At 59.9% G+C, this 56,986-nt stretch carries 56 protein-coding genes and 2 tRNA genes (1 of these 58 cut by a window edge); 20 read left to right on the forward strand and 38 right to left on the reverse strand.

Annotation, left to right across the window (positions count from 1 at the left end; all coding sequences use genetic code 11):
* The 3 genes from AC2FM3_RS09265 to AC2FM3_RS09275 form a co-directional block, all read right to left on the reverse strand.
* A partial coding sequence (locus tag AC2FM3_RS09265) for a hypothetical protein (protein ID WP_496680924.1) occupies nt 1–351 on the reverse strand: 351 nt, incomplete at its 3' end.
* Entirely contained in the window at nt 348–785 is a 438-nt protein-coding gene (locus AC2FM3_RS09270; RefSeq protein ID WP_005979708.1) for a GFA family protein, read from the reverse strand. The genes AC2FM3_RS09265 and AC2FM3_RS09270, both read right to left, overlap by 4 nt.
* A 29-nt stretch (nt 786–814) precedes the next feature.
* Complete coding sequence (locus tag AC2FM3_RS09275; protein ID WP_496680927.1) at nt 815–2,248, reverse strand: NAD(P)-dependent oxidoreductase; 1,434 nt, start codon at nt 2,246–2,248, stop codon at nt 815–817.
* A gap of 228 nt (nt 2,249–2,476) precedes the next feature.
* On the opposite strand from AC2FM3_RS09275, the gene AC2FM3_RS09280 reads away from it, so the two are divergent.
* The gene (locus AC2FM3_RS09280) at nt 2,477–3,280 is read left to right on the forward strand and encodes an undecaprenyl-diphosphate phosphatase (protein WP_496680929.1); all 804 of its coding nucleotides are present in this window, start codon (nt 2,477–2,479) and stop codon (nt 3,278–3,280) included.
* Here AC2FM3_RS09280 and AC2FM3_RS09285 read toward each other — a convergent pair whose 3' ends face one another.
* Entirely contained in the window at nt 3,281–4,264 is a 984-nt protein-coding gene (locus AC2FM3_RS09285; protein WP_496680932.1) for a complex I NDUFA9 subunit family protein, read from the reverse strand.
* 211 nt (nt 4,265–4,475) lie between these two features.
* On the opposite strand from AC2FM3_RS09285, the gene AC2FM3_RS09290 reads away from it, so the two are divergent.
* The 3 genes from AC2FM3_RS09290 (at nt 4,476) to AC2FM3_RS09300 (ending at nt 8,579) form a co-directional block, all read left to right on the forward strand.
* Nucleotides 4,476–4,562, forward strand: a tRNA-Leu gene (locus AC2FM3_RS09290).
* Between the two features lie 838 nt (nt 4,563–5,400).
* Complete coding sequence (locus AC2FM3_RS09295; RefSeq protein WP_496680934.1) at nt 5,401–6,831, forward strand: S1C family serine protease; 1,431 nt, start codon at nt 5,401–5,403, stop codon at nt 6,829–6,831.
* Nucleotides 6,832–7,883: 1,052 nt separating this feature from the next.
* Complete coding sequence (locus AC2FM3_RS09300; protein ID WP_496680937.1) at nt 7,884–8,579, forward strand: hypothetical protein; 696 nt, start codon at nt 7,884–7,886, stop codon at nt 8,577–8,579.
* Nucleotides 8,580–8,858: 279 nt separating this feature from the next.
* On the opposite strand, the gene AC2FM3_RS09305 is transcribed toward AC2FM3_RS09300, so the two are convergent.
* Together AC2FM3_RS09305 and AC2FM3_RS09310 are read right to left on the reverse strand one after the other, a co-directional pair.
* A complete protein-coding gene (locus AC2FM3_RS09305; RefSeq protein ID WP_496680939.1) occupies nt 8,859–9,122 on the reverse strand; it encodes a DUF6538 domain-containing protein in 264 nt (87 codons plus the stop codon).
* Between the two features lie 77 nt (nt 9,123–9,199).
* A tRNA-Arg gene (locus tag AC2FM3_RS09310) sits at nt 9,200–9,276 on the reverse strand.
* A 317-nt stretch (nt 9,277–9,593) separates the two neighbouring features.
* Here AC2FM3_RS09310 and AC2FM3_RS09315 point away from each other — a divergent pair.
* Nucleotides 9,594–9,974, forward strand: coding sequence for a hypothetical protein (locus tag AC2FM3_RS09315; protein WP_496680941.1), 381 nt, complete (start codon nt 9,594–9,596; stop codon nt 9,972–9,974).
* Nucleotides 9,971–10,714 carry a TIR domain-containing protein gene (locus AC2FM3_RS09320; protein ID WP_496680943.1) on the forward strand — a complete coding sequence of 248 codons (744 nt, stop codon included), beginning with the start codon at nt 9,971–9,973 and terminating at the stop codon, nt 10,712–10,714. The genes AC2FM3_RS09315 and AC2FM3_RS09320 overlap by 4 nt, the downstream gene beginning before the upstream one ends.
* A gap of 241 nt (nt 10,715–10,955) precedes the next feature.
* Here the strand turns inward: AC2FM3_RS09320 and AC2FM3_RS09325 are convergent, their stop codons facing one another.
* From AC2FM3_RS09325 to AC2FM3_RS09400, 16 genes are all read right to left on the reverse strand, one after another.
* Nucleotides 10,956–11,126, reverse strand: coding sequence for a hypothetical protein (locus tag AC2FM3_RS09325; protein WP_496680945.1), 171 nt, complete (start codon nt 11,124–11,126; stop codon nt 10,956–10,958).
* A gap of 577 nt (nt 11,127–11,703) precedes the next feature.
* Nucleotides 11,704–13,386, reverse strand: a complete 1,683-nt coding sequence (locus AC2FM3_RS09330; RefSeq protein WP_496680946.1) for a terminase TerL endonuclease subunit — start codon at nt 13,384–13,386, stop codon at nt 11,704–11,706.
* Nucleotides 13,383–13,790, reverse strand: a complete 408-nt coding sequence (locus AC2FM3_RS09335; RefSeq protein ID WP_496680948.1) for a hypothetical protein — start codon at nt 13,788–13,790, stop codon at nt 13,383–13,385. Before AC2FM3_RS09335 ends, AC2FM3_RS09330 begins: the two co-directional genes overlap by 4 nt.
* Nucleotides 13,791–13,980: 190 nt before the next feature.
* Nucleotides 13,981–14,340, reverse strand: a complete 360-nt coding sequence (locus tag AC2FM3_RS09340; protein WP_496680950.1) for a hypothetical protein — start codon at nt 14,338–14,340, stop codon at nt 13,981–13,983.
* An 18-nt stretch (nt 14,341–14,358) separates the two neighbouring features.
* Entirely contained in the window at nt 14,359–14,742 is a 384-nt protein-coding gene (locus tag AC2FM3_RS09345) for a DUF805 domain-containing protein (protein WP_496680952.1), read from the reverse strand.
* Nucleotides 14,743–14,750: 8 nt separating this feature from the next.
* Entirely contained in the window at nt 14,751–15,017 is a 267-nt protein-coding gene (locus AC2FM3_RS09350) for a hypothetical protein (RefSeq protein WP_496680954.1), read from the reverse strand.
* A gap of 275 nt (nt 15,018–15,292) precedes the next feature.
* Complete coding sequence (locus AC2FM3_RS09355) at nt 15,293–15,805, reverse strand: hypothetical protein (RefSeq protein ID WP_496680956.1); 513 nt, start codon at nt 15,803–15,805, stop codon at nt 15,293–15,295.
* 321 nt (nt 15,806–16,126) lie between these two features.
* The gene (locus tag AC2FM3_RS09360; protein WP_496680959.1) at nt 16,127–16,495 is read right to left on the reverse strand and encodes a hypothetical protein; all 369 of its coding nucleotides are present in this window, start codon (nt 16,493–16,495) and stop codon (nt 16,127–16,129) included.
* A gap of 363 nt (nt 16,496–16,858) precedes the next feature.
* On the reverse strand, nt 16,859–17,242 hold the full coding sequence (locus AC2FM3_RS09365; protein ID WP_496680961.1) for a DUF805 domain-containing protein: 384 nt from the start codon (nt 17,240–17,242) through the stop codon (nt 16,859–16,861).
* An 8-nt stretch (nt 17,243–17,250) separates the two neighbouring features.
* Nucleotides 17,251–17,517: a hypothetical protein gene (locus AC2FM3_RS09370; protein WP_496680963.1), complete on the reverse strand. Its 267-nt coding sequence runs from the start codon at nt 17,515–17,517 to the stop codon at nt 17,251–17,253.
* A gap of 245 nt (nt 17,518–17,762) precedes the next feature.
* Nucleotides 17,763–21,002, reverse strand: a complete 3,240-nt coding sequence (locus AC2FM3_RS09375) for a hypothetical protein (RefSeq protein WP_496680965.1) — start codon at nt 21,000–21,002, stop codon at nt 17,763–17,765.
* A complete protein-coding gene (locus tag AC2FM3_RS09380) occupies nt 20,999–21,514 on the reverse strand; it encodes a hypothetical protein (RefSeq protein WP_496680967.1) in 516 nt (171 codons plus the stop codon). The genes AC2FM3_RS09375 and AC2FM3_RS09380 overlap by 4 nt, the downstream gene beginning before the upstream one ends.
* The gene (locus AC2FM3_RS09385; protein WP_496680969.1) at nt 21,511–22,107 is read right to left on the reverse strand and encodes a hypothetical protein; all 597 of its coding nucleotides are present in this window, start codon (nt 22,105–22,107) and stop codon (nt 21,511–21,513) included. Before AC2FM3_RS09385 ends, AC2FM3_RS09380 begins: the two co-directional genes overlap by 4 nt.
* A 126-nt stretch (nt 22,108–22,233) precedes the next feature.
* Entirely contained in the window at nt 22,234–22,527 is a 294-nt protein-coding gene (locus AC2FM3_RS09390) for a helix-turn-helix transcriptional regulator (RefSeq protein ID WP_496680972.1), read from the reverse strand.
* Between the two features lie 74 nt (nt 22,528–22,601).
* Nucleotides 22,602–23,024, reverse strand: coding sequence for a hypothetical protein (locus AC2FM3_RS09395; protein ID WP_496680974.1), 423 nt, complete (start codon nt 23,022–23,024; stop codon nt 22,602–22,604).
* A complete protein-coding gene (locus AC2FM3_RS09400; RefSeq protein WP_496680976.1) occupies nt 23,017–24,168 on the reverse strand; it encodes a tyrosine-type recombinase/integrase in 1,152 nt (383 codons plus the stop codon). Before AC2FM3_RS09400 ends, AC2FM3_RS09395 begins: the two co-directional genes overlap by 8 nt.
* Nucleotides 24,169–24,480: 312 nt before the next feature.
* Between AC2FM3_RS09400 and AC2FM3_RS09405 the strand changes: the two genes are divergently transcribed.
* Together AC2FM3_RS09405 and AC2FM3_RS09410 are read left to right on the forward strand one after the other, a co-directional pair.
* A complete protein-coding gene (locus tag AC2FM3_RS09405; RefSeq protein ID WP_496680977.1) occupies nt 24,481–25,506 on the forward strand; it encodes a LacI family DNA-binding transcriptional regulator in 1,026 nt (341 codons plus the stop codon).
* A complete protein-coding gene (locus AC2FM3_RS09410; RefSeq protein ID WP_496680980.1) occupies nt 25,481–26,725 on the forward strand; it encodes a winged helix-turn-helix domain-containing protein in 1,245 nt (414 codons plus the stop codon). The genes AC2FM3_RS09405 and AC2FM3_RS09410 overlap by 26 nt, the downstream gene beginning before the upstream one ends.
* 25 nt (nt 26,726–26,750) lie before the next feature.
* On the opposite strand, the gene AC2FM3_RS09415 is transcribed toward AC2FM3_RS09410, so the two are convergent.
* A complete protein-coding gene (locus AC2FM3_RS09415; RefSeq protein ID WP_496680982.1) occupies nt 26,751–27,449 on the reverse strand; it encodes a fumarylacetoacetate hydrolase family protein in 699 nt (232 codons plus the stop codon).
* A 161-nt stretch (nt 27,450–27,610) separates the two neighbouring features.
* On the opposite strand from AC2FM3_RS09415, the gene AC2FM3_RS09420 reads away from it, so the two are divergent.
* Together AC2FM3_RS09420 and AC2FM3_RS09425 are read left to right on the forward strand one after the other, a co-directional pair.
* Complete coding sequence (locus AC2FM3_RS09420; RefSeq protein ID WP_496680984.1) at nt 27,611–29,044, forward strand: pyridoxal phosphate-dependent decarboxylase family protein; 1,434 nt, start codon at nt 27,611–27,613, stop codon at nt 29,042–29,044.
* Nucleotides 29,044–29,811 (forward strand): HpcH/HpaI aldolase family protein, encoded by a 768-nt coding sequence (locus AC2FM3_RS09425; protein ID WP_496680987.1) that lies wholly within the window; start codon nt 29,044–29,046, stop codon nt 29,809–29,811. The genes AC2FM3_RS09420 and AC2FM3_RS09425 overlap by 1 nt, the downstream gene beginning before the upstream one ends.
* A 7-nt stretch (nt 29,812–29,818) precedes the next feature.
* Here AC2FM3_RS09425 and AC2FM3_RS09430 read toward each other — a convergent pair whose 3' ends face one another.
* Nucleotides 29,819–30,961 (reverse strand): DUF3095 domain-containing protein, encoded by a 1,143-nt coding sequence (locus AC2FM3_RS09430; RefSeq protein ID WP_496680989.1) that lies wholly within the window; start codon nt 30,959–30,961, stop codon nt 29,819–29,821.
* 136 nt (nt 30,962–31,097) lie between these two features.
* Between AC2FM3_RS09430 and AC2FM3_RS09435 the strand changes: the two genes are divergently transcribed.
* From AC2FM3_RS09435 to AC2FM3_RS09450, 4 genes are all read left to right on the forward strand, one after another.
* Nucleotides 31,098–32,270 carry an MFS transporter gene (locus AC2FM3_RS09435; RefSeq protein WP_496680992.1) on the forward strand — a complete coding sequence of 391 codons (1,173 nt, stop codon included), beginning with the start codon at nt 31,098–31,100 and terminating at the stop codon, nt 32,268–32,270.
* A 21-nt stretch (nt 32,271–32,291) separates the two neighbouring features.
* A complete protein-coding gene (locus tag AC2FM3_RS09440) occupies nt 32,292–33,323 on the forward strand; it encodes a glycosyltransferase family 4 protein (protein ID WP_496680994.1) in 1,032 nt (343 codons plus the stop codon).
* A 103-nt stretch (nt 33,324–33,426) separates the two neighbouring features.
* Nucleotides 33,427–34,449: an aspartate-semialdehyde dehydrogenase gene (locus AC2FM3_RS09445; RefSeq protein WP_496680996.1), complete on the forward strand. Its 1,023-nt coding sequence runs from the start codon at nt 33,427–33,429 to the stop codon at nt 34,447–34,449.
* Between the two features lie 158 nt (nt 34,450–34,607).
* Nucleotides 34,608–35,525, forward strand: a complete 918-nt coding sequence (locus AC2FM3_RS09450) for an endonuclease/exonuclease/phosphatase family protein (RefSeq protein WP_496680999.1) — start codon at nt 34,608–34,610, stop codon at nt 35,523–35,525.
* A 41-nt stretch (nt 35,526–35,566) separates the two neighbouring features.
* Here the strand turns inward: AC2FM3_RS09450 and AC2FM3_RS09455 are convergent, their stop codons facing one another.
* Nucleotides 35,567–36,217 carry a carbonic anhydrase gene (locus AC2FM3_RS09455; RefSeq protein ID WP_496681001.1) on the reverse strand — a complete coding sequence of 217 codons (651 nt, stop codon included), beginning with the start codon at nt 36,215–36,217 and terminating at the stop codon, nt 35,567–35,569.
* 142 nt (nt 36,218–36,359) lie between these two features.
* Between AC2FM3_RS09455 and AC2FM3_RS09460 the strand changes: the two genes are divergently transcribed.
* The 3 genes from AC2FM3_RS09460 (at nt 36,360) to AC2FM3_RS09470 (ending at nt 38,930) form a co-directional block, all read left to right on the forward strand.
* Complete coding sequence (locus AC2FM3_RS09460) at nt 36,360–36,749, forward strand: hypothetical protein (RefSeq protein ID WP_005979954.1); 390 nt, start codon at nt 36,360–36,362, stop codon at nt 36,747–36,749.
* Nucleotides 36,750–36,813: 64 nt separating this feature from the next.
* Nucleotides 36,814–38,196 (forward strand): leucyl aminopeptidase family protein, encoded by a 1,383-nt coding sequence (locus AC2FM3_RS09465; protein ID WP_496681003.1) that lies wholly within the window; start codon nt 36,814–36,816, stop codon nt 38,194–38,196.
* Nucleotides 38,193–38,930, forward strand: a complete 738-nt coding sequence (locus tag AC2FM3_RS09470) for a C40 family peptidase (RefSeq protein WP_496681004.1) — start codon at nt 38,193–38,195, stop codon at nt 38,928–38,930. Before AC2FM3_RS09465 ends, AC2FM3_RS09470 begins: the two co-directional genes overlap by 4 nt.
* On the opposite strand, the gene AC2FM3_RS09475 is transcribed toward AC2FM3_RS09470, so the two are convergent.
* The 13 genes from AC2FM3_RS09475 to AC2FM3_RS09535 all read right to left on the reverse strand — a co-directional run bounded on the left by AC2FM3_RS09475 (nt 38,927) and on the right by AC2FM3_RS09535 (nt 52,550).
* Entirely contained in the window at nt 38,927–39,277 is a 351-nt protein-coding gene (locus AC2FM3_RS09475; protein WP_496681005.1) for a DUF2794 domain-containing protein, read from the reverse strand. The two genes, AC2FM3_RS09470 and AC2FM3_RS09475, sit on opposite strands and share 4 nt — an antisense overlap.
* Before the next feature lie 73 nt (nt 39,278–39,350).
* Nucleotides 39,351–41,018, reverse strand: coding sequence for an ABC transporter permease (locus AC2FM3_RS09480; RefSeq protein ID WP_496681006.1), 1,668 nt, complete (start codon nt 41,016–41,018; stop codon nt 39,351–39,353).
* Nucleotides 41,019–41,132: 114 nt separating this feature from the next.
* The gene (locus AC2FM3_RS09485; RefSeq protein WP_496681008.1) at nt 41,133–42,350 is read right to left on the reverse strand and encodes a phenylacetate--CoA ligase family protein; all 1,218 of its coding nucleotides are present in this window, start codon (nt 42,348–42,350) and stop codon (nt 41,133–41,135) included.
* 19 nt (nt 42,351–42,369) lie between these two features.
* Nucleotides 42,370–43,203, reverse strand: a complete 834-nt coding sequence (locus AC2FM3_RS09490) for an ABC transporter ATP-binding protein (RefSeq protein ID WP_490361275.1) — start codon at nt 43,201–43,203, stop codon at nt 42,370–42,372.
* Nucleotides 43,204–43,286: 83 nt separating this feature from the next.
* The gene (locus AC2FM3_RS09495) at nt 43,287–44,570 is read right to left on the reverse strand and encodes an ABC transporter substrate-binding protein (protein ID WP_496681011.1); all 1,284 of its coding nucleotides are present in this window, start codon (nt 44,568–44,570) and stop codon (nt 43,287–43,289) included.
* Nucleotides 44,571–44,641: 71 nt separating this feature from the next.
* Nucleotides 44,642–45,718: a branched-chain amino acid ABC transporter permease gene (locus AC2FM3_RS09500; protein ID WP_496681013.1), complete on the reverse strand. Its 1,077-nt coding sequence runs from the start codon at nt 45,716–45,718 to the stop codon at nt 44,642–44,644.
* Nucleotides 45,719–45,721: 3 nt separating this feature from the next.
* Complete coding sequence (locus tag AC2FM3_RS09505) at nt 45,722–45,979, reverse strand: hypothetical protein (RefSeq protein ID WP_170443918.1); 258 nt, start codon at nt 45,977–45,979, stop codon at nt 45,722–45,724.
* 3 nt (nt 45,980–45,982) lie between these two features.
* Nucleotides 45,983–46,969: a branched-chain amino acid ABC transporter permease gene (locus tag AC2FM3_RS09510; protein WP_170443916.1), complete on the reverse strand. Its 987-nt coding sequence runs from the start codon at nt 46,967–46,969 to the stop codon at nt 45,983–45,985.
* Between the two features lie 29 nt (nt 46,970–46,998).
* Nucleotides 46,999–47,820, reverse strand: coding sequence for an ATP-binding cassette domain-containing protein (locus tag AC2FM3_RS09515; protein ID WP_490361278.1), 822 nt, complete (start codon nt 47,818–47,820; stop codon nt 46,999–47,001).
* Nucleotides 47,821–47,897: 77 nt separating this feature from the next.
* Nucleotides 47,898–49,841, reverse strand: coding sequence for an AMP-binding protein (locus AC2FM3_RS09520; RefSeq protein ID WP_496681056.1), 1,944 nt, complete (start codon nt 49,839–49,841; stop codon nt 47,898–47,900).
* Between the two features lie 173 nt (nt 49,842–50,014).
* Entirely contained in the window at nt 50,015–50,413 is a 399-nt protein-coding gene (gene mutT / locus AC2FM3_RS09525; protein WP_496681018.1) for an 8-oxo-dGTP diphosphatase MutT, read from the reverse strand.
* A 55-nt stretch (nt 50,414–50,468) separates the two neighbouring features.
* Nucleotides 50,469–51,695, reverse strand: coding sequence for a bifunctional glutamate N-acetyltransferase/amino-acid acetyltransferase ArgJ (argJ, locus tag AC2FM3_RS09530; RefSeq protein WP_496681020.1), 1,227 nt, complete (start codon nt 51,693–51,695; stop codon nt 50,469–50,471).
* Between the two features lie 6 nt (nt 51,696–51,701).
* Complete coding sequence (locus AC2FM3_RS09535; protein WP_496681022.1) at nt 51,702–52,550, reverse strand: peptidylprolyl isomerase; 849 nt, start codon at nt 52,548–52,550, stop codon at nt 51,702–51,704.
* A gap of 175 nt (nt 52,551–52,725) precedes the next feature.
* On the opposite strand from AC2FM3_RS09535, the gene secA reads away from it, so the two are divergent.
* From secA to AC2FM3_RS09550, 3 genes are all read left to right on the forward strand, one after another.
* Nucleotides 52,726–55,431 (forward strand): preprotein translocase subunit SecA, encoded by a 2,706-nt coding sequence (gene secA / locus AC2FM3_RS09540; RefSeq protein ID WP_496681025.1) that lies wholly within the window; start codon nt 52,726–52,728, stop codon nt 55,429–55,431.
* Nucleotides 55,432–55,537: 106 nt separating this feature from the next.
* Entirely contained in the window at nt 55,538–56,434 is an 897-nt protein-coding gene (locus AC2FM3_RS09545) for a hypothetical protein (RefSeq protein ID WP_496681059.1), read from the forward strand.
* A 24-nt stretch (nt 56,435–56,458) separates the two neighbouring features.
* Nucleotides 56,459–56,986: the beginning of a phosphate ABC transporter substrate-binding/OmpA family protein gene (locus tag AC2FM3_RS09550; RefSeq protein WP_496681027.1), read on the forward strand. It continues 1,029 nt past the right edge of the window; the window shows 528 of its 1,557 coding nt (coding positions 1–528); its start codon is at nt 56,459–56,461; its stop codon lies beyond the right edge, outside the window.

Here is a 56,986-nt window from a genome sequence, read left to right on the forward strand (position 1 = left end):
GAAATCGGTGCGTGGCAAGAACACCTGCCCCACAGCGATCAGCTGGTCCATCTTGGGCTCGTGCCCGGTGCGGCGGATCTGGTCATAGAAGAAGGGGGCCGGGATCTGCACATGGATGCCCGCGCCGTCGCCGGTCTTGCCGTCGGCATCCACCGCACCGCGGTGCCAGATTGCCTTGAGCGCATTGATCCCGGCCTCGACCACCTTGCGGCTTTTCTTGCCGTCAACCGAAACCACCAGGCCGACCCCGCACGAGGAATGCTCTTCCTGCTCGGAATAGAGACCGTTTTCGGCCATCCACTTGCGCTTGGCTTCCTCGGCCCGGACCCAATCGGCATCATATTTCGTCATTGGCTGTCTCCTTCTTCCGACGGGGCGTACATGGCCATGACCTCGGCTTCGGTCATCTGGCGGCGTTCACCTGCGAACGCGTAACCCTCGGGCTTCTTGTCGATGTAAAGTTCAAGTTTCAGCGTGTTGCCGGCCGCGTTGTCGAACAGGCCGGCCGCGATCTGTGTCTGGCCGTGCATCTCGCCCGGCAGGGTGATCCGGTACCACAGGGCCGAGCCGCACTCCTCACAGAAGGCGCGTTCGGCCCAGTCTGACGAGGTGAAGGTCTTGACCGGCCCCAGCGCCGCATAGCCCGGCTGTGCCGGAAAGGTGACCAGCGCACTGCTGGTCCAGCGGCGGCACATGTCGCAATGGCAGGCGCCCAGCGCGTCGCGGGCGGGGGTCGCGGTAACGGTGACCGCGCCGCACATGCATTGGCCTTGCAATTCGGGCATCCTGTCGCTCCTGTCGCTGGGCTGCGGTGTCACTCGGCCGCAAGCGCGGCCTTGCCGTTGAACCGGTCGATGATGGCCTGCGCGCAGTCACGGCCGTCGCGGATCGCCCAGACCACCAGCGAGGCACCGCGCACGATGTCACCGATAGCATAGACGCCGTCCATCTCGGTCTCGCCGGTCTCGAACGCGGCTTTGACGGTGCCCCAGCGGGTCACGGGCAGGTCGGGCTGGCCGAACAGGGTGGGCAGGTCCTCGGGCTCGAAGCCCAGCGCCTTGATGACCAGATCGGCCTCTTCGACGTAATCCGCGCCTTCGATCACTTCGGGCGTTTGACGGCCAGTCGCGTCGGGTTGGCCCAGGCGCATCTTCTGCACTATTACACCGGTAACGCGCTCATCGCCCACGAACCCCTTGGGCGCGCTGAGCCATTCGAAGATCACGCCCTCTTCCTCGGCGTTCTGGGTTTCGCGCTGCGAACCTGGCATGTTCGCCCGGTCGCGGCGGTACAGACATTTGACCGAGGTCGCGCCCTCGCGGATCGCGGTGCGCACGCAATCCATCGCGGTATCGCCGCCGCCGATCACGACCACCTTCTTGCCCTTGGCGTTCAGGCGGCCGCTGTCATATTCCGGCACCGTGTCACCAAAGCTTTTGCGGTTCGAGGCAGTCAGGAAATCGATCGCCTTTTCGATGCCAGGCAGACCGCTGCCGGGCATGGACAGATCCCGCGACTTGTAGACGCCCGTTGCAATGATCACGGCGTCATGCTTGGCGCGGATCTCGGCGAACTTGGCCGCATCCACGTTGCAGTTCAACTCAAAGGTCACGCCACCCTCGGCCAACAGTTCGTTGCGGCGTTGAACCACGTCCTTTTCCAGTTTGAAGCCCGGAATGCCATACATCAGCAACCCGCCCGCGCGGTCATAGCGATCATAGACCGTAACCTGGATCCCGGCCCGGCGCAGCATGTCCGCCGCCGCCAGACCGCCGGGGCCGCCACCGATGATACCCACGCTTTCGGGGCGCTCGGCGGCTGGCGAGACCGGCTTGACCCAACCTTTGTCCCACGCGGTGTCGGTGATGTATTTTTCGATCGCGCCGATGGTCACCGTTCCGTGGCCGGATTGTTCAATGACGCAGTTGCCCTCGCACAGGCGGTCCTGCGGGCAGATGCGACCGCAGATCTCGGGGAAGGTGTTGGTGGCCTGGCTGGTCTGATAGGCCTCCTCCAGCCGCCCCGTTGCGGTCAGGCGCAACCAGTCGGGGATGTTGTTGTGCAGCGGGCAGTGCGACTGGCAATAGGGCACCCCACACTGGCTGCAACGGCTGGCCTGTTCGGCGGCCTTTTCCGCGGCGAACTCGGCATAGATTTCGTGGAAGTCATCCTTGCGGTCATCAGCAGCACGCTTTTGGGGCATGTTACGATCGATCTGCACGAATTTCAGCATCGGTTGCTTGGCCACGGTCAGACTCCATGAATTGGCTTGGTCGAGTTTCTTTAGGCGACAGCTTTTCGAATGAAAAGTCAACTGTACTGACCTAAATTCAAAAAAATGCTGGAAATGCGCCGTGAGCACCCAGATTTTTTTGTTTTTTATGTCCGCTTCGGACCCATCTCGGCGCTTTCCTTTTCATCATGCCAGTTATACCCATTGCGGACAAAGAAAACGTGACAGCGGGCAGGTGTGCGGATGAGTCTTTTTCAGCTGATTCTGGTGGCGATCATCCAAGGTATCACCGAGTTTCTACCGATCTCGTCCTCGGGCCACCTGATCTTGCTACCCAGCCTCACCGGGATGGACGATCAGGGCCTGGCCATCGACGTGGCGGTGCATGTGGGCACCTTGGGCGCGGTGGTTCTGTATTTCTGGAGCGACGTTAAGCTGGCCCTTGCAGGCCTGCCCTGTGCGTTGCGCGGACGCATCGACACCCCGCAATCGCGATTGGCCTTGGCCTTGATCGTGGCCACCATCCCGACCGTCATCGTCGGTGCCATCCTGCACCTGACCGGGCTCAGCAGCGCGATGCGGTCCGTGGCGGTGATCGGATGGACGATGCTGGGCTTCGGGCTGCTGCTGTACTGGATGGACCAGAAAGGCCCCCAGACCAAAGAGGCCGCCGACTGGGGGTTGCGCGATGCGGTGATCTTGGGCCTGTGGCAGGTTCTGGCGCTGATTCCCGGCACCTCACGGTCGGGGATCTGCATCACCGGCGCGCGGCATCTGGGCTATTCCCGCGAGGACGGCGCGCGCATCGCGATGCTGATGTCGATCCCGACGATCCTCGCCTCGGGTGCTCTGCTGTCGCTGGACGTGATCGATCAGGCCGATACCCAACTGGCCAAGGACAGCGCGATTGCCGCCGTGTTCGCCTTCGTCTCGGCCCTGCTGGCGCTAAGCCTGATGATGCGGCTGTTGCGCAGCGTCAGCTTCACGCCCTATGTGATCTATCGCGTGATCCTGGGCGTTGTCCTGCTGAGCATCGCTTACGGCTGATCAGGCCCGCAGGTTTCGGGCCGAGTTCTGGATCTCGTCGTACTGTCCCGACGGGCGGAACTTCCACAGGTATTCCGGCAGCACCGATTCAAGCGTGGCCGGCTCGATCCCCAGATCGGCGAAACCTTTCGTCCCCTCCGACACGACATTGTCGCGGCGCAGATTCTTCAGTTGGTCGCGGGTCAGGATGTTGTTCGGAAACAGCTGGAAGCTGACGAATTTCACGATGTCCAGAACCCCGGCCATGATCCGCCCCACCCAGAACGGCAGGCCGATGATGATACGGCCGCGGTGGATCACCCCAAGCATCTGCTGCATCAGCTCGCGGAAGGTTTTGACCTCGGGGCCGCCCAGCTCGTAGATCCCCGGCTCGGCCTGCCCCAACACGCCCTTGATCGCGGCCTGCGCCACGTCATCCACATAGACCGGCTGGAACCGGGTGTCGGCACCGAAAATCGGCAGAAACGGCGACATCCGGGTCATTCCCGCGAACCGGTTGAAGAACTGATCCTCGGGCCCGAAGATCACCGAGGGCCGCAGGATGACGGCGTCGGGCATATGGGTAAGAACGCCGGCCTCGCCCTGTGCCTTGGTGCGCGCGTATTCGCTGTCGGAATCGGGATCCGCGCCTATGGCCGAAATATGCACCATCCGCTTGATTCCCTGCTGCGCGGCCAGACGCGCGATCCGCTCGGCCCCTTCGGCCTGCACCGCCTCAAAGCCGTTCTTACCCAGATCGTTCAGAACACCGACGCAGTTCACCACCGCATCCGCGCCCCGCATTGCATTTGCTACCGAAGCGTCGTCGCGGATGTTGCACAGGATCGGCTCGACCTGCCCCACGACGCCATAGGTCTTGACGAAAATGGCCTCGTTCGGGCGCCGAACCGCGACGCGGACGCGCCACCCCTCATTCGCCATGCGCCGCGCGACATAGCGACCGACGAATCCCGATCCACCGAAAATCGTGACCAGTTTGGACATGACAGCGCTCCTACTGTGTGGGTCTTGATGTGATCTACCGTCCGCAAGCGCTGCAAACAAGGCGCAATAACGCCGCGCAAGCGACGAAAACCCCGCATTTGGCCCAGGGGTCCCGAACCGATTTCGGCGGCGGCAAAAAAACTTTCAAAAATCTGTTCGAATCCTGTTGACGCCCCCCGCGACTAGGCTTAAACGCCCCTCCACGACACCTGCCCAGGTGGCGGAATTGGTAGACGCGCTAGCTTCAGGTGCTAGTGTCCGTATGGACGTGGAGGTTCGAGTCCTCTCCTGGGCACCATTCCCCTATAATGAAAAATTTCCCAAAACGCGGTATTGCCGCAAGCTGTCTTGATGTGGCCACACAGGCTTGTTGATCGGGAAATCATTGTTCTATCGGACTGGCGGCTCAAGATGCGCTGGTGATCGAACCGGACACGGGCGGAGCCCGCCACACCGTCATGGTAGTGGGGGTGGGTCTGAAGGGTTCCGGAGCCTGCGTGGCTCCAGTGGCGCAATCCGGGGCGACGTGTCAAATCAGGGGTCGAAGGGTAGCGGGTAGCGAGCTGCTCGGGCGAAAGAGCGCGACTCGCAAGCAAGTGCTTTCAAGCTACGTTTTCTGCGGAAAGCCGGCTATCGCGTCATCCGGCCAACCACCTTGCGCGCACTATTTCGTTCTTTTGCGCATACTTCTGGCTATTTTGGCACAACATTTTGATTTTTTTGGCGACCCCGGCAGGATTGTTTACCGCGCGCAGTACGGTTAATATTATTTATTTACAGTAACTTAGGTCAACGAGAAAAGTGTGGGCGTCACCCTTTGTGTCACCATTCTTTTTTTGGGGCTTTGAAGTCTACTGCTGACACCTTCGGTAAAATTGACGCCTTCTTCAGACTACTCCTGGCCCAAAACTACTAGCTCAAATTGTGAACGATGATTGGGTATTTGCCCTGCAAGGTAACACTATCCGTGACGCATAAAATGCTCTGATGCGGGCACTGTTGGAATTTGGTCATAGCCTAGTGTAATAGCAAAAAGTCTTGCCAAGTAGGGGTGGTCAAGGAAGTATCTCTATCAGACTTTAGGGTTAACAAAACGCTAACATTCGTTCGAGGCTCCTACGTTGGCACGGCCCAGATTGAAGAACATAATTTACCTGATTTTGCCTTTGTTTCTCTGGCTGGAAACAGCGAATGAGGCGCTATCCCAAGATTTCGAGGTTCTCTTCAGGGATTTTGATGCGAGTAACCTAACTTACGAAGACAAGCGTTTTCTTCAGACGGCCTTAGCGTTTGAAGGGCACTATCACGGGTTGTTAGATGGGGCATGGGGGCGAATTAGCGATCGAGCGCTAAACAGGTACTCACAAAGCGAATTTGAAACTGCACCCGCAGACTGGCACATGGCGATGCTTGCTTGGTCGCTATTTGAGCGACTGTCGAACGACGGTTGGGAGTTCAACTATTTTCCTGGTCTAGGTTTGTCGCTTCTGTGGCCCGAGAAAACCATAGTTCGCGATGCCGACACGGACTACTTTTTGAATTACCGCCATAAAAGTAGCACTCTTGCGATTTCCATGGGCGTACACAATCGAGAAACGACCCAAAAGCTACACGATTTCACATTGAGTACTCACGAGGGAGCGACGCAGCCATACTCTGTAAGAAAACAGAACTTGGCGGTTTCCTCCGCCACAGATCGAGACGGTTCAATTCTCTACACTCGTTCTGATTTCGTAAACGGATCATGGTCGACGGTAATGCTATCGTCCAGTGAACAAGATGCGGCTATCCTTGGGGCGGTATCGTCAAGCATTTCTGCAAAACGAGTACAGAAGCTTTCCTTCACCATTGGCGGTAAGCTTGATTATGTAGTCAAAACAACAATTGACGCATTAGAACAATCAGACGAAAGCCAAGCGAAAACAGCCGAAGTCCCACCTTCCAATAGGAAAAACGTATCAGGAAGCGCAGGTAGTGGATTCGTCGTGTCTGCGGTCGGGCACGTTTTGACGAATGCGCACGTGGTTGAAGGGTGTACAACCATTACTGTAGACGGGCGAAATGCTAAATTAGTCGCCTTTTCTCAAGAGTTTGATCTGGCGCTTCTAGTGTCTGAGGCGTTCGAAAACAAGGAAGTCGCAGTTTTCTCGGCTAGTTCCGCAAAACTGAACTCGGATGTTACCGCTGCTGGGTACCCGTATGCCGGTATGTTAGGTGGCCTAAATATTACAAGAGGTTCTGTATCATCCCTAAAAGGCTTGGGAGGAGACCCAGTTACGATGCAGATTACGAGTCCGATTCAAAGCGGAAACTCAGGTGGTCCACTCCTCGCGTCTGACGGTGAAGTCGTTGGAGTTGTGGTTTCAAAGTTGAATGAGCTCAAAGTAGCAGACGCGTTGGGTGACGTTCCCCAGAATGTCAATTTTGCCATTAGGGGTGAGGTAGCACTCCTTTTCCTCGCTCAAAATGGCGTTGAGGCTAAACTAAGCTTGGATGATAGGCGGTTAGAGCCAGAAGAGCTCGCTGAGTTGGCAACTAGCTTTACAACTTTCATTGAGTGTCGATGATTGCACTGCACATGCAGCAAGATACGCGCACTTAAACAACCAATTTCATGAATTGCTTTTCCACGGGCAATAGATAGGTGTGCATTTCGGCAACATCTAAACAGTTGTTCAATTCACATATTTATACTGCCCATAGCGACAAGTACCAATATGGCACTACTAGAAACTAAAAGACCAACGAGAAAAAAATGCACCAAAACACAGTGAAGGGCATCGGGGTGCTGTGCCTTTTAGTACTGACTGCGTGTGAAGCTCCTACCGACCTCTACATCTATCAAGAAGGTGTTTCTGTATCTCGAGCGGATAACGACTACTTCGATTGCAGAGTGGCCGCGGCACAAGCTGTCCCTACAGATACAAGGGTTGGAACTACGCCAACGTACACGACTCCCGTCCAAACAAATTGCTACAATCTTGGTTATACCGTTCAGTGCAACACAACTGGCGGGCAGACTTACGGTGGACAAACGTACACATATGACGCGAATTCAAAGCTGCGGGTTGGCTATTTGGCAAGGTGCTTAGCTTCCAGGGGATATTCAGCAGTCGAACTTCCAAAGTGTAACACTGAGAAACTGCCTCAGGGAGTTCTCACCAAGCTTAGAGGTGCTCAAAGACGACCTACTGAGGGGGCTTGCTACGTACCCGTAACCGAAAATGTTGGCAACGTGGTTTATGCTTCTGAAATAGGAGGATAACTAAGTTGATAGCGCAACAACTGAGATTCAGTATGCTTCCTATCTGTTGAGTTGTTGCGCATCGTCGGCGCCGCCTAAGCTTCATAAGTCTCCGATATGGATTTTCCCGACAAGATGCAGTAGCTTAGACGGCTCTTACTCTATTTAAAACAACGGGTTAGGTCTGCCCCAACTAGGGACTCCATTTAACTCAACTACATCTGGTACAACACTTTCCCACACATATTGATCGGAATAATCGTACTCCGGCGTTTGCCGTTTGTGGGTTGATCATCTCGACGAGATGCCGAAATTCCACACATCGGATTTGGAAAACAGAAAACGCAAATCGGCCAACCAGACACGAAAAAGCGAATGGAAAGCAACGATCAGGCTAAAGTCGTCGCTCAGTACCGAGACACACTGAATCAAGCGAAGTTTTCTACCTTAGACCGATCTGCGGCAACTGAAGCGGCTAAGAACTTCGTTTCTGAACTCGCAGACCTGACCTTGGCACATGAGGCAGACTTTCATCCACGCAAACGCGCCAGAAGGCAGAAGGATGCAGAGACCTTCACGCTGGCCATAGGTGCCTTGGCTGCAGACCTCATCAAGCACAGCGGCAATGAGGCTTCACAGGGCTTCATGTATCGGCCAGCCGACAAGGACGAACTGGCCCAAACACTGGTCAGTTCCGACAATTTCACCAAGCTTCGGAAGTATTGGATAGAAATGGAACTGATGGAGGAATCCGGGTTCACCAACTTCCGGGCCTCCATGAACCCAGACGATCCTCAACCGACGTACAGAAAGGCCAGACGGTTCAGGGCCAAGCCCAGGCTATTGGAGGTAGCCCAGCGCTTTCAAATCACATCCAACAACATCACTGAACACTTCGAACGCAGCCATAGACACGCCAAGGCCATTCAAGTGAGAGCGACCAAAGACGGTTCATACTTGTATCCGCAATGCGCAAAACTGTTGAAACCCAAAGGCCCCAGGTTCGAAGAACGCAGAAGGGAAGTGGAGGGTCTGAACGTATTGGCGAGACATCAGTCAGGAGACTATTAATCAAGTAACCTAAATTGTCTTCGCTTACGGTATGCAGGGGCTACTACAAGCAATGTACTAATTTCCCTAAACCACAACCTGGAGCCAGTCCGACACCAATGTCCGCTATGCGGAGTGCAACCGCGGCATTGAACGTGTAGGTCAGATGGCAGCAATTGGCCGAGTCTTCAGCTTTGCTCCATCTGTTTGTGTGGAACTACTGTGTTTAAGGCTGGCTTGGAAACCCCGACAACAGTACCGAGCTTATTTTGCGAATGCCCTCTGCAGGACACAGGGCGGCTATTCTTGGAAAAACAGGTGTTCGCATACAATTGTTGCCCATAGCCTCCACTCGCGGTCCAATTGGGCTGTAACCTGTTGAGATTTTTTTGCCGCCTCAGCCGGGTCCTTGGTACCCAACGAAACAAAATAGTAGCGGCTGCCGTTGTAGTGGTGCTGCAACTCTTCTGGAATTCTGCGTCGGTAGTTCGCTCTACCTCCACGCCACTCCACGTGTTTGATTTTCATCGTTATTGGGCCGTATCTGTACCAATTCTTCGACATGTGTCACCTAATGTGTCACCAGTCGGAGCGCAAGATTCCGTTAAAGCTTTGATATTTTTTGTGCTTTTCACGATTTCTGGCGACCCCGGCAGGATTCGAACCTGCAACCTGCCCCTTAGGAGGGGGCTGCTCTATCCAGTTGAGCCACGGGGCCGTGCTTAAGAAACAATAAGTTAGCTGATATCCCTTCGCTTACGATTAACATAGGCTTAGGAAAAGGTCTTGTTCCATGTGAATAGCGCAATGCTCATTCGCTTCCAAGCGCATATCGGCATGGAACCTACATTCAAAGCGAACAAAAAAGGAAACCACAATAAAGTCGATGCTTAGGTGATCTAGACAACATCACGTGTGGAAACGTCACTGTTTCCCAACATGTCGTGCCTAACCACAAGTCTCATATTGAGCGAATCGGTTCGATATTCTACGTTTGTTCCGGGAGGAGGGAAACGATCGCCAAGAGGAGCAACGATGTCAGACAACATTTTAGAGGTTTATCGCCAGCGATATGAAGTCTGGCGTCACCTCGACAAACTAAGGGTCCAGATGATTCAAATTCTAATCGCTATTGGATCCGGTGCTGCTCTAACGATACGTCTTTCTCCCGAAACCGCAGGATCTTGGTTTTGGGTTTTGATTGGCGGTTCGGTTTTCGCCATAGCATGCGTAATGAAACGCGTTTCTGATGGCATCCGAGCCAACAACGAAGTTCTCCGATCCGCCGGAGAAGACATCGGAGATGCGGGGATACCTGACAATGGGGACTTCAATAAAAGCTCTATGCACTGGCTGACGTTGGCGATCGCCGCGATCGGCATCTGTCTTATTGCTAAGGGGGTTTTCTTCACATGAGGTACGACAGCAGTTTGACCAAGACCTTTATCAGCTACCACCACGGAAACGACCAATGGGCCAAGAACCATCTGGTACAAATGAGTATTTTGACGGGTTGCTTTCAAGATGTGTCAGTAAATACTGGCGACATCGCAGATGATGGCCGTTCTTCGCAGTCTATCCGAGAACTTATCCGAGATGAGTATCTCCGCGACGCTGAAGTAACCATACTGCTTTGCGGCTCCGAAACCAAAGGTCGTAAGCACATCGACTGGGAATTGAAATCCAGCATGATCAATACGCGTTACAATAGCAGGTCGGGCATTTTGGTCGTTATGCTACCATCCGCAGATAACGGGCATTGGTACTCAAGCATGTATGGAGAGCGACAGGTTATCTATCCCGATATCCCTGACACCCCCTACAATTGGGTGGCAATAGACAAGAAATCTGAATTCGAAGTTCGCTGGCCTTACCTTCCCAATCGAATAATCGACAATCTAGTGAAACCCGAAGTTCAAATCTCTGTCGTTCAGTGGGACCGCATCGCCAATAACCCGATAGGATTGAAGTGGCTAATTGACAACGCAGCGATAGTTGGCCGGAACAATTCCTACGACATGAGCCGACCGATGCGGCGGGCCAATGCGCCACTTCAAACTAATGCACTGGCATCGTTGTATTCTGATCCCCAAAAGCCTCAGCAGAACTACCTGGGAGCCCTTTTGCAGCAAAACACTGCTCGGTACCGAAAGTAACATGCTGGAGACGGCTGACTGATGATCAAAGTCCCTTCTGAACTCGCCGAAGAGAAACTCAAATTATGACCTGTGTTGCAGCCAAGTATTGCGTAAATTTCTAAGTGTTGGACGAGTTTCATTCGTTGAGAAAGAGAGCTGGCCTTCTCCATACGACGAATTGTTGAAAGCGATTATTCGCCCCGACGTCAGGCCGAAACCAGGAATAAGTAAAAGGCCGACCTGACTCGGTTGTATAACCTCAAATCAAATTCATCCCGACAATCACCATCGGTTCGGTATCTTTCGGCATTGGGTAGCCAGCATTCAAGGCGGTGTCAGGCTTCAACACGAAGTCGCGCCAGATGGTCCACGGATCAGTGTTCCGCGATGCCGAGGGACGGGCAGTGTTATCTTCAGCATTCATCTTCATACTTCACTCCTGTAAGTTGTGCGAAGGCATCTGAATGCCCTCTTAAGAAGTAAAGGCTAGGCCGGAACCCGTGCTCAGTAAAGCCTTTTAAGCTCTATTTTCTTATTTCTTCCAACAACTTAGACCAATGCTCCTGCATCCAATCTAAGAGCTTGCCGTTCTGTTCTAAGACGGTCTTAGACGAGTGGCATGGCCCACACATTGTAAGGAATGGCCCTTCATAGAACCGACCCTGCCACGTGGGGGCAGCGGACACGCCCAAACAGAACGCGGCTTCGGCTGCGATGGCGTCGTCATGGCCCAACAAGTGGTCTACATGGGTCACGCGATTCACCCCGCAGATCAGGCAAGTCTTAGAACTCCGGCTCATGATCTTGCTGCGTAGCTGCGCCCATTGCTTGGTCTGATACATCGGATCACGAATGGCGCGGTTCACATCCGTTATCACTGATGGCGGTCGGGTCGAAATACGAGCATTCATCGGGTCCAGTCGGGACCGCATGTTTCGCAACCTACCCTTGGGCATCGTCTTCTTTCAGCTTAGACGGACGCGCCGACTTCGGTGGGCGTCTGCACGTCATCCTATCAGCGCCCCAATGTCTATGCGTTCGGGTCGGCGCATTACCAAGGCACCGGCAGCGTCAATCAGGGCAGCAACCGGGTCTATCTTGCCAGCGGCCTCTTCCCTCTCAAGTTTCACCGAGGCACCAGCCGGAAGCACCACGGCATTCCCCATGGCCCAAGCAAGAGCAGGTCCGTTGTCCGCAATCAGCTTGCCTTCCAACACCTGTCTTTCAAGCCGCGTGATTGGGTCGTTCAGTGCTTGTACAGACTGCCGGACGCCCATCACCTCGGGACGGTCGCCATCTATGCTGAAACCAGCTCTCTCGGCGGCGTCCACAAGCGCGGACGAACCGTAAGGATCAACGCCAACGCCATGTAGGTTGCCCGCACTTTTTACGTATTCCATCAGCTCCAGAATTTGCCGAATGTCCTCACCCGGCTCCACCAGCTTCAAGTCGCCATGGGCAAGGAACCGATCAAAGTTGGTGCGCTCGCGTTTGTACATGTCGTAGGCGGATTGGAAGAACCACGACTGCTGCCAGCACTGCCATTGTCCGTCAGGCATCACCCCTATCACCCCGAGGGACGACCAGTCGCTTGCCCCACCAAGGTCAATGCCGACCGCAGCGTGTTCGGCAGATGCCAGGATCGTCGGTAGAGGCAGAGGACGACTGGCGATCTTGTTCCATTGCTGGGCCACAGCCCAACCGCGCGCACGAAGATGGGCAGTCGGTTGTACATTGAAGAACTGCGACCGGGCTATCTGTACGGCAGCGGGTCCGGCTTCTACAGCCTCGCGCACCGCACCCCGATAGAATTGTAGATCGGCGATGTGCGGGAAGCTCGGTAACAGCATCGGCCACACACTTTCGTCTTTCATGGGATCGGGACAACCCGGCCATGGTTCGTAGAAGCAAGGCAGGAAACTGTCATCCACGATCTTCCCGTCCCGCACGTTACGACCGTATTCCAGAAGGTTAAGGAACATGCCCCGAGGAATGGTGTCGGAAACGGTAGAGATGTAGAGCAGCTTGGCGGTCGGGTCAGCGGCCAACGCACCTCTGATCTGCGCCCGTAGACGGTCGGACGAAGCCTGTTCCCCGGCGATCCACAACTCGTCCAGCAACACCGATCCGCGTAGACCCGCGATAGAACTGGCGTCCAGCGCCTTCACCGACAACTTGCTGCCGTTCCTGTAGTCCTCAACCTCTTTGGCCGCATCCCGGATGTGAAAGACCTGCTTTAGTGTCTCATCTGCGCGGATGGCGCCAGCAATGATCTCGAAGGTCAGGCGCGACACCTGAATGGTCGGCGACAGAATGGTAAACGATGCCTGGGGTCTCTTGTTCAGGATCATGGCCGCGAGAAATAGCAACGCACCCCCGGCAGACTTCGCGTTCTTCTTGCCAACACAAACGAATGCCTCGCGGATGGTATCACCACCCCAAACCGCCATCCCGACCTGCCTCAGCCATGGGGAGGAAGCCAGATCACCGAACGCTGGCTGGCCGGGCAGATCGGGAACCCTCAGCATGTCTACGATCTTGCCGAACTTCACCGCACGGGCAGATCGGATGGGCAAACGGTTCAGGGAGATCGGTATCAAGCCACGCTGTAGGCGAGAGGCCCAGTCCACACATGCCGTTGGGGGCAAGGTCTTCGGATCGGGGACCAACTCGCCTTCGGGATGGGTCATAGCATGTCTCGCCAAGTTTCGGACTTCGCCCCCGCGATCTTTCCGCCCTCTTGCTTGGCGGTACGCCCAGCGCGGACCTGAGGATGGGCTTTCAACTGCGTCAGGCCGGATCGGGCAGAACTGGCGGCAGCATTCGCCAGCCTAGACTGCTTTCCGAACTCGTCCATATCTTGGGCCTGTAGAGCCTCAAGCGACAGTTGTTCGTGTATTGCCGCCCGACGCTGGGCGCGAACCACCGTGGCGATCATGTTCGCATCGGCAGGCCATAGGCCGGACTGTACAGAGACAATGTCTGCGAGTTGCTGGAAAGCCTCAGCCCATTGTCCGGTCAGATCAGATGGGCAAACCGAGACTTCGTCGGCAGGACTTTCAACTTCGGCTATTTTCACGACGTTTCGGGACATAGATGCAAGTATAGCGCCATCTAAGCATCGGGAAAGTCTACAAAATTCAGGTCAGATAAGCCGGAGTAAAGTCTTTTTTACGTTTAGCTGGGGGCGTGCTTAAGACAACATTGTTGTTTGGTTTTGCTATACCCCGCCCTACCGCCGTCCCGCGTCTTATTCTGCCTTTGCTAAACATATTCTCCCAATATCAATCAGAGGGGAAAGCTTGCCGCATTCTAGAAAACGGCTCTTCGCATTCGCCTCGCCAAAGTAACTCTGGATCAAGGTTCATAGGCGCAATCTCATCCTTCATGTAAACCATGGCATCTTGTGCCCAGATATCGATTTGTTCGTTCGTTGTGCCAGTCGCATCGAGCATTCTGAACAAGATTTCAGTGGCATCGGGAGCAAGCCCAGTAGAAGTTCCGAGATAGGAACACAGAAAAAGATTGGGTATTGTGCTACCGCCATCATTAAACTCTTTTGACTGGTATTGGGTGGAGTTTTCAGCGTTGGCCACCGACGCGCTGATAATGAGTAAAGACGCAATCGAAATAACAACTCGCAATCTAGCAACTCCTAATAGCTAAGTGCTGTGCAACGGATCGCTGCCGTACCTATTGATACCCTCAGTTCCTGGAATGACACAGAGAACAAGTACAAAGGTCAAGGAAATCGCACTTGTATAGGGCGGCGGCACCAAGGCGATCACTATCCACAGCAGCGCTAGCCAACCAGTCACTCCGAAGTCACGCAAACGTTGCGCTGTAAGAAAGTACTGAGCAACGATGAACGGAAGATAAAAAAGTACTAAGATTGCAAGACCAGCACGTTCTCGCACATCAAAGAACATCAAAACTCCGATTACGCAGGCCATGATGGCTATCAAAATCAAGTTTGCAATTATGAAACTCTTCCGATTGCGCCTTACGCTAAGCGAAAACCAGTACTCTGTTACAGGTAAAGACATTGCAAAGCCTATCTGCGGTCAAAAACTGCAAACAAGAGTCCCACAGGAACAAACCAGAAAAACAGCAAGGCAGCTTGTACCCAGCTCCAGTCCCAAACCTTCACTGCACCATAGACACCAAGCCCGGCCCCAAGAAATGGAATGTAAGTGGTAAATCCGGCAATCAAAAAGCCAAAAAACCCATCAATGCCCGTCGAATAGTCTACTCCGTCCATGATTGCAAAAAGCTGGACAATTCCAATAACAAAATACGCAATCACGAAAAACACCTGCATTCCATAATTCCTTCTTTTTATTTGTCTTTATCAGCATAGCTCGCCTCAGAGCTCTCCCGCAGTTGTATACCTGTTTTTTGGTTGGTTGCAACACCTCACAACGAGAAGCTGAAAGAAACAACTTGCTCCGGAAGACAGTTGGGTGAACGACGCAACATACCCACCGTCCCCACCTCGATACGCTGGAATTTATCTGCAAAAGGTGGGGATAGTGGCTGGGGTGGCGTCCGAACCCGACGGAAAAACAGAAAACCTTTTTTCTTCAGATGCTCAGTTTATTGATGCCAGATGCGCCAGCCCATTCGATAAAGCCGCTTTAGGTCAGACATTGGAATGGGTTCTTCGGCAACCTCGATTATCTTTTCGGTCTCACCAGCTGCGATTGTGGTCGAACCTTTGCTGCTGGCCAGTATGAACCCATCAGCATCTTCTAACTCATACTGAACGGTGACCTTAACTGATCTATCCAGGTTATTTCGAACCTCATACTGCCACCCCCATTCGCAACCATATTCAGTTTGCTTGAACAGGTCCAAAACGCTCTCAAATTTCGTATCGCTAACAAATCGCACGCATTTGAAGCCGCTCGACAAATGCGTTAGGGGCGGTTCGTCTTCCTCATCCCCCCAGTCGATGTCACCAGTTCTGTCGTCAATAAATTGAGCGAACTTTGACGAGCTGCTCGGCGGCCAATGGAGTGCATAGTACCCGCCAAATAGACCACAAAGCACAACAACTACTGGCAATAGAAAACTGCGCTTTGCAGTTTTTGAATCGTCTTCCTTCATAGATTTACACCCGAGTGCCCCAATATCTTTTCTCACTTGGCCACATATTCATTTATCAATGCGGTGGCAAGTGGTCACGTCAATTTGGCAAGAACTCAAAAGAATGGGATGGTGACGGATCGGATTTCGGCTCAGGTAAAATTACGTTTAAATGATTTTAGGTCGCGGGATGCTTCGCTCCTAACCCTCACTTACCACGCCACACTGTCTAGAATTAGCGTTTTCCGGAAATCAGTCGGGGGAAGGCCCCACTGCACCCACCGCCCCCACCTTTTGCAGATAGATTGCAGCCAATAGAGATGAATGGAGTAGTTCGTTTCGTTATCTTTTAATATCCGAAATACTCAATTGAATGTCTCCATTCCGGCCGGTCTTAACTTCTAGAGCTCGATACCCGTGGCGAATAGCCCACTTTCTTACGTTGCGCACGTCGTCTTTTGGTATCCAAACCCTTACGAACTCTCTCCCTTCTGCAAGGGCTATTTCAACGGCGTCGTTTACGGGCGCTGCTACTCGCTCTTGTTCTTCGCGTTCCCACTCAAGGAGTTGCATCTTTTTTTTGTATTTTTCTCTCCGAAGAAAGCGTCTTCGCACTGATGGTTCCACACTCGAAAGCCGCTTTTCTCGCTCTTTCTTATTCCAAAATACCAAACCCACTATGATCGCAACAATAAGCAGAAACCAATACATGTGATATGCATCTCCTCACATTCCCAACGAACTCACAGTTAATGCTAACACTTTGTACCTGTCAGTGTCACCACCATCTACGTGCTATTCTAGTCAGATATGACAACGGCCTTTCTACCGCAATTTCTATCTTAGAATCATGTAAATGCCAGATAGGCTAAATAGGACATCGTTGGCGTTCGGAGCGAGTCCGGTGGACGTGCCCGGATACGCGCAAAGGAACATGTTCGGTACCCTACTCTTGCCGTCATTGAACTCTTTTGACTGGTATTTTTCGGAAGTCTCAGCACCAACCCCCACGCAAAAACTATCACAAAGATCGTTATCGAAATGAATGCTCGCATTCTAAAACGCCACTATTACCTAGTTGTTTTGCAAAGGGTCGCTGCCATACCTATTACTACCTTCAGTTCCTGGAACAACACAGAGAACAAGAATAAAGGTTAGGGAGACCGCACTTGTATACGGCGGCGGCACCATTGCAATGGCTATCCACAACAGCGCCAGCCAGCCAGTCAATCCGAAGTCTCGCAAACGTTGTGCAGTAAGAAAGTACTGCGCGACGACAAACGGAACAAAAAACAGAAAGAAGATTACAAGGCCTGCGCGTGCTCTCACGTCAAAGAACGATAACACGCCGATTACGCAGGCCATAACGGCTAGCAAGGCCAGGTTAGCCAAGATAAAACTCTTTCGATTGCGTCTAACACTTAGCGAAAACCAATATTCTGTTGCAGGCAAAGACACTACGGAGCCTATCTGCGGTCAAAAATTGCGAACAAAATCCCCACTGGAACGAACCAGAAGAATAGCAAGCCAGCTTGTATCCAGCTCCAATCCCAAACTTTTACAGCTCCAAATACGCCAAGACCGGCACCGAGAAACGGAATGTATGTTGTGAATGCGGCGATCATAAAGCCAAAAAATCCATCAATGCCCGTCGCGTAGCTCACGCCATCCATGATTGCAAAAAGTTGAACTATTCCGATAACAACATAAGCAATAATCAAAAAAACTTGCATTCCAAATGTCCTTTTTTTCGTTCTTTTTCTTATACATAGTCCGCCGTTCCACCACTCGCAAGCCTGTATGTTTGCATGTTGAATAGCCTCACCATCCCCCGCCCATCGAAAAATAGCGTTTTCCGGAAATCAGTCGGGGGAAACTCCCCTCCTAACCCACTCTTACCACGCCTCCCTAATAGAAGCGTGGGGAGCGAGGGGAACAAGGCGAGCATCCCGCGACGGAAAATCAGAAAACCCTATTTTCAGGATATCCCGCTTATTGGGTCTTCTCTGCTTTCCACCCGGTAGAAGTTGCCATTCCGATCATTGCGCGCCCGTAGAACAAGGTCCAAGTCTTCATTCGCCTGAGTGAAGGCACCAACGATCTGCTCGAAGCGATGGCCCAAGGTCTTTGCCGACGGCATAGAGATCGTAAACCGCGAACCTGTATCAACGGACCCGTCCAGTGCTTCAAGCAATTCGCGCCCTTTGCCGCCCAACTTCAGGTCAACGTCTGGTGTTCCGACCGTGCCATTGTTGGCGCGACGGTTGTTCATTTCCTTCTGTTCTTCCTCCAGAGCAGCAATCACCTCACGGGCGGCAAACTCGGTTTTGTTCTGCCAAGCATCGGCCAGGATGGTCAGAGCCGTGGCTCGGGCAAGTTCAGCCGGGTTCTGGGTTTCGTTCTCTAAGAACAACTGGGCGAACCGCACCTCGGACGCGTCCTTGTTACCGCCTTCCATCGCGAGCTTAGACAACGCTTCCAATGGCGAACCGATCAGGTGATACCACATGCGGAACCGGGTTTCGGTGTCGTCCAGCCGATGTTTGCCCGTGTACCGCTCAAGCCTCGGGTTCCAGAGCAGCAACGTGTACAGGCATTCAAGGATCTTACCCCGGTTGCGGAAAGAGAACCGAATGGGGTCTTTGTGGGTGAAGTCTCGGTTCTCGGGGTCGGCCCTGTCAGACCTCAGCGACATGACCAAGGCGCGGGAAGCGAAGTCACCAACCGGACGGATGTTATTGCCGTTCACGACAATCACGGTTCGCGGCTGCACGTATTTTACAGAACTCGCGCCCAACACTCGGTCGGAATATTCGGCGGTCGTCAGAGCCGCATTCAACGCATCGCTGTCAATGTCCTGCCCACGATGGGTGTTGTCGAATACCAGCAACGGAATGTCCGCTGAGATGTAAGGCAGCATAGACTTCCGCATCTCCTCTTGGTCCGTAGACCATCGGGCCGCAGTCGCGTATTTGCCCAACACGCCAGCACTCACCATGTTACCGAAGGTCGTCTTCCCTGCCCCCCTCTGGGCCGCACTCACAACGTAGGCAGGCCGCTCACCGGGCAACACCATGCGCTGTATCATGCTCAGCATCATCGACACCCCGACGATGAACCCGGTCCAGTCTGTTTCTACATCGCACAGCCACTTGTCACGCATCCACGTTAGAGCGGCCAATGCTTCCGCATCGGTTGGCGTGTGTTGCGGCATAGAACGCAGCACGTCAGGTTCCAGGCGGTAGATCAGCCCGGTTTCGCGGTCCAGCCCCTCTCCATGCATCACCGTGCCATCGGGCAACAGGAATGGCAGGGTACAGACCCCCTTGGCGACAGGCAGCTTCGACTTCTCTGGGTGTAGCTTCCGAAGGCGGTTCGCATGGGCATTGGGCAACCGCACATCTAGAATGTCGCCTTGGCGGGTGATCTTATAAAACTCGACGTGTTGTTCTACGAGCGACAGCACATCGTTCATCTCCAGCGGAACCAGTGTCGGAGCAGGCGGAGCGGGTTTCTCCTCGCCTTCACCATCACCAGTACCAAGTTGGTGTAGACCAGCCGGAACCCGGTTCTGTACCTCAACCAGTTTGCCTTCCACGTCCCGCATCGATGGTTCGGGTGCATCATCTTCGGCAAGGACACTTTCAACCAGATTCAATGTCGGGCCGAATGGTGCGTCCCATTCCGGTACAACGAACCTCGGCAACCCGGTCGCTCGTTGTTCGGCTCGGCGTTCAGCTTCGGCTCTGCGTTGGCGTCCGCGTTCACCAACCACAGCTTGCGATAGAACACGCGTACCGATGCCAGTCTTTTCTACGGCATATTCTTTCACCATGGCGAACTGATCGTCGGACAGTTCGGCGCTGATTACAGCAATGGCGAAGTCGGAGAGAAACCGAATGCGCACATCTACGTTCGTCACCTCGTCAGCCCCAGCCTCAACTGCTTTGTCAATCAAGGCATGGATGGTCTCGGGAGTGTGGGCCAGCTTGTAGGTCGTCCCGAGGCCATGAGCCATCGAGTGAATGAAGATGCCATGTTCTTCCACGTACAGCTTCGCCTTGCCGCGACCGTAGTCAATGCCTTCCAGTGGGTCAGCAAGGGTCAGGCGGTCAAAGGCTTCGGGATCGGCCAGCACGTCGGAAACAGACACTATTCCGATGGTGCGACGGTCAAAGTGTAATTCGGCTTCAGCCGACAGCACGCCCCCCCTCTTACGTTCCTGCATCCGTTTGGCGTCTGAGTCAGAGCAACCATGCTTCGCTGCCAGCTTGCGGACTTGTACCCGGTCGTAGGACGCGGCCACCCGGTCGGCTTCCTCCTTGGTCGCCAACATCAGCGTTTCAACCTTGTTGCGGTATTCCTTGCGTTCGGCAGGCGACAGGTCAGGCAATGCTTGGCGAGTGTCTATCGGCACACCGTCATGGGCTTGCGGAGCGCGGTCCTCGGGGTTCTGGGCGACAGGGTGTACACAAACCGGAGGGGCTTCAAAGACAAGCCTCTCGGGACTGCCGACGGTGGCGTCTACTAAGGTGCGGGTCAGTTGTTGCCCAGCGCGCGAGATGAAGATCCAGCCCAGATCGGCCATGAAACATCTGTCAAAGAACGCACGGGTCGCACGGGGAATGTCGGTGGCGTCTATCACCCGCACATAGAGGTGGACCCCCTTGCTGCCAACGATCTCCTCGCCAGTGTCGGCATTGTGTAGTTTGGCGGACGTAGACGGACGTAGCACATAGTCGGCATGTTCCAGGCTGGGTAGAACATCCTTCAGGACCGACACCGCACCGTCTTTGTCTACACGCCGCTGAATGTTCGGCGGAGCCTCACCCATGTCTAGGTCTATGAGCATCCAGCCTTCGGACTCAGGGAACGCGAAGTGGTCCAGCGACCGAGAGATGGCACCCTTTGGCGCAATTTCTGTATCGGCAAGGTTCAGGTTGTCGTTGGTTACAACCGCCACAGTTTCAGTTTCATGGGTCTTGGCGAAACAGCCCAATGAAATTGCTTCGTTTTCTTCAAGGTTCATGAGCAAGTCCGCCAGAGCCATGGCGTCGGGAACAGACACCTTTCGGGCTTCGCCTCGCACCATCAGGCATTGCGATGCGTCCTTCTTCAACCTGCCGCCATCTAGCGACAGTTCCTTGGTCAGCATTCCAGCCGACTTGGTGAACAAGGTTACATGGGCGGGAGATAGGATGTTGTCTCTGGGGCTCATTTCACCACCACTGTGTGCTGTAGGTTGAAGTTCTGGTTGAGCGGTTCGCTCACCATCGTGATCAGGCGAACAGACGTGCGACGGTCTAGGGCGTCTGGGCCTTCGGCCGTCAGCCACCAAAGCGCGAAGGAATAGATGCGGTCTACGATCTGCTCTATCTCTGGGTTGCCGATGTCGGTCAGGTCGGTCTTGTAGTTACACTTGTCTAAGACGTGGGTGGAAAGTTCGTACAAGGCGTCGTACAAGGCGGTGCTTGGGTCGCGCGTTCCGTTTCCCTGCGCGGCCTCGATGTACTGATCCATGTAGGTTTCCGGCTTGGTCAGATCGTTTTCTTCTGGGTCATGCGGGATGTACGGAACCCTCAGCCCAAAGACGGTCAGGCCCGCACTCGCGACAATCACCGTACTGGCCGGGGTGAACATGCCGTCCAATCTGGCGCGTTCTATCTGGTCCATAACCCGTCTGGTTTCGCGTTCCATCATCAGGTCTGGGTGTTTATTATCGTCATTCATTGTTGGGTCTCCTCAACGGGCACCAGACACAACGGAAAGGCGCAGTGGTGTAAGTCGTCCTTGGCCCGCAAAGACACGAGCGCGATGGCGAGTTCAGGTTGGTTTGGGTCGGGCGTCAGCAGGTGGCCGCACATCAAGTCAGACGCAGCGACGGCCCACAGATCAGATGTACGTTGCTCTGCTATGTCCCACATCTCGCGAGTAATTGCGTCGGGGTGTTGTTCAATGGCGGACAAATAGATGCGGCCTTCTTCGGACAACATCTGCGTAGAAGTCACCCATGGCGGTACACGGCGCATGATCGCCTCGCCTCGGGTAACGCTCGCATCGAAGTCGGTCGGCGCGGCAAACGGCACGGTCGTCCCGATGCGTTCGTTGGCGAAAACAGCGATCCTGGCATGTGGTCCGCGGAATTTACGCTGGTTGCGTTCTATTGCTGCAGCAGCTTGTCGCAATGTTCGCTTGAACATCTGGTGGCGATGCGGCGACATAGAACGCGACAGCTTTTGTTTGGTGCTCAGGCGCAGCCATTCAGCTTGGCCTTCAACACCCATGTCGGACCACCCTTTGAATTGTGGGGGGATAGTTGGCATTGGCGTCTCCTTACGGAGCGCCCGTCACCCTAGTCGGCAATGATCAAATACGGTATTCTTCGGTTGTCCTTTCAGACATCAACGAGTGCTCCGGCCGATCCTGCCAAACATGGGTCGGGGCACTTTCTATGCTGCGTCTGATTCAACTTCGGCTGCTTGCGACAGTTCATCCAGCCATTCACGCGCATCCTTCACGTGAACATAGACGCGGCGACCAATTTTAAAGGTTTTTGGGCCTTTGCCCTCTTTGCGGATCTGCTGCATGGTCGAGACCGGAAGTCCGATCTGGCAGGCAAAATCGTCAATAGGCACCGCACCATAGTTCTGCGACACGAATGATTTGATGACTTCACCGTTCACACGGATGATGTCTTGTAGGACCTCCTCAACGGTCCACATGCGTTCTTTTTCTCTGGGCATTCTCACAAGCTCCTGCGTGGGTCATACCCCTGCATAGCTCGTGCCGTTCAGTACCTAGTATACCAGAAGTACTGCTAAATTTTCCCCCGCATCAGAAGGAGTTGGCGGATGTAAGTCCACTTGTACTCCTTGCCAAGCTCGGCACTAATCATAGGCGCGATCTTCTCGGCGGCTTGGCCCTTGCTCATGGGCTTGGTTATACGGGCAGAGTTCAGTTTGTCCTCTATTTGCCAGCACAGCACAGCGAGCTCCTTCTTGCTCATGGTCGAAGCGTGTCTAAGTTGGGCTCCCAGTTTACCGTCGCGACTCTTCTTCCGCTTCTTTTCGGCTAATTCCTCCAGCAGTTTGTCCAGTCGCCATTCGCTCTGTACCGCCTCACCGATGCGTTCCTGCGTCGCTCGGCTCAGGGCCTTAAACTCCTCCCATGGCAACGTCTCAGCTGCAGCGAACCAAAACGCATCGCTAAAGACCATGTCTTCAAAGTCCTTGTCAGTCACTGAACCACACCTCCAGATCCTGCTTCACAAAGTTCGCGTAGGTCGCCTCAATCATCTCCAGCGATGTACCGCAGTTCTGCGCGATAGCCATCACCGGGACAGACCGCGATAGATGGCGAGTGATGTAGGAATGCCGCGCAGCATAGAACGTCGTACCTTCCGGCAGATCGGCCTTGGCAATGCTCCGGTCTATCGGCCCTCGGGAACGGTCATGGTGCCAGCGGTCTCCGTTCTCATCAACCAGCAGCGCCCTGTCAGGATCGTTCACCCCCTTCACCAGAGACCGGAAGAACGCATCGGCCTTGGGCGAAAGCACGATGGTCCGTCGTCCGGTCTTGCCGTCAACAGTCAGCCGACGCGGGGCAAGGTCTCCTACATTTGCTGCCACCAATTCACCGTATCTAGCACCCGTGTAGAACGCCGCCAGCCACAGGTTACGCACCTCGGTCGATTCACAAGCGTCGTAGAGCCTGTTTTCCTCGGTTTCGGTCAGAACCACGACCCGTTTCCCGAACGCATCGGCCTTGGCGAAATTCTTCACCTTTGCCCATGGCCGGGCAGCGTCGGGCAAGTGCCTGTCAGCCGCAAAATTGAGTGCCGCGCGGAGCGTGTTCATGTCCCGGTTGGCAGTAGCTCTGCGAGCGCGCAGACGGTCCTCCGCATGGCCTTCAAGGAAGGAGTCACGGTAGCGTTCAATGTCGGCCACGGTCAGGTCTACAACCAGCTTGTCACCGAACCAGCGTTTGGTGCGCAGCACGTAGTTCATGGTGCTGTGTTCGGCCCGAGGTTTCATGCCACGCGCCAGCTTGTCAGCAAACCAGTCGTCCAGTGCACGAGCGACCGTGATGGCCGCAGGAGCCGGAGCGAAGATGTTGCGGGCAGCTTCGCAGGCTTGGTCGAAATTCAGCACATCGTTGCCGTTCGCAGGTTCAAGATCGTCCGCCACACCGGGGATGCGTTTCTGCTTCGACACCCCATCAGCGTCCAGCATTCGCACCGTCCAGATGCCGGGGAGTTTCGCACCCTTTCTGTAGCCGACATGTAGCTTGTCCGTCAGCCGCCGGAAGTGGGCATTCGGCGACGGATTAAGCTTTGCGCGGGCAGCGCGGGTGGTGATCGGTTTGTCCTGTACGGTCCTAGCCATGGCTATTCCTAAAACATCCAGGCCCTCTCGGGGCTTAAGAATGGCTTAGTATAATAACCGTGCTTAGTAAAGGGTGGTCCGGGCCTAACCGGGCCTAACGCACTGTTTTATTAGTCTTTCCTGAAATTCAGGGGCTTGTTTCGTGGGTACTGTAACCCCTTAGGAGGGGGCTGCTCTATCCAGTTGAGCCACGGGGCCGCGCGGCGCCTTCTCTAGCCGGGTTTTTCCCGCTTGTCATGACCTTTGCACAACAGTTGAACAGATTGCCCCGTTCGCGCTAGCATCGGGGTAAACAACAATGCAGGTATCCCCGTGACAACAGAAACGAAACGCCCGCTTACCCTCCGTGATGTCTCTGAAGCGTCCGGTGTGTCGGAAATGACGGTCAGCCGGGTCCTGCGCAATCGGGGCGATGTGTCCGAGGCCACCCGAACCCGGGTTCTGGCCGCCGCGAAAGAGCTGGGGTACGTGCCCAACAAGATCGCCGGTGCACTGGCCTCGAGCCGGGTGAACCTGGTGGCGGTGATCATCCCGTCGCTGTCGAACATGGTCTTCCCCGAGGTGCTGACCGGCATCAACCAGGTGCTCGAGGATACCGAGTTGCAGCCCGTGGTCGGCGTCACCGACTATCTGCCGGAAAAAGAGGAGAAGGTTCTGTACGAGATGCTCTCGTGGCGTCCCTCGGGCGTGATCATCGCCGGGCTGGAACACACCGAGGCCGCGCGGGCCATGCTGGATTCGGCGGGCATCCCGGTGGTCGAGATCATGGATACGGACGGCAAGCCTGTGGACGCGATGGTGGGCATTTCGCACCGACGGGCCGGACGGGAGATGGCACAGGCGATCCTGAAGGCCGGGTATCAGCATATCGGCTTCATGGGCACCAAGATGCCGTTGGACCACCGCGCGCGCAAACGGTTCGAGGGCTTCACCGAAGTTCTGGGCAAGCACGGAATCGAGATCGAGGACCGAGAGTTCTATTCCGGCGGTTCGGCCCTGGCCAAGGGGCGCGAGATGACAAAGGCCATGCTTGAACGCACCCCGGATCTGGATTTCCTGTATTACTCCAACGACATGATCGGCGCAGGCGGGCTGCTGTACCTGCTTGAGCAAGGTATCGATGTGCCCGGGCAGATCGGTCTGGCCGGATTCAACAACGTTGAACTGCTGCAGGGTCTGCCGCGCAAGCTGGCGACGATGGATGCCTGCCGATTGGAAATCGGGCGCAAGGCGGCCGAAATCATCGCCGCCAAGCGGGCCGATCCCGACGCCGAGATCGAGACCCGCATCACCCTTACGCCCAAGATCAGCTATGGCGACACGCTCAAGCGGCGCTGAGGCACCCGCGCGACCCCGGCTGGACAACCGAACCGCCCGTGCGTTGTTCATGGACCGCCACGCGCTGGCGGAACAACCCGCAGGTCCGGCCAAGGGGCCCGACCTGCTGCACCTGATCCACCGGCTGGGGTTCGTGCAGCTCGACAGCATCAACACCGTTGCCCGCGCTCATGACATGATCCTGTTCTCGCGCCGCCCGTCCTATCGGCCGAACGACCTCAAGCGCTTGTACGAGCGCGACCGCGGCCTGTTCGAACACTGGACCCACGACGCCGCCGTAATCCCGATGGCGTTCTACCCGTACTGGCACCTGCGCTTCCAGCGCGACGCCGAGATGCTGCGGGCCCGCTGGCGCAACTGGCGGCGCGACGGGTTCGAACAGCAGTTCGAGACCGTGCTGCGGCACATCCGCGACCACGGTCCGGTATGCTCGGCCGATCTGGGTCAGGATGAGAAAAAGAGCTCGGGCGGCTGGTGGGATTGGCATCCCTCGAAAACGGCGCTGGAATACCTTTGGCGCTCGGGCGCGCTGACGGTGGTGGGGCGCCGAGGGTTTCAAAAGCAATACGACCTGACCGAGCGCGTGATCGATACCCATCTATGCCCCGGCGTGATGGAGTGCGACCATCACGCGACGGTGGACTGGCTGTGCCGCGCGGCGCTCGACCGGTTGGGCTTTGCCACCTCGGGCGAACTGGCCGCCTTTTGGGATACGGTCACCCCTGCCGAGGCGAAAGAGTGGTGCAAACAGGCTCTGACACGGGGTGATCTGCAGGAAATCGAGGTGGAATGTGCCGATGGTCGAATGCGTCGCGTGTTTGCGCGGCCCGATCTGACGGACCGGGCTGCCGACCCTGCCCCCGCGCCGGGGCGGATCCGTGTGCTCAGCCCGTTCGACCCGATGCTGCGCGACCGCAACCGCGCCCAGCGCCTGTTCGGCTTCCACTACCGGATCGAGGTCTTCGTGCCCGAGGCCAAGCGCACCTATGGGTACTACGTCTTTCCGCTGCTCGAGAAAGACCGTCTGATCGGACGGATCGACATGAAGGCCCATCGCGACGAAGGCACCTTGCGGGTCCGCGCCCTGTGGACCGAGCGCGGGGTCCGGTGGTCGCACGCCCGCACCCGGCGGCTCGAGGCCGAGCTGGACCGGGTGCGCCGGTTTGCCGGGCTGGATCGGGTCGCTTTTGACGCAGACTGGCTTCGCGCGCCTGTTTGAGCAGCTGAAAACCCTTTCTTAGGGTCTATTCCGCCGGCCCGAGGGTTAGGCGGATGGGGTCCAGCCCGTCGATACCGCCGGTCAGCACGTCTCCGGCGACAACCGGGCCGACACCGGCGGGCGTTCCGGTCAGGATCAGGTCGCCGGGCCGCAGGTGATAGAACCGGGACAGGTGCATGACGATCTCGTCGATCTGCCAGATCAGTTCGGACAAGGTGGCGTCCTGCCGGACCTCACCGTTGACGCTCAGATGGATGCGAATGTCATCTGTCGCCGCCCAATCGGCGGCTCGGGTCAGCGGTGCGAAGACCGCGCCGTTTTCCACATCCTTGCCCAGATCCCAGGGGCGCTGCTTGTTGCGCTCGCGGATCTGCAGGTCGCGCCGTGTCATGTCCAGCGCGCAGCAATATCCGAACACGGCATCCCAAGCCTGCTGCGACGTCGCCTGAAACACCGGGCGACCGATGGCCAAGGCCAGTTCCATTTCGTGATGATAATTCTCTGTTCCCGGCGGGTAAGGCACGGTCTGCCCGGTCAGAATGGCGTTCTGCGGGGACTTGGTGAAATAGAACGGCGCCTCACGGTCGACCTCGTTTCCCATCTCGGCCGCATGGGCGGCATAGTTCCGGCCGACGCAAAAGATGCGCCCCACCGGATAGGTGGTATCTTCGCCTGATACAGGGATCGCCAAGGGGTCGGGCAGGGAAAACAGAGGTCGGGTCATGGCGTGTCCGTTTGTGGCCGTTGCCCGCAGCATAGACACCACACCCGGACGTTCAAGCATTCCGGGCAGTGGTGCGCGAGGGGCTGTTCGGAATTTCGATTGACCTGCGCCTCAGTGTGTCCATCACTGTCGCGGAAACGATGTAAAGAAATAGGTGACCGATGGAATGGAGTGAATTCTCGGACTGGGGCAAGCGGGTGGCCGAATGGGCACAGCATTATCACCAGACCGTCGGCGATCACCCCGTGCGCGCCCGGACCCGGCCGGGCGACGTGCTGAACGCCCTGCCCCCCGCCCCACCCGAAACCGGCGAGCCGATCGAGGGGATATTCGAGGATTTCGAACGGATCGTGATGCCCGGCATCACTCATTGGCAGCACCCGCGCTTCTTCGCCTATTTCAACTCGAACGCCTCGGCGCCGTCGGTGCTGGCCGAGTTTCTGGCCAGCGCGATCGCCCCGCAATGCATGTTGTGGCAAACCTCGCCTGCGGCGACCGAGATGGAAACCCGGATGATGGACTGGCTGCGGCAGGCGCTGGACCTGCCCGAAGGGTTTGCCGGTGTGATCCAGGATTCGGCCTCCTCGGCCACGCTGGCCGCCGTTCTGACCATGCGGGAAAAGGCGCTGAACTGGCAGGGCAACCGTCAGGGCCTGTTCGGGCAGAAACCCTTGCGCGTCTATTGCTCGTCCGAGGTGCACACATCGGTCGACCGCGCCATCTGGGTCGCCGGGATCGGGCAGGACAACCTGGTGCGCGTCCCGATCAAGGGTGACTGGCGCGGCATGGACCCGGCGGCGCTCGAAGCCGCGATCCAAGCTGATCTGGACGCCGGCCTTCACCCCGCGGGGGTGATCCTGTGCGTCGGCGGCACCGGAACCGGCGCGACCGATCCGGTGGATGAGTGCCTGAAAGTCGCGCAGAAATACGGGCTGTACACGCATGTGGATGCAGCCTGGGCCGGGTCGGCGATGATCTGCCCCGAATACCGCCACTATTGGCCGGGGATCGACCGGGCCGACAGCATCGTTTTCAACCCGCACAAATGGTTGGGGGTTCAGTTCGACTGCTGTGCGCATTTCCTGAAAAACCCCGACGATCTGGTGCAGACGCTGGCGATCAGCCCCGAATACCTGAAAACCCATGGCCAGGACGGGATCATCAATTATTCGGAATGGTCGGTGCCGCTGGGCCGCCGGTTCCGGGCGCTGAAACTGTGGTTCGTGATCCGCGCCTACGGCCTGGAGGGGCTGCGCGCGCGGCTGCGCAACCACGTCAACTGGTCGCGCGACCTGCATGACCGGCTGGCGGCCGAGCCGGATTTCCGGATCGTCACCCCGCCCATGTGGTCCCTGTGGACTTTCCGCTATGAGCCACCCGGCACCGCGGATCTGGACGACCTGAACCTGCGGCTGGTCAACGCCATCAACGATGACGGCCGCATCTATCTGACCCAGACCCGAGTCGATGGCGACATCGTCATCCGCTTTCAGGCCGGCCAGTTCGAAACCACCGAGGAGGACGTCCGGATGGCCTTTGACGTTATCACCCAAATCGCCCGCACCTTGCCCACACCCCCGAAGGAGGACAACTGATGCCCGCCCCCAAAAACCCGTTCAAACAGGCTCTGACACAGGGCGAAATGCAGATTGGCTGCTGGATGAGTTTTGCCGAGCCCGTCACCGCCGAAATCATGGGAACCGCCGGGTTCGACTGGCTGGTGATCGATGGCGAACATGCCCCAAACGACATCCGCTCGATCCGCGATCAGCTGATGGCGCTGGCCAACAGCCGCTCGCACCCGGTGGTGCGGGTGCCCGTGGGCGAGACCTGGCTGATCAAGATGGTGCTGGATGCCGGCGCCCAGACCGTTCTGGTACCGATCGTCGAAAGCGCCGACCAGGCGCGCGAACTGGTGCGTGCCTGCCGCTATCCGCCGACAGGCGCGCGCGGCGTCGGGGCGGCGGCGTCGCGGGCGACGATGTACGGTCAGGTCGGCGACTATGTGCAGACCGCCGATGACGAGATCTGCCTGCTGGTGCAGGTGGAAAACCGGGCTGGCCTGGCCGCGCTGGACGAGATCCTGCAGGTCGAGGGTGTGGATGGTGTGTTCATCGGCCCGGCCGATCTGTCCACCGACATGGGGCACCAGGGCGACAGCACCGCGCCCGAGGTCCGCGCAGCCATCGCCGATGCGCTGAAACGGATCCGGGCCGCAGGCAAGGCGCCTGGCATTCTGGGTACCAATGACGAAGCGGTTCAGACCTATCGCGACATGGGCGCGCAGTTTCTGGCGGTCGGCATCGACGTGATGCTTCTAGCGCAGGCGGCGCGCGGGCTGGCCGCGAAGTGGAAGGCCTAGAGCCGGCTCAACCCCGCATCGCGGCGGCAGCCCGTGCATAGCCGCCCGAGGCGCCATCGACGAAATGCACATGATCGTCGCGGGTGGCGGCGGGGACGACGCAGGTCATCATCGCCTCGTGCTGGGAATGGATGCCGTACCGAACCTTGCCGCGCCCGCGCGCATCGTCGAGCAGCCGGGTGATCCGCGACAGGGTCTCGCCGTCGCAATCCAGCGTCATCTTCAACCCGTCATCGAATTTGCGGAAATCCGCATTTCGGCTGACCATGGTCTTGTAGTGGCCCGGCTCAAACTCGCCCAGTCTCTTGCCCGTTTTGAACAACAGCCAGATCAGCAGGTTCTGTACCAGCAGCGCGGCCTTGCGCACCGCCAGGTTGCGCCCCGCGCGCGAGACATGAGCATCGAGCGCCAGCCCCGGCGGCGGCCATTTCATTGGCGGTCCTCCAGCCGGCACGGGATGACCCGCGCGCTCCAGCGCCTCGGCGGCGGACAGGACCGATTGGGCCAGATCGGCAAAATCGCGTTCGGTCGCGCGGGCGGTCGGCTGGATGACCAGCGACACGATCTGCCCGTGCCGGGCCGGGCTGTTGGACCAGCGGCAGGACAGGCCCGTCAGGTCGGGCTGCGCCTCGGGCCCGGCGGGCGGAACCTCGTACCGGCCAGCCTTCATCTGCGCCTCGGCCCAGGCCAGCCCGCCGCCGGTGAACATAGCGTAGTCCACCCCTGAGGACGGCGCATGGCGTGCCACCCGCAGGTCGTGCCCTGCCGCGCGCAGGTCGGACACGGGCACCAGGGCCGCGCGCAGGGCGATGTCGAACTCGGCCGCGGCCCAGCTGCGCAGCGCCGCCAGCGTGGCGCGTGCCTTGGATTCGTGTTCGGGCGCGACGGCGAATCCGGCCCCGTCGCCGCCGAATACATACGGGAAATTCTGACCGCCCAGCGCGTTGATCATACCCGAGATCACCGCCGCACCCACCGTGTTCACGGTTTTGTAGCGGCCACGGGCGATTTCGCCGGTCGAGTCCACGATATCGGCCACGCCGACGATCCAACCGTCCGGGACCGGCGTGAACCTCGCCGGGTCGGACAGGGCAAGAAAATCGCGCGTGACGGGAATCCGGTCATAGAATCCCAGATCGGCGTCTTTCATCGTCCCTCCCATTACCTCAAGATCATGTTAGCGCAGTCCGCGTGCCTGTCCCGACATTGCAACATATCACACGCGCTTGTGCATGGCATCGGGACGTGCCAAGCATCCTGCCAAAGCGGACGTTAGGGAGACTGACATGCAGGCAGGTTTGGTGATCTTGTGTCTGGCCTATGTCCTCAGCCAGTTCTTCCGCGCGTTCCTTGCGGTTCTGACCGCCGATCTGGCGCGCGACATCGGCGCCACGCCCGAGGACCTGGCCTGGGCCTCGGGCCTGTGGTTTCTGGTCTTTGCGGCCATGCAGATCCCGGTGGGCTGGGCGCTGGACCGGGTTGGCCCGCGGCAGACGGCGGCGGTTCTGCTGCTGATCGGCGGCGCGGGTGGGGCCGCGGTGTTCGCGCTGGCCACGACGCCCCTGCACGTGGCGTTGGCGATGGCGTTGATCGGGGTCGGGTGTTCGCCGGTTCTGATGGCCTCGTATTTCATCTTTGCCCGCGAGTATCCGCCCGCGAAATTCGCGACCCTAGCCGCGGTGATGCTGGGCGTGGGGTCGGTTGGCAACCTCGTAGCTTCGTATCCCACGGCGCTGGCGGTCGAGCTGATGGGGTGGCGCGCGACGCTGGCCGGGCTGGCCGCGATCTCGGGCGCGGTGGCTTTGGGCATCTGGGTGACGGTCAAAGACCCCGCGCGGGTGGTGTCCGAGCAGAAAGGGTCGGTTCTGGACCTGCTGCGCGAGCCAGCTCTGTGGGCGATTTTGCCGTTGATGCTGGTGGCCTATGCGCCCTCGGCCGCGCTGCGGGGGCTGTGGGCCGGCCCCTATCTGCTGGACGTGTTCGGGCTGAGCGCCACCCAGATCGGGCAGGCCACGCTGGTCATGGGCGCCGCGATGATCGCGGGCACCTTTGTATATGGGCCGCTGGACCGGCTGCTGAACACCCGCAAATGGGTGATCTTCGGCGGCAACGCGCTGGCGGTACTGGCGCTGGGGCTGTTGGGGCTGTGGGTCGCGGACGCCGTCAGGCTGTCGGTTCTGCTGATGTCGCTGATCGGGTTTCTGGGGGCATCCTTCCCGGTGATCATGGCGCATGGGCGCGCCTTCATCCCGGCGCACCTGGTGGGGCGCGGCGTGACCCTGCTGAACCTGTTCGGGATCGGCGGCGTGGGGCTGGCGCAATTCGCCACCGGCCGCATCCATGCGGCGACGGTGGACATGGGACCAACCGCACCCTACACAGCGATATTCGCCTTCTTTGCCGCCACGCTGGCGATCGGCTGCGTGATCTACCTGTTCAGCCGTGACAGCATGGAGTGAGACCCCGCCGGAGCGCATCCTGTGAAAGACCCCGTTGTCCTTGCCCCCAACCTGAAACGCCGCCTGTCGGGCGTGACCGCCACGATCGCACGGCTGGTGCCGTTGCAGGCGCAGTGGATCGACATCGCCGCCACCGGCCCGGGCCTGCCTGAGGACATCCCGCACATCCCGCTGGGCCACCTGCCCTTTCTGTCGCGCAAGACGCTGCGGGTCTGGCACGCCCGCCGCAACACCGAGATGCTGCTGGGCCTGATCCTGCGCGACCTGCTGCGGCTGCGGTTGAAACTGCTGTTCACCAGCGCCTCGCAGCGGGCGCATACAGGCTATACCAAGTGGCTGATCGGCAAGATGGACGCGGTGGTGGCGACCTCGCGCAAGACGGCCGAATACCTCGAGCGCGACGCGCAGGTGATCATGCACGGCATCAACCTGCAGGATTTTAAGCCATCCGCCGACAAGGCGGCGCTGCGCCAGAAGCTGGGGCTGCCCGACGGGCTGCTACTGGGCTGCTATGGCCGCATCCGCCACCAGAAAGGTACCGACGCCTTCGTCGATGCTATGATCGACCTGTGCGGGCAAGTCCCCGACGTGCATGGCATCGTTATGGGCCGCGCGACCGAGAAACACGGTGCTTTCCTGACTGAACTGAAGGACAAGGTGGCCCAAGCCGGCCTTTCCGACCGCATCCTGTTCAAGCCCGAGGTCACCGTGGACAAGATCGCCCAATGGTACCAGGTGCTGGATCTGTTCATCGCCCCCCAACGCTGGGAGGGGTTCGGGCTGACCCCCCTCGAAGCGATGGCCTGCGGCGTGCCCGTGGTGGCCACCGATGTGGGCGCGTTTTCCGAGATCGTGACCGACCCCGCGTTGGGTCGGGTGGTGCCTCCGGGCGACATTCCGGCGCTGGCCGCAGCCGCGGCCGAGATGTTGGCGGACCGTGATTCCCTGGCCCGCGCGGGCCAGGCCGCCCGCGCCCATGTTGAACGTAATTTCGACATCAACGGCGAGGCGCAGGCGCTTGTTGCGCTCTATCGGCGGCTGCTGGCCGGCTGAGGTGCCGCAAAACTGCGTCAAACGGTCAATTCCGCCGCGAAGACCCTTTTTTCTTTTCGGTTTCGCGGCTATGAACGCGCGTCCTTAATTCAGGAGACTAGACATGGGCTATCGCGTCGTTGTCGTCGGCGCCACGGGGAACGTGGGCCGCGAAATGCTGAACATCCTGGCCGAGCGCCAGTTCCCGGTTGACGAAATCGCCGCTCTGGCGAGCCGCCGTTCGCTGGGCACCGAGGTCAGCTTTGGCGACAAGACACTCAAGACCCAGGATCTGGACACGTTCGATTTCACCGGCTGGGACATGGCGCTGTTCGCCGTGGGCTCGGCCGCGACCAAGGATTACGCCCCCAAGGCGGCGGCCGGGGGCTGCGTGGTGATCGACAACTCGTCGCTCTATCGCTATGACCCCGAGATCCCGCTGATCGTTCCGGAAGTGAACCCGCAGGCGATCCACGACTACAAGAACAAGAACATCATCGCCAACCCCAACTGCTCGACCGCGCAGATGGTGGTGGCGCTGAAGCCGTTGCATGACCGCGCCAAGATCAAGCGCGTCGTGGTCTCGACCTATCAATCGGTCTCGGGCGCCGGCAAGGAGGGCATGGACGAGCTGTGGGACCAGACCAAGGCCGTCTACAACCCGATCAACGATGTGCCGCCGAAGAAGTTCACCAAGCAGATCGCCTTTAACGTCATTCCGCATATCGACGTCTTCATGGAAGACGGCTCGACCAAGGAAGAGTGGAAGATGGTCGCCGAAACCAAGAAGATCGTCGATCCGTCGATCAAGCTGACCGCCACCTGCGTGCGCGTGCCGGTCTTCGTGGGCCATTCCGAGGCGATCAATATCGAGTTCGAGGAATTCCTGGACGAGGACGAGGCCCGCGACATCCTGCGCGAGGCCCCCGGCCTGATGGTGATCGACAAGCGCGAGGACGGTGGATACGTCACGCCGGTCGAATGCGCGGGCGATTTCGCCACCTTCATCAGCCGCATCCGTCAGGATTCGACCGTGGAAAACGGCCTGAACCTGTGGTGCGTATCGGACAACCTGCGCAAGGGCGCAGCCCTGAACGCCGTCCAGATCGCCGAGCTGCTGGGCCGCGAGGTTCTGAAAAAGGGCTGACATCCGGCCCTGATGCAATTGCAAGGCCGCCTCCGCCGAGGCGGCCTTGCGTGTTTTCGGGACGGGCGCCCGTGGGCAGCCATTATTGTGGCAGCGGGTCTGGACGCGAGGCGGGTCAGAGCGCATATCCTGACCTGACCGTAGACCCGGGGCGTTGAATGCAGGCATTGACCGGAAAAGCCATCTTGCGGCGCTTGATTGCGTTGTGCGCCGCGCTGTTGGCGGGCATCGTCCTGATGGGATTCACCGGGCGCTATCTGGCCGTGGGGGATTCGCTGGCCTTGCTGCGCCCTCAGGCAGGGGCCTTGCTGATGGTCTGCGCCTTGGTGCTGGCGCTGGTCCGGGCCTGGCGGCTGGCTCTGGTCTCGATGGCGTTTTCACTGGTCGCCGCTGCATCGATCGCGCTGGGCTACGCGCCGGCCGACACCAGCTGTGACGACGGCTGCCTGACCTTCTATCAGAAGAATCTGATGCGGAAGGCATGGCCTCGATACGAGCTGGCCGAGGACATCATCGCATCCGACGCCCGGATCGTGACGCTGCAGGAGGTCTCGAGCCACAACCGAAAATACATGCACACCCTGTTCGAGCACTACCCTACTGCGGTGTACTGCAGGTTTCGACCCGAACAGAACGTGGCGGTTCTGACCGATCTGCCCGCCATCGACGGGTCGGACTTCTGCCTGTCAGGGCTGGGTGCGGCCGGGATCAAGGTGCTGACCCCGGACAACGGGCCGGTCTGGGTGGTCTCAATCCACATGCAGTGGCCGTTTCCGTATGACCAGTTCGACCAAAGCCGCAAAATCGCCGAATATATCGAAAACCTGGATGGCCCGGTTCTGGTCGGTGGCGATTTCAACATGGTGCCCTGGGGCGGCAGCGTGGCGCGAATCCGCTCGGCCACCGGCAACCGGAATTTCGGAATGGTGCTGAACACCCATTCCCTGGGCAGCTGGATGATGCCGATGCCCATCGACAACCTCCTTTTCCCCAAGGGCACGACCGGCACGGTGCATCTCCGCCCCTATCTGGGGTCGGACCATCTGGGCATACTGGCGCGGATTCGCCTGCCCTGACCCGCCGGGTCGAATCGGCCGGGTGCGCGCGTACGCGCTGATCAGACCAAGGCGAACTTCTTCTCCTTGGGGTCGTAGAATTCCAGCGCGCCCTCGCCGATATCTGTCCACAGCCCGTGGATCGACATCTCGCCGGCTTTCACGGCGCTTTCGACGAAGGGAAAGGTCATCAGGTTCTCGAGCGAGGCGACGACCGCCTGCCGCTCGAACTGGCGGGCCTGTTCAGTACTGTCGTCAACATCGGCGACCAGATCGAACCGGGGCTTGAGGATGTCCATCCAGCGGCCGACAAAGCTTTCCTTGGCCTCCAACTGCGGAGCGTTGCCCTTGCACATGTCGATGCAGCCCTGCACGCCACCGCATTGCGAATGGCCCAGCACAATCAGATGCGCCACCTTCAGTGCCGTCACCGCATATTCGATCGCCGCGCTGGTGCCGTGGCGCTCGCCGTCGGGCTCGTAGGGCGGAACCAGGTTGGCGATGTTGCGGTGGATGAAGAACTCGCCCTGATCGGCGCCGAAGATCGAGGTGACATGCACCCGGCTGTCACAGCACGAAATCACCATGGCGCGCGGGCGTTGCCCCTCGGTTGCCAAGCGTCGGTACCAGGCCTGGTTCTCGGAATAGGTGGTGGCCTTCCAGCCGTGATACCGCTGAACCAGATAGCTCGGCAGAGGTTTGGCAAATTGCATTGGGCTGTCCCTGATAGTCTTTCTGGCGGCCGCTGTAACCCAAATTCAGGAAAAATTCGAGCGATTTTGCCGGTTGGCCTCAAGGAATTGCAAAGGTTCAGTGTGGCAGGGTCACCGGTGCCGTGGGGGCATGAAGATTGGGGTGAATGTGGTGGACAAGATTGTCACGCTTGAACAGAAGGAATCCGTCCGTCTGGACCCGGACTGCCTGAGCGGGCTGTACCGGCAGCTGGGCGACCAGAACGCGATGGACGTGCTGTGCCGCACGGTCGAGGAACTGGCCGTGCGTCTGTCGAATTGCGAGCGGCACTGGCGTCAGCGCAACTGGACCGACCTTCGCAAATGCGCCAGGTCTCTGATCGCGATCGCCGAACAGGTGGGCATGACCCTGCTGGCCCGTGTAGCCGCGGACGTGACACGGGCCGTAGATGCGGGCGATGCGGTGGCCGCCGGCGCCACGCTTAACCGGCTGATCCGGGTGGGCGAACGGTCGCTGACCGCCGTGTGGGACCAGCAGGATCTTTCGATCTGACGGGGGTTGCGGGCGCCATACCTGTCGCTAGTCTGTGCACGACCCTGATCAGACCGAGGCGCCCATGACCCTGACATTCGCTTCCCCCGACCAACCGGCCACTGCGCTGCATGTCATCGACCAGGACGCACGCGATGGGTGGCTCGAAGCGCAGCCGCCGCAGGTTCAGGCCTGGGTGGCGGCGAACAGGTTCACCGGGGCGTTGGGGCAGGTGTTGCTGATCCCGGGTGCTGAAGGGGCGCCCGATCGTGCACTGGCCGGCTATGGCACCGCCGACCGGCGCGCGCGGGTTCGGTTCCCGCTGGCCGCCGCGGCCGAGGCGCTGCCCGAGGGCACCTATGCCATCGCTTCGGGCCTGCCCGCCGACCGCGCCGAGGTCGAGGCGCTGGGCTGGTTGCTGACCGGCTATGCCTTTGACCGATATGCCACGCAATCGGCCGCCAAGGCTAGGCTGGTCGCGCCGGACGGGGTGAACGCCGCGCGGGTCGAGATCATGGCCAATGCCGAGGCGCTGATCCGCGATCTGGTCAACACGCCCGCGGCCGACATGGGCCCCGATCAGCTGCAGGCCGCGGCCGAGGCGCTGGCCGGGGAGTTCGGCGCCCGGTGCGAAGTGACCCGAGGCGACGCGCTGCTGCAACGGAATTTCCCGATGATCCACGCCGTGGGCCGGGCCGCCGAACAGGCCCCGCGCCTTATCGAGATGACCTGGGGCACATCCGGGCCGAAACTGACCCTAGTCGGCAAAGGCGTCTGTTTCGACACCGGCGGGCTGGATCTTAAGCCCGCCGCCGCGATGGGTTTGATGAAAAAGGACATGGGCGGCGCGGCGAACGTGCTGGGGCTGGCGCGCATGATCATGGCGCTGGATCTGCCTCTGCAATTGCGTGTGCTGATCCCGGCGGTGGAAAACGCGGTGGCGGGCAACGCGTTCCGGCCGGGCGACATCCTGACCTCACGCAAGGGCCTGACGGTCGAGATCAACAACACCGATGCTGAAGGGCGGCTGGTGCTGGCCGATGCGCTGGCGCTGGCGGATGAGGGCGCGCCGGATCTGGTGATCTCGATGGCGACGCTGACCGGGGCGGCGCGGGTGGCGGTGGGGGCGGATCTGGCCCCGTTCTACACCAATGACGATGCCGCCGCGCAGGCCTTGGCGCAGGCCGCTGTTCAGGCGGCTGACCCGGTCTGGCGGATGCCGTTCCACACGCCCTACGAAACGTTGATCGAGCCGGGCATCGCCGATCTCGACAACGCGCCGGCGGGCGGGTTCGCCGGGTCGATCACCGCGGCGTTGTTCCTGCGGCGGTTCGTGGAAAACAGCCGGTACATGCATTTCGACATCTATTCCTGGCAAAAAGCCAAAGAGCCCGGCCGCAGCAAGGGCGGGTTGGGGCAAGGGCCGCGCGCCCTGCTGACCGCCCTGCCGGGGTTGCTGGACCTGTGAACCGCGCGCGCGTCATCCGCCCCGTCGTGGACCTGCTGCGCAGCCCCAAGGGTTCGCGCGACCGGCAGCTGCTGTATGGCGACGGCCTTGACGTCACCGAACAGTCCGGCGGCTGGTACCGGGTGGTTTCCGACAAGGATGGGTATCAAGGCTGGCTGCGCGCGGACCAGCTGGGCCCGGATGCCCCGGCCACGCATTGGATCTGGGCCCCGGCGACCCATGCCTATTCCGAATCCGACATCAAAAGCCCCGACCGGGTCAGCCTGAGCTTTGGCAGCCGGATCGTGGTGCTGTCGCAGCAGGACCGCTTTGTCGAGACCGAGCTTGGGTTCATCCCCGCAGTGCATATCAAACCGGTCGGAACACTGCTGAACGACCCGGTGGCGGTGGCCGAACTGTTTCTGGGCACGCCCTATCTGTGGGGTGGCAACAGCCGGTGGGGGCTGGATTGTTCGGGCCTGGTGCAGGCGGGGCTGCTGGCCTGCGGTGTGGCCTGCCCCGGCGACAGCGGCGATCAAGAGCGGGACCTGGGGACCGCATTGCCTCAAGGCTCCCCGGCGCAGCGTGGCGATCTGCTGTTCTGGAAAAGCCATGTGGCCTGGGTGTCCGGTGACAACCTGCTGCTGCATGCCAATGCCCACCACATGGCCGTGGTATTCGAGCCGATGGATCAGGCCATCGCCCGGATCGAGGCCCAGGGCGACGGGCCGGTCACGGCGCACAAGCGGCTCTAATCCGGGTCGACCGAGCGGATCAGCTTGCGCTCAAGCACCCGCAGGACGGCGCGCAGGTCGTGCCCGCGTTTCAGGATGCGTCCGTCCATGCCCACCACCGAGAACATGCCCTGTTTCTGCCGAAGACGCGGGTGTTTCTCGATGCGGTAGATCGGGTGTTCGGCGGTGCGCCGGAAGACCGAAAAGATCGCCACGTCGCGCAGGTTGGATATTCCGTAATCGCGCCATTCTCCGGCGGCGACCATCCGTCCATAGACGGAAAGAATCAATGACATCTCTTGCCGGTTGAAGGCCACCGGCATCTGGGTCGGCCCTGCAGGGTTCCGGCTGGGAGGCTGCATGTTCATGTCTTCAGCCTTGCCGGAAACGGAGATCAGATCAAGTCTGTCACGACAGGGTGTGGTATTTTTGAACCGCCAGTCAGGGCTTGCGACCCACCTGGCGGCAGATCAGGATCACCGGCAGCAGCCCCACGGCCAGGATCACCAGCGACGGAACGGCGGCGCCCTCCAACCGTTCGTCCGAGGCCAGCCGATAGGCCTGCACCGCCAGCGTATCAAAGTTGAACGGCCGCATGATCAGCGTGGCCGGCAGTTCCTTCATCACGTCCACGAACACGATCAGCAGCGCCGTCAGCAACGACGGCGTGAGGATCGGCAGATGCACCCGCCTCAACGTGCCCAATGGTGTCTGCCCCAAGGACCGGGCAGCGGCGTCCATATTTGCATGCACCGTGCTCTGGCCACTTTCATAGGCGCTGAGCGCGGCGGCCAAAAAGCGCACCATGTAGGCCGCCACCAACAGCCAGATCGAGCCGGTGACCAGCAACCCGGTCGACACGCCGAAGGACTGCCGCATCCAGGCGTCCAGCGCATTGTCGAATCCAGCAAAGGGCACGATCAGCCCCACCGCGATGACCCCGCCTGGCACGGCGTAGCCCAACCGCGCCACATAGGCCGCCATGGCCGAGCCGCGCCCGGGCCGCAGCCGTTGATAGAACCCCACGCAGACCGCCGCGCAGACGGTGATCACCGCCGCCGTTCCCGCCAGCGTCAGAGAATTGCGAATGAACCCCAGATAGCGAGCCGACAGCAGGTTCTGCTCGGACTCCAACCCCATCTGAACCAGAACGACGACCGGCAACAGAAACCCCAAAAGAACCGGGATGGCACACAGGACCCACGCCGCCACGGCCTGCCAACCGGACAATTGCGCCGCCGGCAAGGCCGAATGGCGTTTGCCCGGCTGGTAGTATTTGGCTTTGCCGCGCTGGGTGCGCTCGGTCACGGCCATCACCAGCGCAAAGGCCAGAAGGCACAGCGCCAGCTGCGCTGCCGCCGCGCGGTCGGCCATCGAAAACCAGCTAGTATAGATGCCGGTGGCAAAGGTCTGAACCCCGAAATAGGCGACCGTGCCGAAATCGGCGATGGTCTCCATCACCGCCAGCAGTACGCCTCCGGCGATGGCGGGTCGCGCCATCGGCAGCGAGACACGCCAGAAGGCCGACCACGGGCTGCTGCCCAGCGCCCGCGCCGCCAGAAAGGCGGTGGCGCTTTGTTGCAGAAAGGCCGCGCGGGCCAACAGATAGACATAGGGGTACAGCACCAGGATCAGCATGACTGCCGCACCCTCGGTCGAGCGGATCTCGGGGAACCAATAGTCGCGCGGGCCCCAGCCGGTCACCTGGCGCAGCGTGGTCTGAACGATGCCGGGGTGATCGAGGATGAAGGTATAGGCATAGGCCAGCACATAGGCCGGGAAGGCCAGCGGCAGCACCAGTGCCACTTCGAACAGGCGTACCCCGGGAAAACGGGTCATGGTGACCAGCCACGCGGCCCCGACCCCGATGGCGAAGGTGCCGGCCGAGACCAGAACCACCAGAATAGCCGTGGTGGTGGCATAGCCGGGCAGGACCGTGTCCAGCAGATGCCGGATCGTGTCGGTACCGCCGGTGACGGCCGCCAGCACCACGGCGACCATCGGCAACAGGCAGGTTGCCGCCACCAGATAGGCCAAGGCCCCGACGAACCGCGTGCCCAAGGCCCCGCGGTTGCGCGATCCATGTTCTGAAAATTCGATCTGGGCCATGGCCTCGGGTCGACAAAGGTTGCGGTTCCCCTTTAATCGACCAAAAAACTCGGAAACGCCAGTGGGCAGGCACAGGATTCTGCGGCGTATTTGGCCGCAGAACCCGGGGCCGGATCAATCGTAGACGCGCTGATCCTCGATCACCAGCCCGTCCTTGGGCAGCGAGCCAGGCGGCACCACCTGAACCGCACCCTTCAGCTTGAGCACCTCGACCACAGATTTGGCATAGGTATCGGCGTCGCCGCCGGGGCTTTCGATCTGAACGGTCATCGTGTCCATCTCGCCCTGCCGGGCGGCGATCACGCGGGCCTTGACGATCTCGTCATGCTTGGCAACCAGCGCGGCCACCTGTTCGGGTCGCACGAACATGCCCTTGATCTTGGTGGTCTGGTCGGCACGCCCCATCCAGCCCTTGATGCGCAGGTTGGTGCGACCACAGGGCGATTGCCCGGGCAACACCGCCGACAGATCACCGGTGGCAAAGCGGATCAGCGGATAGTCGGGGTTGAGGGAGGTCACCACGACCTCGCCGACCTCGCCTTCCACCACCGGTGTTCCGGTACCGGGGGTCACGATTTCGACGATGACATGCTCGTCGATGATCATGCCCTCCATCGCGGCGCTTTCATAGGCGATATTGCCCAGATCGGCCGTGGCATAGCACTGCAGACAGGAGATGCCCCGATCGGCATAGGCCTGGCGCAGGCTGGGGAACAGAGCCCCGCCGCCCACGACGGCCTTCGAGAAGTTCAGCGAAACGCCCATCTCGTCGGCCTTGTCCAAGATCACCTTCAGGTAATCGGGCGTGCCGGCATAGGCGGTGCAGCCCACGTCGCGCGCGGCGGTCACCTGAAGTTCGGTCTGGCCGGTGCCGGCGGGCAGCACGGCTGCGCCCACGGCACGGGCGCCGTTTTCAAAGATCATGCCCGCGGGTGTCAGGTGATAGCCAAAACAGTTCTGCACGATATCGCCCTGGCCCACGCCCGCCGTATGCAGGAACCGGCCCATGCGCCACCAGTCGTGATCGACTCCGCCGGGTTCATAGATCGGTCCCGGCGACTGGAACACATGGGCAAAGCCATGCGCAGGCTTGACGGTAAAGCCACCAAAGGGCGGGTGCTGACCCTGCGCCTTGGTCAGGTCGGACTTGCGCAGAACCGGCAGCCTGGGCAGATCGGCGATGGTCTGGATCGCATCCAGATCGACATCGGCGAAATGGGCCGCGAAACCGGGCGCGGATTTCGCCCGCGCCAGCTGTTCGCGCAGACCGGCCGATTGCTCGGCGGCGCGCTGGTCGGCCGAACGGGTTTCCAGAGCATCGTAGAATGTCATCGCCAGATCCTCCATCCGCTCACAGCCACCTTTTGCGGCGACGATAGGACCGCACGTCGCGGAAGCTCTTGCGGCCTTCGTCGGACATGCCGAGGTAGAATTCCTTGACGTCCGGGTTCTCGCGCAGTTCGGCGGCAGGGCCGTCCATCACCACGCGCCCCGATTCAAGGATGTATCCGTAATGGGCAAAGCGCAGCGCCACGTTGGTGTTCTGCTCGGCCAGCAGGAAGGACACGCCTTCCTGTTCGTTCAGGTCCTTCACGATGGTGAAGATCTCCTCGACCAGCTGCGGCGCAAGGCCCATCGAGGGCTCGTCTAGCAGGATCGTCTCGGGGCGGCTCATCAGCGCGCGGCCCATGGCCACCATCTGTTGTTCCCCGCCCGAGGTATAGCCCGCCTGGCTGCGGCGCCGCTCTTTCAGGCGGGGGAAATAGTTGTAGACCATCTCGAGGTCCTGCTGGATGGCGGCCTTGCCGTCCTTGCGGGTATAGGCCCCGGTCAGCAGGTTTTCCTCGACAGTCAGGTGTTCGAAACAGTGGCGGCCTTCCATCACCTGGATGACGCCCTTCTGCACCAGATCGGCCGGGTCGCGCTCGTGCACGTTCTGGCCGCGATACTTGATCGAGCCTTTGGTCACCTCACCACGTTCGGATTTCAGCAGGTTCGACACCGCCTTGAGCGTCGTCGTCTTGCCGGCCCCGTTGCCGCCTAGAAGCGCGGTGATCCCGCCCTTGGGCACGGTCAGGCTGACGCCCTTCAGCACGAGGATCACGTGGTTGTAGATCACCTCGATATTGTTGACCTCAAGCAGGGTTTCCGCCTGCACGTCAGTGGTTTGTGCCGCATCCAGCATCAGCGCGTGTCCTCATGCCTGCCCCGTTCGGGGCTTGTCCGGTTCGGGGCGGCGGTCAGCCGCCGCCCCGGTGTTCGTGCCGCTCAGTTGCAGCGCGATTCGATGTTGTTCTCGGCGGCATAAGCGGCCGAGTCTTCCTCGATCAGCGCACCGATCACGTCGCCATCGGTCGGCTTGAAGTCCGAGATCAGCGACCAAGTCTTGGTGTCCGCATCCCACTGGGTCACACCCACCATTCCGTTGCCGCCGTGGTTTTCACAGCTCACGGTGAAGGTCGGGCCGAAATTCGGCAGTCCCAGTTCGGCCATCTTTTCTTCGGTCATCTCAAGCGCTTCCATACCGGCCCGCATGTCGGCACCGGTGATGTCGGCCTTGCCCGAGATTTCCTGCGCTTTCTTGGCGGCTTCGGCGGCCAGCATCGCGGCATAGAGTCCGCGGTTGTACAGGACCGTACCGACCTGATCGCCGGCACCGGCGGCCTTGCCTGCATCGACGACGTATTTCCTCAGATCGTCATACAGCGGAAAGTCCGAGCCGACGTTGTGGAAAGTCAGCGCCTTGTAGCCATCGGCGGCCGCACCGGCGGGCATCACGTCATGTTCAGCGCCCGACCACCAGATGCCGATGAAGTTCTCCATCGGGAACCGGATGTTCGCGGCCTCTTGGATGGCGACCTGGTTCATCACGCCCCAGCCCCACATCAGGACATAGTCGGGACGGTCGCGGCGGATCTGCAACCACTGCGATTTCTGCTCCTGGCCCGGGTGATCGACCGGCAGGGCCACCAGCTCGAAGCCGTGCTTCTTGGACAGCTCTTCCAGCGTGCGGATCGGCTCCTTGCCATAGGCCGAGTTGTGATAGACCAGCGCGATCTTCTTGCCGTTCAGATCACCGCCGTTCTCGTCCAGCAGATAGTTGATCGCACCCGAGGCGCCGTCCCAGTAGTTGGCCGGATAGTTGAACGTGTGGCTGAACACCTTGCCGTTCTTGGCCGAGGTGCGGCCATAGCCCATAGTGTGCATCGGAATGTCGTCAGCGGTGGTTTTGGGGATCAGCTGATAGGTGATGCCGGTCGACAACGGCTGATACACCAGCGCACCTTCGCCTTTGGTCGATTCATAGCATTCGACACCCTTCTCGGTGTTGTAGCCGGTTTCGCACTCGATGACCTTGGCCGGAACACCACCGATGCCGCCGTCCCGCTCGTTGAGCAGAGTGAAATAATCCGCGTAGCCATCCGCGAAGGGGATGCCGCCCGCGGCGTAAGGCCCGGTGCGGTAGCTGAGCGACGGGAACACGAGGTCGGCCATTGCCGGACCTGCGGCCATCAGCGCACCCAGCGCCATGGTTGCCAGTTTCTTGTTCATCGGGTGTCTCCTCCCTTGGTTTGTCCGATGTTGGTTCGGGCTTTGCGCCCCTTTCTTGATTGGGCCGGTCCCTAGTGCGGGAAAGGCCAGAGTCTCAGTTTCTCCTTGGCGACGCGCCACAGCTGCGCCAGACCGTGCGGTTCGAGGATCAGGAACAGGATGATCAGCCCGCCCACGATCACCAGCTGCAGATGCGCGACGATGTCGGTGGGCCAGCCCAGCATGTCCGCGCCCACGACCTTGAGCACCACCGGCAGCAGCACCAGAAAGGCCGCGCCGGCGAAGGATCCGAAGATCGAGCCCAGCCCGCCGATGATGACCATGAACAGCACCAGGAAAGATTTCTGGATGCCGAAGGCCTCGCCCACCTCGACCGCGCCCAGGTAGATGGCGAAGAACAGCGCGCCCGACACGCCCACGAAGAACGAACTGACGGCAAAGGCGCTGAGCTTGGCGCGCAGCGGGTTCACACCGATGATTTCGGCGGCGATGTCCATGTCGCGGATCGCCATCCAGGTGCGCCCGGTGGTTCCGCGGGTCAGGTTGCGGGCGATGATCGCGCAGGCGGTCAGGAAGATCAGGCAGAACAGATAGGTCGCCCAGGCCGGCGCGTTCGGGCCGGTGATGATGATGCCGAGCACGTCACGTTCCGGCGCGTTGATCTGCCCCGAGGCCGAATAGTTGTAGAACCACGGCACCCGGTTGAACAGCCACACCAAGAAGAACTGCGCTGCCAGCGTCGCCACCGCCAGATAGAACCCCTTGATCCGCAGGCTGGGCAGGCCGAACAGCACGCCCACGATTGCGGTGATGCCGCCGGCCAGGATCACGTGGATGAACATCGACACGTCGGGAAAGGCGGTCATCAGCTTGTAGCAGGCATAGGCGCCCACGGCCATGAACCCCCCGGTGCCCAAGGAAACCTGCCCGCAATAGCCCACAAGAATGTTCAGCCCAATCGCCGCGATCGCATAGATCAGGAAGGGCAGCAGCAGCGCGTTGGCCCAATAGTCGTTGATGATGAACGGAATTATCCCGAACGCCACCGCCAGCACCACATAATACCGATACCGGTCGAACTTGATCGGGAAAGTCTGGTTGTCGTCCCTGTAGGAGGTCTTGAAGTCTCCTGCCTCACGATAGAACATGTCTTACTTTCCCCATTGTTCCTGCGCCCGGTTGCGGGCTTCGACGTCCAGTTGGTTGGACCGTTTGGCATATCCGCTCGCCTCCGAGGCGCGCACCAGTTTCATGTAAGCCAGAACGCCCATGACCAGCCCGGCAAAGGCCAAAAGCGCGGCCACGGTCAGCTGATTGGCGGTCAGATCGTCCGAGGTTAGGGCGATGTACCCAAAGGCCCAGAACCCCGCCCACGCGATCACGTTGATGATGGCGATCAGCTTGGTCATGGCCTACACCCTCTCGATGATCTTCTCGCCGAACAGGCCCTGCGGCCGGAACACCAGGAAGATCAACGCCAGCACGTAGGCGAACCAGTTCTCGGTCGCGCCACCCACCAGCGGGCCCACGGCGAACTCGAACAGCTTCTCGCCCACACCGATGATCAGCCCGCCGACGATGGCGCCGGGGATCGAAGTGAACCCACCCAGCATCAGAACCGGCAATGCCTTGAGCGCGATCAGCGACAGCGAGAACTGCACGCCCGACTTGGTGCCCCACATGATGCCCGCGACCAGCGCCACGAACCCGGCCACCGACCAGACCATGATCCAGATGAAGTTCAGCGAGATACCGACCGACAGTGCGGCTTGGTGGTCGTCGGCCACAGCCCGCATGGCGCGGCCCTGCTTGGTGTACTGGCTGAACGCAACCAGTGCCGCCACCAGAAGCGCCGCGATAACTGTCGCCACAATGTCCAGATTGTCGATGAAGAAGCCGTAGCCGAAGATGTTGTAGGTGGTCTCGTCGATCCACAGGTTGATGCCCTGCGGCAGACCCACGTCCAGTGTCTTGATCTCGGACCCCCACATCAGGTCGGCCACGCCTTCCAGGAAATAGGCAAGGCCGATCGTGGCCATGAACAGGATGATCGGCTCCTGCCCGACCAGGTGGCGCATGACAAAGCGCTGCACCGCCCAGGCCAGCAACACCATTACCGCCATCGTCAGAATGATCGCCAGAAACGCCGGAACGGTCCAGCCGAACGTATAGACATGCGTGCCGAAAATGGCGTTGATCAGATGGGCAAAGGGCACCTGCCCGTTCATGATCCCCACCAGCGTCATCGCCGCAAACAGGGCCATAACCCCCTGGGCATAATTGAAGATCCCAGACGCCTTGTAGATCAGCACAAAGCCCAGCGCGACCAGCGCATACAGCACCCCGGCCATGAGGCCGTTCAGAAAGACCTCCATCGCGAAAATCAACTGATCAGGCATCTGCGCCTCCCCTCAATTCTGTACGGTGCTCAGTCATGGCTGACCCCCAGATAGGCGTCGATGACTTCCTGGTTGTTGCGCACCTCGTCCGGCGTGCCGTCCCCGATCTTCTTGCCGTAATCCATCACGACCACGCGGTCGCTCAAGTCCATCACCACGCCCATGTCATGCTCGATCAGGGCAATGGTCGTGCCGAATTCGTCGTTCACATCCAGGATAAAGCGGCTCATGTCCTCTTTTTCCTCGACGTTCATGCCCGCCATCGGCTCGTCCAGCAGCAGCAGCTTGGGTTCGGCGGCCAGTGCGCGGGCCAACTCGACGCGTTTCTTCAGGCCATAGGGCAGGCGCGCAACCGGTGTCTTGCGGATGTGCTGGATTTCCAGAAAATCGATGATCTTCTCCACCGCCTCGCGGTTTTCCACCTCTTCCGCCTCGGCCTTACCGCGCCAGATCGCCTGCTGCACGATGTTGGTCTTCATGAAATTCAGGCGGCCTGTCATCACGTTGTCCAGAACGCTCATGCCTTCGAACAGGGCGATGTTCTGAAAGGTCCGGGCGATGCCCTGCCGCGCCACCTCATAGGGTTTCATCGGCGGGCGCTTCGCCCCGTGGAACCAGACCTCGCCCTCCTGCGGGACGTAGAAGCCGGAAATCACGTTCAGCATCGAGGACTTGCCCGCACCGTTGGGCCCGATGATCGCGCGGATCTCGCCCTGGCGAATGTCGAACGAGATGTCCTTGATAGCCACCACGCCGCCGAACCGCAGGGTGATGTTCTTCATCTCCATCACCACGCCGCCAATCTTGCGGCCATCCTCGGTGACATATCCGTCGTCGGATGCATCCAGCATCGTCTACTCCTCAAACTGCGGGTGAACGGGACGGCGAGCGGGGCGATGGCCGCAGGCCGAGCGGCGCACGACCGGCCTCATTCCGCGGCCACCTTCTGATGCGACACCGGCGCGACCGGCACGTCGACGATCTGCAGCGTGGCGCTGATGGATCCCTTGCGTCCGTCCTCATAGGTCACCTCGGTCGTGGTCGAGACCGTCTCGGACCCGTCATAGAGCGCGGCGATGATGTCGGCGTATTTGTCCTCGACGAACTTGCGGCGCACCTTTCGGGTGCGGGTGATCTCGCCATCATCGGGGTCCAGTTCCTTGTGCAGCACCACGAACCGGTGCACCTGGCAACCCGACAGCATCTCGTCGGCGGCAACCGACTTGTTGACCTCTTCCACGTGGCTGCGGATCGTCTCCAGCACCCGCGTATGGCCCGCCAGTTCCTGGTACGAGGCATAGGCGATGTTGTTGCGCTCGGCCCAATTGCCCACCGCCGTCAGGTCTATGTTGATGAACGCCACGCAACGGTCGCGACCATTGCCGAACAGCACCGCTTCGAGGATGTCGGGATAGAACTTCAGCTTGTTCTCGACATATTTCGGCGCGAACATCGAGCCATCGGCCATCTTGCCCACGTCCTTGGCGCGGTCGATGATCCGCAGGTGGCCGCTGCTTTCCTCGATGAAGCCCGCGTCGCCCGTGGCCACCCAACCTTCGGGGTCCTTGGTCGAGGCGGTGGACTCGGGGTTCTTGAAATATTCGACGAACACGCCGGGCGAGCGATAGAAGATCTCGCCATTCTCGGCGATCTTAAGCTCGACATCGGGGGCCGGGACGCCCACCGTGTCGGCCCGAACCTCGCCGTCGGGCTGGACGGTGATGAACACCGTCGCCTCGGTCTGGCCATAAAGCTGTTTGAGGTTGATCCCGAGCGAGCGGTAGAACTCGAAGATCTCGGGGCCGATCGCCTCACCCGCCGTATAGCCGACGCGAATGCGGCTGTAGCCCAGCGTATCCTTGAGCGGCCCATAGACCAGCACGTTGCCGATCGCGTATTTCAAACGGTCCATGAAACTGACCGGCTTGCCGTCCAGGATGCGTCCACCGACCTTCTTGGCGTGATCCATGAAATAGCGGAACATCCGCTGCTTCATCGGGCTGGCATCCTCCATCCGGATCATCACGTTGGTCAACTGGGTCTCGAACACCCGCGGCGGCGCGAAGAAATAGGTCGGCCCGATCTCGCGCAGGTCGGTCATCATCGTGTCGGCGCTTTCAGGGCAGTTCACGCAGAAGCCGCACCAATAGGCCTGACCGATCGAGAAGATGAAGTCTCCCACCCAAGCCATCGGCAGATAGGACAGGATATCCTCGTTCTGGGTCAGGTGGTCGAATTCGGCCGAGTTCTTTGCGCTTTCGATCACGTTGCGGTTCGACAGAACCACGCCCTTGGGCTTGCCCGTGGTGCCCGAGGTATAGAGCATCACACAGGTGTCGTCATAGGTGATCTCGGCGATGCGGCGGTCCAGCTCGGCATCGAACCGGTGATGCCCGGCGCGCCCTTCGGCCATGATGTCGCTCAGCGCGTTCATCTGGCTGTGGTCGTATTTCCGCATGCCGCGCTTGTCGGTATAGAGGATATGCTTGACCTGGTGCAGATCCTGCTGGATCTCGATGACCTTGTCGACCTGCTCTTGGTCGCCGCAGACCACGTATTTCGCGCCGCAGTGCTCCAGCACATAGGCCATCTCTTCGGCGACCGAGTCCTGATACAGCGGCACCGGCACCGCACCCACCATCTGGGCCGCAATCATCGACCAGTAATGCGCCGGGCGGTTGCGCCCGATCACGGCGATATGGTCGCCCTTTTCAACGCCAAGCTCCAGGAAACCCAGAGCCAGCGCACGAATCTCGGCGGCTGTTTCCGCCCAGGTCCAGCACTGCCAGATCCCGAATTCCTTTTCGCGGTAGGCCGGGGCATCCCCGAACTGAGTCGCATTGCGGTGTAGCAGCGCCGGAAGGGAGTGCATCCCCTCGGCGCCCGACTGCGTCTGAGCCAATTCTATCTCTCCTCCCCATCCGACCCCGGTTTGGGCCGGAACGACGTCGCCGGGTCAGACCCGCGCGCCGCTGCCCCGATTAAGGACAAGGAGGACGATCAGCGTCAACTTTTTCGTGATGTTTTCCGGAATCTTACGAATTGTTACAGCCAATCCCGCAGGATCGGGATCAGTGGAACATCTGCCGCCGGCATCGGATAGTTGCGCAGGTCGTTCGCGCGCACCCATTTCAGCGCCTGCCCTTCTTTTGACTGCGGAATGCCCTGCCATTTCCGGCAGGCAAACAGTGGCATCAGCAGGTGGAAATCGTCATAGCTGTGGCTGGCAAAGGTCAGCGGCGCCAGGCACGAGGCCCAGGTGTCGATGCCCAGTTCCTCGTGCAATTCGCGGATCAGGGCGGCCTCGGGGGTTTCACCCGGCTCGATCTTGCCGCCGGGAAATTCCCACAGCCCGGCCATGGACTTACCCTCCGGGCGCTGCGCCAGCAGCACCCGCCCATCCACGTCGATCAAGGCGACGGCAGAGACGAGAACCGTTTTCATTGTCGCAGTCCCGGACGCAAAACCGGGCTCCACTTCTGCTGGAATTGCTCTGATGTCACGACCGGTAGTCCGCGTTGATCTCGATGTACCCGTGCGTCAGGTCGCAGGTCCAGACAGTGGCCTTGCCCGCGCCCAGCCCCAGATCGACCGCGATCACCAGTTCCTGGCCTTTCATATAAGCGGCGGCGTGTTCCTCGCGATAGGTTGGGCTGACCCAGCCGTTTTCGGCCACGAGGATATCGCCGAAGGAAATGCTGAGCGTGTCGCGATCGGCCGCCGCGCCGGATTTGCCGATCGCCATGACGACACGGCCCCAGTTCGGATCCTCGCCCGCGATGGCGGTCTTGACGAGCGGTGAATTGGCGATGGCCATACCGTGGACCTTGGCATCGGCGTCCGAGGCGGCGCCGGTCACGCGGATCTCGACGAATTTGGTGGCGCCTTCGCCGTCCTTCACCACCTGATGCGCCAGATCCAGCATCACCGATTCCAGCGCCCGCGCGAAATCGGCATTGCCGGTGGCCTCCACCCCTGACGCGCCCGTCGCGCACAGCAGCAGGCTGTCCGAGGTCGAGGTGTCGCTGTCCACGGTGATGCAGTTGAAGGTCCGGTCGGTCTGCTCGGCCAGCAACCGTTGCAGCGCCGGTTGCTCGATCTTCGCATCGGTGAAGATATAGACCAGCATCGTCGCCATGTCGGGCGCGATCATGCCCGACCCTTTGGCAATCCCCGCAATAGAGACTGTTTTGCCGTCAATCTCCACCTGCGCGCTGGCGCCTTTGGGGAAGGTGTCGGTGGTCATGATCGCCCGCGCCGCCTCTTCCAACGCGTCAGCGCGCAGGCCGGCGGTCAGTTCGTCCAGCCGGGCCACGATCCGGTCATGCGGCAGCGGCTCGCCGATCACCCCTGTGGACGAGGTGAACACGCGGCTCTGCGCCACACCGGTCGCCTGCGCCACGGCTTCGGTGATCTGCTCGACCGACGCCTGCCCGTACTGCCCGGTAAAGGCGTTAGCGTTGCCCGAGTTCACCAGGATCGCCGCCGCCCCGTCGCTGGGCCCGCCGATCTTGTCCTGGCAATCCAGCACCGGCGCCGCACGGGTGGCCGAGCGGGTGAATACCCCCGCCACCGCGGTGCCCGGATCGAGCACCGCCAGCATCACGTCGGTGCGGCCCTGATACCGCACCCCGGCGGCGACCGTGGCGAATCGCACACCGTCGATAATCGGCAGATCAGGAAAGGCCGCGGGGGCCAGCGGAGACACCTTGGTGATCTTGGCCACTGGGGTTTACTCCTGAACCAGGTCCAGCTTGCGGACCACATCCGGGGTCAGGCCCTCGACATCGGGGCGCTCGACGCTGCCCGCCTGGGTCAGCTCGTAGATCCTGGCCTGAATGGCCTCCTGACGAACGGACTGGGCCAGCTCATCGCGCACCTCGGCCAGCTCGGGCGCTTCGGATTTGCGTTTGTCGTTCAGGATCACGACATGCCATCCGAACTGGGTCTGCACCGGGTCCGAAACCTGACCTTTTTCCAGCCCGATCACGGCCTGTTCGAACTCGGGCACCATCTGGCCCTTGCCGAACCAGCCCAGCGCGCCGCCATTGGGACCGGACGGACCGGTGGATTTCTCCTTGGCCAGCTCGGCAAAATCGGCGCCGTCATCCAGTTGCGCTTTGATCTCTTTGGCCTCGTCCTCGGTCGCGACAAGGATGTGGCTGGCGTTGAACTCGTCCTCGCCCTGGAACTCGGCGAACTGCGCGTCATAGGCGGCCTGGATCGCGTCGTCGGTCACCTGGGCATCGGTGATCTGGTTCACCGTCTGCACGGCCTTCAGCGAGCGCGCCTCGTTTTCCAGCATCAGCGCGTTCAGGCGGGTCAGGTCTTCCTGCTCTTGGCTCAGCAGCTGCTGCTGTATCAGCTGCTCGACGATGAACTGGTACAGCACCTCGTCATCCAGCTGCTGATATTGCGGCGGCAGGCTGGCCGCGGTGGCGATGACATGGCCCAAAGTGATCTCGTCGCCGTTGACGCGCGCCACAACCGTGTCGGCCGAAGGTTCGGTTTCGGCGGCAACCGGCAGGGCCATCATGGCCGCAAGCGCCAGCGATGGCAGAAAAGTGAGACCTTTGGGCATGAATTCATCCTATATTCTGGCCGCGACAGGGCGTGGCGTTGACACTCTGGAACCTGCCGCTTACATCGCTTGAAGCCTTTGACAGGACCATCTTTCCTCCCAGCTATCTATGGGTTGCGCGCAAGGTGGGCAAGCCTGTCGCAACCAAGACAAGAAAAGATCCGCTGGAGTGAACATGCTGGGACTCGGTACGCTTGCCAAAAAGGTGTTCGGAACACCGAACGACCGCAAGATCAAGGCAACCCGCCCGCTGGTCGAAAAGATCAACGCGCTGGAGCCGGAGTTCGAGAAGCTCTCGGATGACGATCTGAAGGCCAAGACCGACGAGTTGCGCAAACGCGCCAAGGAGGGAGAGAGTCTGGACGACCTGCTGCCCGAAGCCTTCGCCAACGTCCGCGAGGGCGCAAAACGGGCTCTGGGTCTGCGGGCCTTCGACGTGCAGCTTCTGGGCGGTATCTTCCTGCATCAGGGCAACATCGCCGAGATGAAAACGGGCGAAGGCAAGACTTTGGTCGCCACCTTCCCCGCCTATCTGAACGCACTGACCGGCAAGGGCGTGCATGTGGTCACGGTCAACGAATACCTGGCCAAGCGCGACGCCGAATGGATGGGCAAGGTGTTCGGCGCCCTCGGCATGACGACCGGTGTGATCTGGTCAGGTCAGCCCGATGCCGAGAAAAAGGCCGCCTATGCCTGCGACATCACCTATGCCACCAACAACGAGCTGGGCTTCGACTATCTGCGCGACAACATGAAGTCGGACCTGGCGGACGTCTACCAGAAGTACCACAATTTCGCGATCGTGGACGAGGTCGACTCGATCCTGATCGACGAGGCGCGCACGCCGCTGATCATCTCGGGGCCGTCGCAGGACCGGTCAGATCTGTACACCGCCATCGACGCGCTGATCCCCGAGCTGCAGGAAGATCATTATACGATCGACGAAAAATCCCGCAGCGTGACGTTCACAGATGAAGGCAACGAGTTCCTGGAAGAACAGCTGCAGGCCCGCGGCCTGCTGCCCGAGGGCCAGTCGCTGTACGACCCCGAAAGCACCACGGTGGTGCACCACGTCAACCAGGGCCTGCGCGCGCACAAGCTGTTCCAGCGCGACAAAGACTACATCGTCCGCGACGGCAACGTGGTTCTGATCGACGAATTCACCGGGCGCATGATGCCGGGCCGCCGCCTGTCCGAAGGTCTGCACCAGGCGATTGAGGCCAAGGAAGGGGTGCCGATCCAGCCCGAGAACGTGACCCTGGCCAGCGTGACCTTCCAGAACTATTTCCGCCTGTACGACAAGCTGGCCGGCATGACCGGCACCGCCCTGACCGAGGCCGAGGAATTCGCCGAGATCTATGGCCTGGGCGTTGTCGAGATTCCGACCAACAAGCCGATCGCTCGCGTGGACGAGGATGATCAGGTCTATCGCACCGCGGCCGAGAAATACGCGGCCATGATCGAAGAGATCAAGAAAGCCAACGCCAAGGGCCAGCCGGTTCTGGTTGGCACGACCTCGATCGAGAAGTCCGAGATGCTCAGCCAGATGCTGACCAAGGAAGGCATCAAGCACAACGTCCTGAACGCCCGCCAGCACGAGCAGGAGGCCCAGATCGTGGCCGAGGCCGGACGTCTGGGCGCGGTGACCATCGCCACCAACATGGCCGGCCGCGGCACCGACATCCAGCTGGGCGGCAATGTGGAAATGAGCGTGATGCAGGCGCTGGCCGAGAACCCCGACGCCGACCCGGCGGAACTGCGTGCCCGGGAAGAATCTCGCCACGCCGAGGAAAAGCAGAAGGTGCTGGAGGCCGGAGGTTTGTTCGTTCTGGCCTCGGAACGCCATGAAAGCCGCCGCATCGACAATCAGCTGCGCGGCCGCTCGGGCCGTCAGGGCGACCCGGGCCGCACCGTGTTCTTCCTCAGCCTGGAAGACGACCTGATGCGCATCTTCGGCTCGGAACGGCTGGACAAGGTTCTGACCACACTGGGCATGAAAGAAGGCGAGGCGATCGTGCACCCTTGGGTGAACAAATCGCTGGAGCGCGCGCAGGCCAAGGTCGAAGCCCGCAACTTCGACATGCGCAAGAACGTCCTCAAGTTCGACGACGTTATGAACGATCAGCGCAAGGTGATCTTCAGCCAGCGCCGCGAGATCATGTCCTCCGACGATCTATCCGACATCGTGTCAGACATGCGCGAGCAGGTGATCGACGACCTGATCGACCAGTATATGCCGCCCAAGAGCTATGCCGACCAATGGGATACCGAGGGGCTGCACGCGGCGGTCAAGGACAAGCTGAACATGGATGCCCCGGTTCAGGACTGGGCCGCCGAAGAAGGCGTGGACGATGAAGCCATCCGTGAGCGCCTGATCAAGGCCGCCGACGAGATGATGGCCCAGAAGGCCGTCGCCTTCGGCCCCGAGAACATGCGCAACATCGAAAAGCAGGTGCTGCTGCAGACCATCGACAGCAAATGGCGCGAGCACCTGCTGACGCTGGAGCATCTGCGCTCGGTCATCGGGTTCCGCAGCTATGCCCAGCGCGACCCGCTGAACGAATACAAGACCGAGGCGTTCCAGCTGTTCGAGAACATGCTGGACGGCATGCGCGAGACGGTGACCCAACATCTGGCACGTGTGCGCCCGCTGAGCGAGGAAGAGCAGCGCGAGATGCTGGCCCAGATGCAGGCGCAGCAGGCCCAGATCCAGAAAGCCGCCGAACGGGCCGAAGCGGTGGCCGAAGCCAAGGCCTCGGGCGATGCGCGCCCCGGCTTCGTCGAGGACGACCCGTCAACCTGGGGCAATCCCTCGCGCAACGATCAATGTCCCTGCGGATCGGGCAAAAAATTCAAGCATTGCCATGGCCGGCTGGTCTGACCCGGCCCAATTTCCGACACAATGACTCCGCGTCGCGGCCACAGATTGGCCGCGATCTTTAACGACAGTCTCCTTCGCTCCTTCAACTGGGGAGGGTGTCTTGTTCGTGATTCGAAACTATGTGACCACCGGCGGCACGGTCGCGTGCGCGCTGGCCATCGGGTATCTGATGCAGTACGGCCCGGCGGCGCAGTCGGCCGCATCCCCCTCTGCGGGCCAGACTGCTGTTACCGAAAGTACGATGATCGCCGGGCTCGAGGACATCGTCCTGACCTCCGCCTCTCCGGCCACCGGCGACACCCCAACCCCGGACACCGCGCGCCCTGCCCCCGCCGACGCGACCGCCGCGGCCGATTGCGGGCTGCGTGCCCGGGCGACGACCGTGCCACTGGCTTCCGCCCATGTCGTCGTGACGGCGCCATGCCATCCGAACCAGACAGTCGAACTGCTGCACAGCGGCATGGTCTTCACCGGACAGACCGATCAGGACGGGCGGCTGGATCTGACCATCCCCGTTCTGGCCGAGTACGCGATTTTCCTGATCTCGTTCGATGACAAGCTGGGCACGGTGGCCACCACCCATGTGCCCGAGATCGCCGGGTTCGACCGTGTGGCCCTTCAATGGTCGGGCAACACCGAGCTGCAGCTGCATGCGCTGGAATTCGGTGCGTCGTATGGCGAAGCCGGGCATGTCTGGTCGAACGCGGAAGCGCAAGGCACAGGCCGGGTGGACCACTATGGCACCGGCGGCGGCCGCAAGGTCGAAATCTACTCGATTCCCAAGAACGGCAACGGAACCGACGGATCAGTCGCTCTGACCGTCGAGGCCGAAATCACCCCCGCGAACTGCGGGCAGGAGCTGAGCATGCAATCGCTCGAGCTGCTGAGCGACCAGGAACTGCGGTCTCGCGAATTGTCGCTTGTTCTACCCGCCTGCGACAGCGGGCAGGATTTTCTGGTGTTGAATAATCTGTTCCAAGACCTGAAAATCGCCGCAAACTAATCGGCAGGCGGGTCAACGGGATTAATGACATTTCTTCGCGCGGCGGTGACGGCGGTGTCGCTGTTCACGGGTGTATCGGGCGCCCTGGCACAAGACATCACACTGACCTCGCATGACGGTCAGGTCGAGATCACGGGCACCCTTCTGGGATATGACGGCGAGTTCTACCGCGTCGGGACCCGGTTCGGAGAGCTGACGGTGGACGGCTCGGGGGTGACCTGCGATGGCCCGGCCTGCCCCAACCTGACCGATTTCGTCACCGAACTGCACCTGTCGGGCGCCCCGGTGATGGCCGAAACTCTGTTTCCTGCGCTGATCGAAGGCTTTGCCGAACGAGAAGGGCTGATGCTGATACGCACCGACCTGGGCGCCGACCGGTTTCAACTGGCCCTGCATCGGGCCGGACGCGATGCGCCCATGGCCCGATTTACCCTGCACGCCACCCCTACCGGCCAGGCGTTTGCCGATCTGATCGCCGATGAAACCGATATCGCCTTGGCGCTGCGCGAGATCCGCGCGCCCGAGATCGCTGCGGCCCGTGATGCCGGTCTT

The organism is Ruegeria sp. BHSB172 (assembly GCF_059613165.1).

Coding starts and splice junctions, on each gene's coding strand:
- AC2FM3_RS09270 (WP_005979708.1), bottom strand. CDS start 785: ATGCCCGAATTGCAAGGCCAATGCATGTGCGGCGCGGTCACCGTTACC.
- AC2FM3_RS09515 (WP_490361278.1), bottom strand. CDS start 47,820: ATGCTGGATGCATCCGACGACGGATATGTCACCGAGGATGGCCGCAAG.
- AC2FM3_RS09485 (WP_496681008.1), bottom strand. CDS start 42,350: ATGACATTCTACGATGCTCTGGAAACCCGTTCGGCCGACCAGCGCGCC.
- AC2FM3_RS09455 (WP_496681001.1), bottom strand. CDS start 36,217: ATGCAATTTGCCAAACCTCTGCCGAGCTATCTGGTTCAGCGGTATCAC.
- AC2FM3_RS09355 (WP_496680956.1), bottom strand. CDS start 15,805: ATGAAGGAAGACGATTCAAAAACTGCAAAGCGCAGTTTTCTATTGCCA.
- AC2FM3_RS09430 (WP_496680989.1), bottom strand. CDS start 30,961: ATGAAAGACGCCGATCTGGGATTCTATGACCGGATTCCCGTCACGCGC.
- AC2FM3_RS09300 (WP_496680937.1), top strand. CDS start 7,884: ATGGAAAGCAACGATCAGGCTAAAGTCGTCGCTCAGTACCGAGACACA.
- AC2FM3_RS09350 (WP_496680954.1), bottom strand. CDS start 15,017: ATGCAGGTGTTTTTCGTGATTGCGTATTTTGTTATTGGAATTGTCCAG.
- AC2FM3_RS09535 (WP_496681022.1), bottom strand. CDS start 52,550: ATGCCCAAAGGTCTCACTTTTCTGCCATCGCTGGCGCTTGCGGCCATG.
- AC2FM3_RS09510 (WP_170443916.1), bottom strand. CDS start 46,969: ATGCCTGATCAGTTGATTTTCGCGATGGAGGTCTTTCTGAACGGCCTC.
- AC2FM3_RS09345 (WP_496680952.1), bottom strand. CDS start 14,742: ATGTCTTTACCTGTAACAGAGTACTGGTTTTCGCTTAGCGTAAGGCGC.
- AC2FM3_RS09435 (WP_496680992.1), top strand. CDS start 31,098: ATGCAGGCAGGTTTGGTGATCTTGTGTCTGGCCTATGTCCTCAGCCAG.
- AC2FM3_RS09380 (WP_496680967.1), bottom strand. CDS start 21,514: ATGAATGACGATAATAAACACCCAGACCTGATGATGGAACGCGAAACC.
- AC2FM3_RS09370 (WP_496680963.1), bottom strand. CDS start 17,517: ATGCAAGTTTTTTTGATTATTGCTTATGTTGTTATCGGAATAGTTCAA.
- AC2FM3_RS09335 (WP_496680948.1), bottom strand. CDS start 13,790: ATGTCCCGAAACGTCGTGAAAATAGCCGAAGTTGAAAGTCCTGCCGAC.
- AC2FM3_RS09450 (WP_496680999.1), top strand. CDS start 34,608: ATGCAGGCATTGACCGGAAAAGCCATCTTGCGGCGCTTGATTGCGTTG.
- AC2FM3_RS09420 (WP_496680984.1), top strand. CDS start 27,611: ATGGAATGGAGTGAATTCTCGGACTGGGGCAAGCGGGTGGCCGAATGG.
- AC2FM3_RS09325 (WP_496680945.1), bottom strand. CDS start 11,126: ATGAAGATGAATGCTGAAGATAACACTGCCCGTCCCTCGGCATCGCGG.
- secA (WP_496681025.1), top strand. CDS start 52,726: ATGCTGGGACTCGGTACGCTTGCCAAAAAGGTGTTCGGAACACCGAAC.
- AC2FM3_RS09500 (WP_496681013.1), bottom strand. CDS start 45,718: ATGTTCTATCGTGAGGCAGGAGACTTCAAGACCTCCTACAGGGACGAC.
- AC2FM3_RS09475 (WP_496681005.1), bottom strand. CDS start 39,277: ATGAACATGCAGCCTCCCAGCCGGAACCCTGCAGGGCCGACCCAGATG.
- AC2FM3_RS09360 (WP_496680959.1), bottom strand. CDS start 16,495: ATGTATTGGTTTCTGCTTATTGTTGCGATCATAGTGGGTTTGGTATTT.
- AC2FM3_RS09280 (WP_496680929.1), top strand. CDS start 2,477: ATGAGTCTTTTTCAGCTGATTCTGGTGGCGATCATCCAAGGTATCACC.
- AC2FM3_RS09495 (WP_496681011.1), bottom strand. CDS start 44,570: ATGAACAAGAAACTGGCAACCATGGCGCTGGGTGCGCTGATGGCCGCA.
- AC2FM3_RS09425 (WP_496680987.1), top strand. CDS start 29,044: ATGCCCGCCCCCAAAAACCCGTTCAAACAGGCTCTGACACAGGGCGAA.
- AC2FM3_RS09480 (WP_496681006.1), bottom strand. CDS start 41,018: ATGGCCCAGATCGAATTTTCAGAACATGGATCGCGCAACCGCGGGGCC.
- AC2FM3_RS09415 (WP_496680982.1), bottom strand. CDS start 27,449: ATGACCCGACCTCTGTTTTCCCTGCCCGACCCCTTGGCGATCCCTGTA.
- AC2FM3_RS09390 (WP_496680972.1), bottom strand. CDS start 22,527: ATGCCCAGAGAAAAAGAACGCATGTGGACCGTTGAGGAGGTCCTACAA.
- AC2FM3_RS09400 (WP_496680976.1), bottom strand. CDS start 24,168: ATGGCTAGGACCGTACAGGACAAACCGATCACCACCCGCGCTGCCCGC.
- AC2FM3_RS09520 (WP_496681056.1), bottom strand. CDS start 49,841: ATGCACTCCCTTCCGGCGCTGCTACACCGCAATGCGACTCAGTTCGGG.
- AC2FM3_RS09320 (WP_496680943.1), top strand. CDS start 9,971: ATGAGGTACGACAGCAGTTTGACCAAGACCTTTATCAGCTACCACCAC.
- mutT (WP_496681018.1), bottom strand. CDS start 50,413: ATGAAAACGGTTCTCGTCTCTGCCGTCGCCTTGATCGACGTGGATGGG.
- AC2FM3_RS09410 (WP_496680980.1), top strand. CDS start 25,481: ATGGCGACACGCTCAAGCGGCGCTGAGGCACCCGCGCGACCCCGGCTG.
- AC2FM3_RS09445 (WP_496680996.1), top strand. CDS start 33,427: ATGGGCTATCGCGTCGTTGTCGTCGGCGCCACGGGGAACGTGGGCCGC.
- AC2FM3_RS09285 (WP_496680932.1), bottom strand. CDS start 4,264: ATGTCCAAACTGGTCACGATTTTCGGTGGATCGGGATTCGTCGGTCGC.
- AC2FM3_RS09305 (WP_496680939.1), bottom strand. CDS start 9,122: ATGTCGAAGAATTGGTACAGATACGGCCCAATAACGATGAAAATCAAA.
- AC2FM3_RS09490 (WP_490361275.1), bottom strand. CDS start 43,203: ATGCTGGATGCGGCACAAACCACTGACGTGCAGGCGGAAACCCTGCTT.
- AC2FM3_RS09465 (WP_496681003.1), top strand. CDS start 36,814: ATGACCCTGACATTCGCTTCCCCCGACCAACCGGCCACTGCGCTGCAT.
- AC2FM3_RS09385 (WP_496680969.1), bottom strand. CDS start 22,107: ATGCCAACTATCCCCCCACAATTCAAAGGGTGGTCCGACATGGGTGTT.
- AC2FM3_RS09315 (WP_496680941.1), top strand. CDS start 9,594: ATGTCAGACAACATTTTAGAGGTTTATCGCCAGCGATATGAAGTCTGG.
- AC2FM3_RS09505 (WP_170443918.1), bottom strand. CDS start 45,979: ATGACCAAGCTGATCGCCATCATCAACGTGATCGCGTGGGCGGGGTTC.
- AC2FM3_RS09330 (WP_496680946.1), bottom strand. CDS start 13,386: ATGACCCATCCCGAAGGCGAGTTGGTCCCCGATCCGAAGACCTTGCCC.
- AC2FM3_RS09375 (WP_496680965.1), bottom strand. CDS start 21,002: ATGAGCCCCAGAGACAACATCCTATCTCCCGCCCATGTAACCTTGTTC.